Annotated in this window: 56 protein-coding genes (2 of these 56 cut by a window edge); 35 read left to right on the forward strand and 21 right to left on the reverse strand. The window is 71.4% G+C overall.

What is annotated here, in order from left to right; genetic code table 11:
• Both FHR82_RS22230 and cofC read right to left on the reverse strand, forming a co-directional pair.
• Positions 1-684, reverse strand: the 5' end (the start) of a protein-coding gene (locus tag FHR82_RS22230; protein WP_184812368.1) for an RNA degradosome polyphosphate kinase. 1,506 nt of this gene lie to the left of the window's left edge; 684 of the gene's 2,190 nt are visible here — the first part of the coding sequence; it begins with the start codon at positions 682-684; its stop codon lies beyond the left edge, outside the window.
• Entirely contained in the window at positions 685-1,326 is a 642-nt protein-coding gene (gene cofC, locus FHR82_RS22235) for a 2-phospho-L-lactate guanylyltransferase (protein WP_311771211.1), read from the reverse strand.
• A gap of 140 nt (positions 1,327-1,466) precedes the next feature.
• Between cofC and FHR82_RS22240 the strand changes: the two genes are divergently transcribed.
• Positions 1,467-2,210: a lysophospholipid acyltransferase family protein gene (locus tag FHR82_RS22240; protein WP_184812370.1), complete on the forward strand. Its 744-nt coding sequence runs from the start codon at positions 1,467-1,469 to the stop codon at positions 2,208-2,210.
• A complete protein-coding gene (locus FHR82_RS22245; RefSeq protein ID WP_184812371.1) occupies positions 2,203-3,210 on the forward strand; it encodes an NAD(P)H-dependent glycerol-3-phosphate dehydrogenase in 1,008 nt (335 codons plus the stop codon). The genes FHR82_RS22240 and FHR82_RS22245 overlap by 8 nt, the downstream gene beginning before the upstream one ends.
• Positions 3,211-3,250: 40 nt before the next feature.
• On the opposite strand, the gene FHR82_RS22250 is transcribed toward FHR82_RS22245, so the two are convergent.
• Both FHR82_RS22250 and sigK read right to left on the reverse strand, forming a co-directional pair.
• Positions 3,251-3,982 carry an anti-sigma factor gene (locus FHR82_RS22250; RefSeq protein WP_184812372.1) on the reverse strand — a complete coding sequence of 244 codons (732 nt, stop codon included), beginning with the start codon at positions 3,980-3,982 and terminating at the stop codon, positions 3,251-3,253.
• Positions 3,982-4,572, reverse strand: coding sequence for an ECF RNA polymerase sigma factor SigK (sigK, locus tag FHR82_RS22255; RefSeq protein WP_184812373.1), 591 nt, complete (start codon positions 4,570-4,572; stop codon positions 3,982-3,984). Before sigK ends, FHR82_RS22250 begins: the two co-directional genes overlap by 1 nt.
• 242 nt (positions 4,573-4,814) lie before the next feature.
• Here sigK and FHR82_RS22260 point away from each other — a divergent pair, with 242 nt between their 5' ends.
• Complete coding sequence (locus FHR82_RS22260; protein WP_184812374.1) at positions 4,815-5,273, forward strand: cysteine dioxygenase; 459 nt, start codon at positions 4,815-4,817, stop codon at positions 5,271-5,273.
• An 85-nt stretch (positions 5,274-5,358) separates the two neighbouring features.
• Here the strand turns inward: FHR82_RS22260 and FHR82_RS22265 are convergent, their stop codons facing one another.
• Positions 5,359-6,033 carry a pyridoxamine 5'-phosphate oxidase family protein gene (locus FHR82_RS22265; protein ID WP_184812375.1) on the reverse strand — a complete coding sequence of 225 codons (675 nt, stop codon included), beginning with the start codon at positions 6,031-6,033 and terminating at the stop codon, positions 5,359-5,361.
• A gap of 71 nt (positions 6,034-6,104) precedes the next feature.
• Here FHR82_RS22265 and pdxR point away from each other — a divergent pair, with 71 nt between their 5' ends.
• Both pdxR and FHR82_RS22275 read left to right on the forward strand, forming a co-directional pair.
• A complete protein-coding gene (pdxR, locus tag FHR82_RS22270; RefSeq protein WP_184812376.1) occupies positions 6,105-7,487 on the forward strand; it encodes a MocR-like pyridoxine biosynthesis transcription factor PdxR in 1,383 nt (460 codons plus the stop codon).
• Positions 7,488-7,498: 11 nt separating this feature from the next.
• Entirely contained in the window at positions 7,499-8,596 is a 1,098-nt protein-coding gene (locus tag FHR82_RS22275) for a D-alanine--D-alanine ligase family protein (protein WP_184812377.1), read from the forward strand.
• Here the strand turns inward: FHR82_RS22275 and FHR82_RS22280 are convergent.
• Both FHR82_RS22280 and FHR82_RS22285 read right to left on the reverse strand, forming a co-directional pair.
• A complete protein-coding gene (locus FHR82_RS22280) occupies positions 8,589-9,155 on the reverse strand; it encodes a DUF3515 domain-containing protein (protein ID WP_184812378.1) in 567 nt (188 codons plus the stop codon). The two genes, FHR82_RS22275 and FHR82_RS22280, sit on opposite strands and share 8 nt — an antisense overlap.
• 19 nt (positions 9,156-9,174) lie before the next feature.
• Positions 9,175-9,408: an Lrp/AsnC ligand binding domain-containing protein gene (locus FHR82_RS22285; protein WP_184812379.1), complete on the reverse strand. Its 234-nt coding sequence runs from the start codon at positions 9,406-9,408 to the stop codon at positions 9,175-9,177.
• A gap of 102 nt (positions 9,409-9,510) precedes the next feature.
• Between FHR82_RS22285 and FHR82_RS22290 the strand changes: the two genes are divergently transcribed.
• From FHR82_RS22290 to FHR82_RS22305, 4 genes are read left to right on the forward strand one after another with little or no spacing between them, the layout of a single operon-like run.
• A complete protein-coding gene (locus FHR82_RS22290; RefSeq protein ID WP_184812380.1) occupies positions 9,511-10,488 on the forward strand; it encodes a thiamine-phosphate kinase in 978 nt (325 codons plus the stop codon).
• 34 nt (positions 10,489-10,522) lie between these two features.
• Positions 10,523-10,996 (forward strand): GNAT family N-acetyltransferase, encoded by a 474-nt coding sequence (locus FHR82_RS22295; protein ID WP_184812513.1) that lies wholly within the window; start codon positions 10,523-10,525, stop codon positions 10,994-10,996.
• Complete coding sequence (locus tag FHR82_RS22300) at positions 10,978-11,499, forward strand: gamma carbonic anhydrase family protein (protein WP_184812381.1); 522 nt, start codon at positions 10,978-10,980, stop codon at positions 11,497-11,499. The genes FHR82_RS22295 and FHR82_RS22300 overlap by 19 nt, the downstream gene beginning before the upstream one ends.
• Positions 11,500-11,521: 22 nt before the next feature.
• Positions 11,522-12,199, forward strand: coding sequence for a uracil-DNA glycosylase (locus FHR82_RS22305; protein ID WP_184812382.1), 678 nt, complete (start codon positions 11,522-11,524; stop codon positions 12,197-12,199).
• Between the two features lie 157 nt (positions 12,200-12,356).
• Here FHR82_RS22305 and FHR82_RS22310 read toward each other — a convergent pair whose 3' ends face one another.
• On the reverse strand, positions 12,357-12,725 hold the full coding sequence (locus FHR82_RS22310; protein ID WP_184812383.1) for a YybH family protein: 369 nt from the start codon (positions 12,723-12,725) through the stop codon (positions 12,357-12,359).
• 118 nt (positions 12,726-12,843) lie between these two features.
• Between FHR82_RS22310 and FHR82_RS22315 the strand changes: the two genes are divergently transcribed.
• Positions 12,844-13,863 carry a helix-turn-helix transcriptional regulator gene (locus tag FHR82_RS22315; protein WP_184812384.1) on the forward strand — a complete coding sequence of 340 codons (1,020 nt, stop codon included), beginning with the start codon at positions 12,844-12,846 and terminating at the stop codon, positions 13,861-13,863.
• Between the two features lie 69 nt (positions 13,864-13,932).
• Here FHR82_RS22315 and rpmB read toward each other — a convergent pair whose 3' ends face one another.
• Complete coding sequence (rpmB, locus tag FHR82_RS22320) at positions 13,933-14,124, reverse strand: 50S ribosomal protein L28 (protein ID WP_075124203.1); 192 nt, start codon at positions 14,122-14,124, stop codon at positions 13,933-13,935.
• A gap of 164 nt (positions 14,125-14,288) precedes the next feature.
• Here rpmB and FHR82_RS22325 point away from each other — a divergent pair, with 164 nt between their 5' ends.
• The 4 genes from FHR82_RS22325 to recG all read left to right on the forward strand — a co-directional run bounded on the left by FHR82_RS22325 (position 14,289) and on the right by recG (position 19,031).
• Positions 14,289-15,959 carry a fatty acid kinase ATP-binding subunit FakA gene (locus FHR82_RS22325; RefSeq protein WP_225944102.1) on the forward strand — a complete coding sequence of 557 codons (1,671 nt, stop codon included), beginning with the start codon at positions 14,289-14,291 and terminating at the stop codon, positions 15,957-15,959.
• A gap of 139 nt (positions 15,960-16,098) precedes the next feature.
• Positions 16,099-16,467 carry a MerR family transcriptional regulator gene (locus FHR82_RS22330; RefSeq protein WP_184812385.1) on the forward strand — a complete coding sequence of 123 codons (369 nt, stop codon included), beginning with the start codon at positions 16,099-16,101 and terminating at the stop codon, positions 16,465-16,467.
• 1 nt (position 16,468) lies between these two features.
• Positions 16,469-16,789 (forward strand): thioredoxin, encoded by a 321-nt coding sequence (trxA, locus tag FHR82_RS22335; RefSeq protein ID WP_184812386.1) that lies wholly within the window; start codon positions 16,469-16,471, stop codon positions 16,787-16,789.
• Between the two features lie 49 nt (positions 16,790-16,838).
• Positions 16,839-19,031: an ATP-dependent DNA helicase RecG gene (recG, locus tag FHR82_RS22340; protein WP_184812387.1), complete on the forward strand. Its 2,193-nt coding sequence runs from the start codon at positions 16,839-16,841 to the stop codon at positions 19,029-19,031.
• 90 nt (positions 19,032-19,121) lie between these two features.
• On the opposite strand, the gene FHR82_RS22345 is transcribed toward recG, so the two are convergent.
• Both FHR82_RS22345 and FHR82_RS22350 read right to left on the reverse strand, forming a co-directional pair.
• On the reverse strand, positions 19,122-20,804 hold the full coding sequence (locus FHR82_RS22345) for a coiled-coil domain-containing protein (protein ID WP_184812388.1): 1,683 nt from the start codon (positions 20,802-20,804) through the stop codon (positions 19,122-19,124).
• Between the two features lie 112 nt (positions 20,805-20,916).
• Positions 20,917-23,121, reverse strand: coding sequence for an MMPL family transporter (locus FHR82_RS22350; protein WP_184812389.1), 2,205 nt, complete (start codon positions 23,119-23,121; stop codon positions 20,917-20,919).
• 169 nt (positions 23,122-23,290) lie between these two features.
• Between FHR82_RS22350 and FHR82_RS22355 the strand changes: the two genes are divergently transcribed.
• A complete protein-coding gene (locus FHR82_RS22355; RefSeq protein WP_184812390.1) occupies positions 23,291-24,403 on the forward strand; it encodes a S8 family peptidase in 1,113 nt (370 codons plus the stop codon).
• A 56-nt stretch (positions 24,404-24,459) separates the two neighbouring features.
• Positions 24,460-25,107: a maleylpyruvate isomerase N-terminal domain-containing protein gene (locus FHR82_RS22360; RefSeq protein WP_184812391.1), complete on the forward strand. Its 648-nt coding sequence runs from the start codon at positions 24,460-24,462 to the stop codon at positions 25,105-25,107.
• On the opposite strand, the gene FHR82_RS22365 is transcribed toward FHR82_RS22360, so the two are convergent.
• Positions 25,104-26,639, reverse strand: coding sequence for a serine/threonine-protein kinase (locus FHR82_RS22365; protein WP_184812392.1), 1,536 nt, complete (start codon positions 26,637-26,639; stop codon positions 25,104-25,106). The two genes, FHR82_RS22360 and FHR82_RS22365, sit on opposite strands and share 4 nt — an antisense overlap.
• 122 nt (positions 26,640-26,761) lie before the next feature.
• Here FHR82_RS22365 and FHR82_RS22370 point away from each other — a divergent pair, with 122 nt between their 5' ends.
• From FHR82_RS22370 to FHR82_RS22380, 3 genes are all read left to right on the forward strand, one after another.
• Entirely contained in the window at positions 26,762-27,826 is a 1,065-nt protein-coding gene (locus FHR82_RS22370) for a hypothetical protein (protein WP_184812393.1), read from the forward strand.
• Positions 27,827-27,928: 102 nt separating this feature from the next.
• Positions 27,929-31,306 (forward strand): pyruvate carboxylase, encoded by a 3,378-nt coding sequence (locus FHR82_RS22375; protein WP_184812394.1) that lies wholly within the window; start codon positions 27,929-27,931, stop codon positions 31,304-31,306.
• A 27-nt stretch (positions 31,307-31,333) separates the two neighbouring features.
• A complete protein-coding gene (locus FHR82_RS22380) occupies positions 31,334-31,900 on the forward strand; it encodes a CGNR zinc finger domain-containing protein (protein WP_311771212.1) in 567 nt (188 codons plus the stop codon).
• Here the strand turns inward: FHR82_RS22380 and FHR82_RS22385 are convergent.
• From FHR82_RS22385 to FHR82_RS22400, 4 genes are all read right to left on the reverse strand, one after another.
• Entirely contained in the window at positions 31,897-32,508 is a 612-nt protein-coding gene (locus FHR82_RS22385) for a TetR/AcrR family transcriptional regulator (RefSeq protein WP_184812395.1), read from the reverse strand. The genes FHR82_RS22380 and FHR82_RS22385 overlap by 4 nt on opposite strands.
• 178 nt (positions 32,509-32,686) lie before the next feature.
• A complete protein-coding gene (locus tag FHR82_RS22390) occupies positions 32,687-33,157 on the reverse strand; it encodes a nuclear transport factor 2 family protein (RefSeq protein WP_184812396.1) in 471 nt (156 codons plus the stop codon).
• A gap of 89 nt (positions 33,158-33,246) precedes the next feature.
• The gene (locus tag FHR82_RS22395; protein ID WP_184812397.1) at positions 33,247-33,867 is read right to left on the reverse strand and encodes a DsbA family oxidoreductase; all 621 of its coding nucleotides are present in this window, start codon (positions 33,865-33,867) and stop codon (positions 33,247-33,249) included.
• 153 nt (positions 33,868-34,020) lie between these two features.
• Positions 34,021-36,111, reverse strand: a complete 2,091-nt coding sequence (locus FHR82_RS22400; RefSeq protein WP_184812398.1) for a HelD family protein — start codon at positions 36,109-36,111, stop codon at positions 34,021-34,023.
• 109 nt (positions 36,112-36,220) lie between these two features.
• On the opposite strand from FHR82_RS22400, the gene rsmD reads away from it, so the two are divergent.
• Genes rsmD through FHR82_RS45255 form a run of 3 tightly spaced genes read left to right on the forward strand, consistent with a single transcriptional unit; the run spans position 36,221 to position 39,153 of the window.
• Entirely contained in the window at positions 36,221-36,775 is a 555-nt protein-coding gene (gene rsmD, locus FHR82_RS22405; RefSeq protein ID WP_184812399.1) for a 16S rRNA (guanine(966)-N(2))-methyltransferase RsmD, read from the forward strand.
• 52 nt (positions 36,776-36,827) lie between these two features.
• Positions 36,828-37,316 (forward strand): pantetheine-phosphate adenylyltransferase, encoded by a 489-nt coding sequence (gene coaD / locus FHR82_RS22410; RefSeq protein WP_184812400.1) that lies wholly within the window; start codon positions 36,828-36,830, stop codon positions 37,314-37,316.
• 13 nt (positions 37,317-37,329) lie between these two features.
• Positions 37,330-39,153, forward strand: a complete 1,824-nt coding sequence (locus FHR82_RS45255; RefSeq protein ID WP_311771213.1) for a serine/threonine-protein kinase — start codon at positions 37,330-37,332, stop codon at positions 39,151-39,153.
• Positions 39,154-39,172: 19 nt separating this feature from the next.
• On the opposite strand, the gene FHR82_RS22420 is transcribed toward FHR82_RS45255, so the two are convergent.
• Positions 39,173-39,574 (reverse strand): GNAT family N-acetyltransferase, encoded by a 402-nt coding sequence (locus FHR82_RS22420; protein WP_221464181.1) that lies wholly within the window; start codon positions 39,572-39,574, stop codon positions 39,173-39,175.
• 122 nt (positions 39,575-39,696) lie between these two features.
• Between FHR82_RS22420 and FHR82_RS22425 the strand changes: the two genes are divergently transcribed.
• The 6 genes from FHR82_RS22425 (at position 39,697) to mutM (ending at position 43,858) form a co-directional block, all read left to right on the forward strand.
• Positions 39,697-40,419 (forward strand): guanyl-specific ribonuclease, encoded by a 723-nt coding sequence (locus tag FHR82_RS22425; RefSeq protein WP_184812401.1) that lies wholly within the window; start codon positions 39,697-39,699, stop codon positions 40,417-40,419.
• Positions 40,420-40,527: 108 nt separating this feature from the next.
• Complete coding sequence (locus FHR82_RS22430) at positions 40,528-41,277, forward strand: DivIVA domain-containing protein (RefSeq protein ID WP_311771214.1); 750 nt, start codon at positions 40,528-40,530, stop codon at positions 41,275-41,277.
• Between the two features lie 119 nt (positions 41,278-41,396).
• Complete coding sequence (locus tag FHR82_RS22435) at positions 41,397-41,960, forward strand: YceD family protein (RefSeq protein ID WP_184812402.1); 564 nt, start codon at positions 41,397-41,399, stop codon at positions 41,958-41,960.
• Positions 41,961-42,014: 54 nt separating this feature from the next.
• Positions 42,015-42,197: a 50S ribosomal protein L32 gene (gene rpmF / locus FHR82_RS22440; protein WP_184812403.1), complete on the forward strand. Its 183-nt coding sequence runs from the start codon at positions 42,015-42,017 to the stop codon at positions 42,195-42,197.
• Between the two features lie 28 nt (positions 42,198-42,225).
• The gene (gene rnc, locus FHR82_RS22445) at positions 42,226-42,996 is read left to right on the forward strand and encodes a ribonuclease III (RefSeq protein ID WP_184812404.1); all 771 of its coding nucleotides are present in this window, start codon (positions 42,226-42,228) and stop codon (positions 42,994-42,996) included.
• Positions 42,989-43,858, forward strand: coding sequence for a bifunctional DNA-formamidopyrimidine glycosylase/DNA-(apurinic or apyrimidinic site) lyase (mutM, locus tag FHR82_RS22450; protein WP_184812405.1), 870 nt, complete (start codon positions 42,989-42,991; stop codon positions 43,856-43,858). Before rnc ends, mutM begins: the two co-directional genes overlap by 8 nt.
• Here the strand turns inward: mutM and FHR82_RS22455 are convergent.
• Entirely contained in the window at positions 43,803-44,825 is a 1,023-nt protein-coding gene (locus FHR82_RS22455; protein WP_311771215.1) for a TetR/AcrR family transcriptional regulator, read from the reverse strand. The genes mutM and FHR82_RS22455 overlap by 56 nt on opposite strands.
• On the opposite strand from FHR82_RS22455, the gene FHR82_RS22460 reads away from it, so the two are divergent.
• Genes FHR82_RS22460 through FHR82_RS22470 form a run of 3 tightly spaced genes read left to right on the forward strand, consistent with a single transcriptional unit; the run spans position 44,791 to position 48,400 of the window.
• Positions 44,791-47,346: a DUF4118 domain-containing protein gene (locus FHR82_RS22460; protein WP_376706429.1), complete on the forward strand. Its 2,556-nt coding sequence runs from the start codon at positions 44,791-44,793 to the stop codon at positions 47,344-47,346. The genes FHR82_RS22455 and FHR82_RS22460 overlap by 35 nt on opposite strands.
• Positions 47,343-48,023, forward strand: coding sequence for a response regulator (locus FHR82_RS22465; protein ID WP_184812408.1), 681 nt, complete (start codon positions 47,343-47,345; stop codon positions 48,021-48,023). The genes FHR82_RS22460 and FHR82_RS22465 overlap by 4 nt, the downstream gene beginning before the upstream one ends.
• Entirely contained in the window at positions 48,020-48,400 is a 381-nt protein-coding gene (locus FHR82_RS22470; RefSeq protein ID WP_184812409.1) for a VOC family protein, read from the forward strand. The genes FHR82_RS22465 and FHR82_RS22470 overlap by 4 nt, the downstream gene beginning before the upstream one ends.
• A 4-nt stretch (positions 48,401-48,404) precedes the next feature.
• On the opposite strand, the gene FHR82_RS22475 is transcribed toward FHR82_RS22470, so the two are convergent.
• Together FHR82_RS22475 and FHR82_RS22480 are read right to left on the reverse strand one after the other, a co-directional pair.
• Positions 48,405-49,097 carry a CAP domain-containing protein gene (locus FHR82_RS22475; protein WP_311771216.1) on the reverse strand — a complete coding sequence of 231 codons (693 nt, stop codon included), beginning with the start codon at positions 49,095-49,097 and terminating at the stop codon, positions 48,405-48,407.
• 330 nt (positions 49,098-49,427) lie between these two features.
• The gene (locus tag FHR82_RS22480) at positions 49,428-49,934 is read right to left on the reverse strand and encodes a hypothetical protein (protein WP_184812411.1); all 507 of its coding nucleotides are present in this window, start codon (positions 49,932-49,934) and stop codon (positions 49,428-49,430) included.
• Positions 49,935-50,054: 120 nt separating this feature from the next.
• On the opposite strand from FHR82_RS22480, the gene FHR82_RS22485 reads away from it, so the two are divergent.
• From FHR82_RS22485 to smc, 4 genes are all read left to right on the forward strand, one after another.
• Positions 50,055-50,336: an acylphosphatase gene (locus FHR82_RS22485; protein ID WP_184812412.1), complete on the forward strand. Its 282-nt coding sequence runs from the start codon at positions 50,055-50,057 to the stop codon at positions 50,334-50,336.
• 181 nt (positions 50,337-50,517) lie between these two features.
• Complete coding sequence (locus FHR82_RS22490; RefSeq protein ID WP_184812413.1) at positions 50,518-51,036, forward strand: sigma-70 family RNA polymerase sigma factor; 519 nt, start codon at positions 50,518-50,520, stop codon at positions 51,034-51,036.
• Positions 51,037-51,050: 14 nt separating this feature from the next.
• On the forward strand, positions 51,051-51,755 hold the full coding sequence (locus FHR82_RS22495) for an anti-sigma factor (RefSeq protein WP_221464035.1): 705 nt from the start codon (positions 51,051-51,053) through the stop codon (positions 51,753-51,755).
• A gap of 97 nt (positions 51,756-51,852) precedes the next feature.
• Entirely contained in the window at positions 51,853-55,524 is a 3,672-nt protein-coding gene (smc, locus tag FHR82_RS22500) for a chromosome segregation protein SMC (RefSeq protein ID WP_184812415.1), read from the forward strand.
• 53 nt (positions 55,525-55,577) lie between these two features.
• Here smc and FHR82_RS22505 read toward each other — a convergent pair whose 3' ends face one another.
• On the reverse strand, positions 55,578-55,795 hold the end of the coding sequence (locus FHR82_RS22505) for a hypothetical protein (RefSeq protein WP_184812416.1). It continues 262 nt past the right edge of the window; only the last 218 of its 480 coding nucleotides appear in the window; its start codon lies off the right edge, out of view; its stop codon occupies positions 55,578-55,580.

The raw sequence follows: 55,795 nt of genomic DNA on the forward strand, positions 1-55,795 counted from the left end.
GGACACGTTGTCCGGCACCTTGACGCGCGCGAACCGCTCGCCGCCGCCGCTCGGGTCCCGCACGGTCACCGCGAGGTTCAGCGACAGCCCGGAGATGTAGGGGAAGGGGTGCGACGGGTCGACCGCGAGCGGGGTGAGGACCGGGAAGATCTGGTCGTAGAAGTACTTGGCGAGCCGTTCGCGCTGCTCGTCGGTCAGGTCGGCCCACCGCGCGATCCGGATCTCCTGCTCGGACAGCGCGGGCCGCAGCCGCTTCTCCCACGCGGCGGCGTGCTGCCCGACGAGCTCCTGGTTGCGCTTGGAGATGTACGCGAGCTGTTCCCTCGGCGTCAGCCCGTCCGCGCTGCGCACCGAAAGGCCGGTCTCGTCGCGGCGTTTCAGGCCGGCGACCCGCACCATGTAGAACTCGTCGAGGTTCGACGAGAAGATCGCGAGGAACTTCGCGCGCTCCAGCAGCGGCTGCGACTCGTCCTCGGCGAGCGCGAGCACCCGCGCGTTGAAGTCCAGCCACGACAGTTCGCGGTTGAGATACCGGTCGTCCGGCAGGTCGGTGACCGCCGCGGCCGGGGTGACTGCGGGCGGCGAGGACGGCACCGGGCGGGGTTCTGGCACGTGCTCTTCGTGCTCGGCGTCGGTGGACTGCTCAGGGCTCGTCTCGGTGCTCACAACCTCATTGTCCAGCATTTATGGCGTGATGGTGCAGCCCAGTCCGAACGAGCGGGTGAACTTTCCCGTGGCCACGCCGAGACCCAGTTCGGCGGCCACGCCGAGATCGTCCTCGGTGTCCACGTCGCAGCGCAGCGACGGGCGGGCGGCCCCGACCAGGACCGCGCCGGTGGCCGCGTGCGCGGCGGCGGAACCCGGGCCGAACCGCGGGTTCAGCGGTGCGCCGGGTGCGGCGAGCAGGAGGGTCGTCCCGGTGCCCTGCCGGTCCGCGCAGTAGGCCCGCCTGCCCGCGGCCTCCGCGATGGCGGCGGTCAGGTCGGCAGGGCGCAGCGCGGGCAGATCGGCCTGCAGCGCACCGACGGTGCCCGCCGGGGTGCGGAGCGACTCCGCGCCGAAGGCCAGCGCCGCGTTCAGCCCTGGCAGGCCGCGCTCGTCGACGCAGTCGACACCGGTGCCGAGCAGTGCGGCGGGTACCCGTTCGTCCTCGCACACCACCAGCACCCGGCGCACACCCTCGGCCGAGATCGCCGCCGTCACCGTGTCCAGCAGCAGCGCGAGCACCAGCTCGGCGTGCTCGTCCACCGGCACGGCGCCCCGCAGCCGGGACTTCGCGCGGTCGAGCCGCTTGATCGGCACGACCAGGTCTGCTCCACGATCCACACACCCATCGTGCAGGACCCGGCGGCCACGCGTCGCCGCCGGGGCATACTCACTCATCGGAATCGAGCGGAGCTCGCGGAGCGAGCATCTGCCCGGAGTGGAGCTTGCGGAGCGGTCATCGCTGCGTACGAGGAGGACAGGTGCCGAGGCGACTGGAGAAGAGCGGCTTCTGGGTGTGGGTGACGGCGGTGGTCTTCTACCCGATCGCCTGGCTCGGCAAGACCACCGTGCACGGTGCGGAGAACGTCCGGCGCGAGGGTGGCGTCCTGCTGGTCATGAACCACATCTCCCACCTCGACCCGCCGGTGGACGCGGTGTTCGTGCACCGCAACGGCCGGGTGCCGAGGTTCCTCGCCAAGGACAGCCTGTTCCGGACGCCCGTGTTCAAGCGCATGATCTCCGGCGCGGGCAGTATCCCGGTGTACCGGGCGAGCGCGGCGGCGGGCGACAGCCTCGTGGCGGCGAGGGAAGCGCTGCGGGACGGCAAGCTGATCGTGATCTACCCGGAGGGGACGATCACCAGGGACCCCGATGGCTGGCCGATGCGGTCCCGCACCGGCGTCGCGCGCCTGGCGATGGAATGCCTCGAGCACGACATCCCGGTGCTCACCGTCGCGCGCTGGGGCACGCGCGACATCTTCAACGCCTACACGAAGAAGTTCCGGCCCTTCCCCCGCAAGAAGATCACCATCGACGTGTCCGCGCCGGTCGACCTGTCCGAGTTCAAGGGCCGTGACCTGGACAACGACCTCCTGCGCGAGGTGACCGTGTTCCTCATGACCCGGGTCCGCGAGCAGCTCACGGGCCTGCGGGACGAGCAGGCGCCCGAGGAGTTCTACAACCCGGCCAGGGCGAAGAAGAAGAGCACCGGCACCGATGGGTGACATGCGGGTCGCGGTGTTCGGTGCCGGTTCGTGGGGCACGACGTTCGCGAAGGTGCTGGCCGACGCCGGCACGAGCGTGGTCCTGTGGGCACGTCGGCGCGAGGTCGCCGAGGCGATCGGGGAGCGCCGCGAGAACCCGGACTATCTGCCGGGCGTGACGCTGCCGGAGAGCCTGGAGTCCACATCGGACCCGAGGGTGGCGCTGGCCGGGGCGACCGACGTCGTGCTGGCCGTGCCGAGCCAGAGCCTGCGGCACAACCTCACCGCGTGGCGGGGCCTGATCGACCCGTCCGCGACGCTGATCAGCCTCGCCAAGGGCGTGGAGCTGGGTTCGCTGAAGCGGATGAGCGAGGTCGTCACCGAGGTGATGGGCGTGCCCGAGAGCCAGGTCGCGGTGGTGTCGGGCCCCAACCTCGCCAAGGAGATCGCGGCCGGGCAGCCGACCGCGTCGGTGATCGCGTGCACCGACCACGACCGGGCCGTCGCCGTGCAGAAGGCGTGCACCACGGGCTACTTCCGCCCGTACACCAACACGGACGTGGTCGGCTGCGAGCTGGGTGGCGCGTGCAAGAACGTGATCGCGCTGTCCTGCGGCATGGCCGGTGGGCTGGGGTTCGGCGACAACACGCTCGCCACGCTCATCACGCGCGGGCTCGCGGAGACGGCACGGCTGGGTGAGGTGTTCGGTGCGGACCCGATGACGTTCGCGGGCCTCGCCGGGCTCGGTGACCTGGTGGCGACGTGCTCGTCCCCGTTGTCCCGCAACCGGTCCTTCGGGGAGCGGCTCGGCCGCGGCGAGACCGTCGCGCAGGCGCAGGCCGCGGCGCACGGCCAGGTCGCGGAGGGCGTGAAGTCGTGCTCGTCGATCCGCGAGCTGGCGTTGCGCCACGGCGTCGAGATGCCCATCACCGAGGTGGTGCACCGGGTGTGCCACGACGGTTTCGACCCGCGCGAGATGGCGGGCGAGCTGATCGGCCGCAAGACCAAACCGGAACGCTGACCGGCGGCGGCCCCCGTGGGGCAGGGGCCGCCGCACCGGGTCACGCTGGCAGCGGGACCTCCATTACTGCCGGCAGGGTCGGGGAGTCCGAGCCGCCATCCGGTTCGAGGGTCACGCCGATCGCGTCGGCGTCGCCGAAGCCGGAGATCTCCAGCACTGCGTCGCCGTTGTCCGGGGTCAGGAAACCGGCCGAGACCATCGTGCCGCCGTGGCCGGTCCACACCTGGAGGTCCTTGCCCTCAGGCGGGTTCGGCAGGTCATCGGTCAGCAGCAGCATCCGGTTCTCGGAACGGGACATGGCCACGGTCATCCGGCCGTCCTTGCCCTTGTCCACCGTCAGGACCTGGGCGTCGCCCGCGCGCAGGATCTCCGACATCTCCGCCGCCCGCGCCCGCGTCTGGTCCAGCTCGTCGTTCTGCCGCACCACCAGCACGCCCAGCGCGACCGCCGCCGCGAGCAGGACCGCCGCCGCCACGCTCGTCAACCGCAGCGCGATGGCGCGCCGGTCCCGGTGGCGCAGCGGGGTCACGGTGGCGCTGGGCGACTCCTGCCGCACCGTCTTGATCTGGTCGAGCACCCTGGCCTTCAGCGCGGGCGGCGGGTCCTCCGCCGCGGCGAGCGCCAGCCGGGTCGCGGTCTCCCGCAGCTCCCGCACCTCCTGCGCGCACGACTCGCACTCGGACAGGTGCCGCTCGAACGCGGCACGTTCCGCACCGGGCACCGCGTCCACGGCGTACGCACCGGTCAGTGCGTGGATGTCCGCTGTCGTCATCACGCCACCCCCAGGCAGTCGCGCAGCCGGATGAGGCCGTCCCGCAGTCGTGTCTTGATCGTCCCCAGTGGTGTGCCCAGCAGCTCGCCGACCTCGCGGTACGTGCGGCCGCCGTAGTAGGCGAGGAGCACCGACTCGCGCTGCAGGTCGGTCAGCGTGCGCAGGCACCGGCGCACCTGCTCCTGTTCGAGCCTGGTGGTCACCTGCTCGGCCACCTCGTCGAACGGTCTGCCGATGTCGCGTCTGCCGACGGTCTCGTCCCGGTCGGTGGCGGCCTGGGCGGAGCGCACCCGGTCCACGGCGCGGCGGTGCGCCAGGGTCATGGCCCACGTGGTCGCGCTGCCGCGTTCCGGGGAGTACCGGGCGGCGCTGCGCCACAGCTCGACCATGACCTCCTGCACGACCTCCTCCGACTGCGCCGGATCGCGCACGATCCGCCGCACGAGCCCGAAGACCGGCCCGACCAGCAGGTCGTACAACTTCTCGAAGGCCGGCTCGTCGCCGCGCGCGACGCGCTGCATCAGCTCGGCGCCGACGTCGTTCGCCGGTTCGGTGCGTGCTTCCCGCACTCTGCGCACCCGTTCGCCCATGACCACCTGCTCTCGTCTCCTGAGAATGTTCGGAGCCGGTGCGAGGCCGGATTGCCCACCACGATCCCACGGAGTGGACGGGATTGCCGCCTCTGTACGGCGGATGGCACGCTGTTCGCGTGCTGACGAGTGTGCTGAACCGCAGGCGGGGCTATGTCGCGCTCCGTCGTGCCGCCAGCGCGCTGTGTCAGTCTCGGTGAGTCGCCTGCGTCCTTTCCGCACTCCCGAGAAGGTTCTTCCTCATGTTCGCCGTTCCGGCCAACACCATCGCGTCTTCTTCTGTCGCCCCGACGGTCCACCCCGCGCTGGTCGCCCGCGCCTACGCCGCCGACCGCGCCAGGTGGGCCCACCTGCTCCGCTACGACCCCGACGAGCGGTTCGCCGTGCTCGTCGAGGCGACCGATGAGCAGGAGATCTGGCTCATGAGCTGGCTGCCCGGCCAGGAGACCGACCACCACGACCACGGCAACGCCACCGGTGCGTTCACGGTCGTGTCGGGCTCGCTGACCGAGCACGTGCTGCACCGGGGCGTCGCGCTGTCGTTGTCAGCGGGTCAGTCCCGGGTGTTCGGGCCGGGCTACGCACACCACGTGCGCAACGAGGGCCCGGACCCGGCGGTGACCCTGCACGTCTACCGCGGGACCCGCACCAACCGCGCTGTGTTCGGTGGGCTCGCTCCGCTCGGCGCTTCGCGAACCTGATTCCGGCGTCTTCCTTCCTGCGCTGCGCAGTCGCTCGTGGCCGAGCTCCCTGCGCTGCTCGTCAGTCCAGACGCCGGCGGTCCGCTCATTGCGGACCGTCCTGCCTCGTTCGCGAGCTGACGTAGTCCGGCACGCCGACCTCCGGCGGGAGGTGCTCGCACGGTTCCGGCGTGCCCCAGGTCCGCACGAGCGGCAGCACCCCCGCCCAGCTCGCGCCGATCCGGTCCGGGGTCAGGTCCTCCGGTTCCTCACCGGGGCCGCCGGAGCGGATCTTGACCGCCGCCTCGTGCAGGTCCAGCGCCAGCACGGCTGTCTTCGCGAACTCCTGCGGGCTCGGGCCACGCGCCTGGTCCCACGAGCCGGGCGCGATGTGCTCGGTGATCACGCGCAGCGCGTTGAGCTTCGCGTCCGGGTCGGTGACCGGCCGGGCCGCGCCGTGGATGGTGGCGGAGCGGTAGTTGACGGAGTGGTGGAACACCGCGCGGCTGTAGATGACGCCGTCGAGCAGCGTCACGTTCACGCACACCTCCGCGCCGGCACCCGCGCGCAGGCTCGCCGCGCCGGTCGACCCGTGCACGTACAGCGTGCCGTCCTCGTGGCCGTACCCGGTCGGCACGACCACCGGGTGCCCGTCGGGAGTCACGAACGCGAGGTGGCAGATCAGTCCGGCGTCGAGCACCCGCTCCAGCGCGGCGCGGTCGGTCACGCCCCGCTTCTTGCCGCGTTGGATGGTGCTGCGTGGAGTCGGTGAGAGCGTCACGCCTCCTACTGTGACGAGTAGAGTGGCATCATTGAAGGGCCACGACCCATCGATTCTGGAAGGCCACTTTCATGGCCGAGACCCCCGTTCTGCCGGTCACGCTGGACCGCGAGTCGCCGGAGCCGCTGGCCGTGCAGCTGGCAGAACAGCTCCGCGCCGCCGCGGGCGACGGCAGGCTTCGCAGCGGTGACCGGCTCCCGTCGACCCGCGCGCTCGCCGGTGAGCTGGGGGTCAGCCGGACCGTCACGGCCGCGGCCTACGAGCAGCTGCACGCGGAGGGCTGGATCGCGGGCAGGCACGGATCGGGCACCTACGTCACCACCTCGCCACCCGGCATGCTGCGCGCCGACCGGAAACCGGCGCGCCGCGACACCGGGCGGGACGACGTCGTCGACCTCACGCCGGGTTCGCCGTGGGCGGAGGGCATCGAGCAGGCGGCGTGGCGGCGGGCGTGGCGCGCGGCCTCGCACGTGACGCCGATGGTGCGGCCGCAGCGGGCCGGGCTGCCGGAGTACCGGGCGGCGGTCGCCGAACACCTGCTGCGCCACCGCGGTCTGCGCATCGGCGACAGCGAGGTGCTGCTGGCGACCTCGGGCACCAGCTCGGCCGTCGCGGAGCTGGGCCGTGCCGTGCTGCGGCCCGGTGACATGGTGGCCGTCGAGGAACCCGGCTATCAGCGGGCGGTCGGTGCGCTGCGCACCGCGGGCCTGCGGGTCGTGCCCGCGACCGTCGACGCCGACGGGCTGCTCGTCGAGGCGATCCCGGCGAACGTGCGGGCTGTGTACTGCTCGCCCGCACACCAGTACCCGCTCGGCGGCCGCATGTCCGCCGCCCGCCGGGTCGCGCTGGTGGAACGGGCGCGGGAACAGGGCTGGCTCGTGGTGGAGGACGACTACGACGGCGAGCTGCGCTACGACGTGGCCCCGCTGCCGCTGCTGGCCGGGCTGGCCCCGGACGTGGTCGTGCACCTCGGTACCACGAGCAAGATCCTCACGCCGACGCTCGGCATCGGCTGGCTGGTGGCGCCGCCGTCCGTGGTCGCGGCCGTGCTCGCGCACCGCGACGCGACCGGCATCGGGCCCGCGCCGGCCGGTCAGCTGGTGGTCGTGGAACTGGCGCGCGGCGGCGACCTCGGCAGGCACCTGCGCCGGTTGCGGCGCGAGCTGTCGGAACGGCGGACGCTGGTCGTGGAAACGCTGGTGCGCGGCGGGGTCCGGGTGCTCGGCGACGACGCGGGCGCGCACGTCGTGGTGCCGGTGGCCTCTGCCGAGGACGAACGCGAGCTGGTGCGGTCCGGCCTGGAGCGCGGTCTGCTGCTCGACGGGCTCGCGCGCCACCACGTGGGCAGGGCCCGCTGGTTCGGCGTCGCGCTCGGCTACGCGGCCTGCTCCCGTGACCAGCTCAAACGGTCCCTGCCGGTGCTCGTCGAGCTGGCGGGACCCGGCGCCGGGTAGGGTCGCGAGCCATGGCCAGCCAAGAACGCGTCCGCGTCGCAGTGGTGTTCGGTGGGCAGAGCACGGAACACACGGTGTCCTGTGTGTCCGCGGCGAGTGTGCTCGCGAACCTGGACCCGGAGCGGTTCGAGGTCCTGCCGGTCGGCATCACGCCCGACGGCTCGTGGGTGCTCGGCCCGGCCGACCCCGCGACGCTCGCGATCGACGGCCGCACGCTGCCGACCATCACCTCCGGCACCGCGCTGACCCTGCCTGCCGACCCGACGTCCGCGAGCCTCGTGGTGCTCGAACGCGGTCGCGAGGGCGAGATCCTGTCCGCTGTGGACGTGGTGTTCCCCGTGCTGCACGGTGCCTACGGCGAGGACGGCACGATCCAGGGGCTGCTCGAGATGGCCGGCCTGCCGTACGTGGGTGCCGGGGTGCTGGCGAGCGCGGTGGCCATGGACAAGGAGTTCACGAAGAAGGTCCTCAAGGCCGAAGGCCTGCCGGTCGGCCCGTACGAGGTGCTGCACCGCGGCGACGCTTCCCTGACCGGCGAGCAGAAGGACCGCCTCGGGCTGCCGGTGTTCGTGAAGCCCGCGCGGGCCGGTTCGTCGACGGGCATCACGAAGGTGTCGGACTGGGCCGAACTCGACGAGGCCATCGCCACCGCACGCGCGATCGACCCGAAGGTGCTCGTCGAGTCGATGATCGTCGGCCGCGAGGTCGAGTGCGGCGTGCTGGAGTTCCCCGACGGCCGCGTCGAGGCGTCCCTGCCCGCGGAGATCCGCATCCTCGACGACGCGCTCGAGTTCTACGACTTCGAGACCAAGTACCTCGATGACACGGCCGAGCTGGACATCCCGGCGAAGCTCGACGACGCGATCACCGACAAGCTGCGCACCATGGCGGTGAAGGCCTTCCACGCACTCGACTGCCAGGGCCTGGCCCGCGTGGACTTCTTCGTCGGCCCGGACGGCACCCCGATCATCAACGAGCTGAACACCATGCCGGGCTTCACCCCGACGTCGGCCTACCCGAAGATGTGGGCCGTCACGGGCGTCGACTACCGCACACTCCTGTCGACCCTGATCGACACGGCCGTCGCCCGCGGCACGGGACTCAGGTAACCGGCAGGACCTTCGCGATCGTCTCCGACATCTCCTGTACCACGCCTGTGCCGGCGTCATCGGGGATCGTCAGCGCGACGTACACCGGGCGGTCGACCGTGTACCAGGTGCTGGCGCCCTCACCCTCGACCAGCAGCCACTTCACCTTCGAGATCGCGCTCGAGATCTCGCGCAGGCTCTCGGTCGGCGCGTGCTCGGGCTTGGGCAGCCCGCAACGCAGCACGACCGGCTCGCCCCGGTCGCCGGCCCACGCGGCAGCGGCCGGGGGAGCGGGGTCGGCGAGCGGGAGCCGTGCCAGCTCGTCGCCCTTGCTCGGGAGTTTCGCGGGCAGCGCGCCGACGAGCTTCGCGCACTCGGGTGCGTTCGCGTCCGGTGCGTCGACACCGGCCAGTGCGAGCGGACCGGTGCGGGGCGCCTGCGACGTGGTGGTGGTCGGGGCGGCCTCGTCGGACTCGCTGCCGCCGAGGACCTGGCTCGCGATGATCACACCCGCGACGAGCACCGCGGCCAGCCCGGCCGCGACGAACAGGGTCACACGGGACAGAGGTTGCTCGGACACGCCCCAACTACAGCACGTCTCAGAGATGGACCACCGGGCAGGTGAGGGTCCGCGTGATGCCGTCCACGTTCTGGATGCGCGCCACGACCAGCTGACCCAGCAGGTCGACGTTGTCGGCTTCCGCCCGCACGATCACGTCATAGGGTCCGGTGACATCCTCCGCGGTCGTCACACCCTGGATCTGTGCGATCTTGGCCGCGACCGCGGCGGCTTGGCCGACCTCGGTCTGAATGAGGATGTATGCGTGGACCACGGCGCGCCCCTTCGTGTCTAGCCGGACTCAAGAGGTAGGAACGTGAGCAGCAAAAGGTACCGCAGTTCCGGATCGTTTGGGGATCCGACTATCGGAGGTGTCGTGGCCGACAATAGAGGAGGCCCAGCTCATGATCCACCCGAGACCGTCGCGGACGTGGGTGAGTTCGGGCTGATCGGGCGGGTCACGGCGGGGCGCAAGCAACCGCCGACGACGCTGATCGGGCCGGGTGACGACGCCGCGCTCGTCGCCGCGGCCGATGCCAGGGTGGTCGCGAGCACCGACGTGCTCGTCGAGGGCGTCCACTTCAGACTCGACTGGTCGACGCCGGAACACGTTGGGCGCAAAGCGATCGCGGTCAACATGGCCGACATCGCCGCCATGGGTGCGGTGCCCACCGCACTGCTCGTCGGCCTCGCCTGCCCGAAGACCACACGGGCCGAGGTGGCGGAGGCGCTCGCCGCCGGCATGTGGGAGGAAGCGACCCGTGCCGGTGCCGGTCTCGTGGGCGGCGATGTGGTCACCGCGAGCGAGATCGTGATCTCTGTCACCGCATTGGGCGATCTACAGGGACGCGAGCCGGTCACCAGGGGTGGCGCCATGCCCGGTGACGTGGTCGCGGTGGCGGGCCGCCTCGGCTGGTCGGCGGCCGGGCTCGCCGTCCTGGGGCGCGGGTTCCGCTCGCCGGTGCAGGTGGTCGGCGCCTACCGGGTGCCGGAACCGCCGTACGAGGCCGGTCCGCAGGCCGCGTTGGCCGGCGCGACCGCGATGATCGACATCTCCGACGGGCTGCTCGCCGACCTCGGCCACATCTGCGAGGAGTCCACAGTGGCCATCGACGTGCGGACCGACCTGCTCGAGGTGCCGCAGCGGCTGGTGGACGTGTCGACCGCCCTGGGCGCCGACCCCGTGCACTGGGTGCTGACCGGTGGCGAGGATCACGCACTGGCCGCGACCTTCCCCGACGCGGCCGCCATACCGGCCGGCTGGCGTGCGATCGGCAGCGTGACCAGGGGAACCCTGGTCACCGTCGACGGCGGGAAGTACGAAGGCGGGGCCGGTTGGCAGCATTTCCGGTGAGGGCGGTGCGTGCGTCAGAATCCCGGGCGTGCGGATCGAAGTGCGGACCTACGACCACCCCGACGCGGTGGCCCTGATCGCGGACGTGCAGCAGGAGTACGTCGTGCGCTACGGCGACGTGGACCTGACGCCCGTCGACCCGGCGGAGTTCTCACCGCCGCTGGGGTTGTTCCTCGTCGCGTACATGGACGACGAGCCCGCCGCGTGCGGTGGCTGGCGGGCGCACGACGACAGCGACAACGACGTCGAGTTGAAACGGATGTACGTGCGGCCCGCGTTCCGCGGTCTCGGTCTCGCGCGGGCCGTCCTCGCCGAACTGGAGCGGACGGCGGCCGCGGCGGGGTACGCCCGGCTGATCCTGGAAACCGGCAGCAAGCAGCCGGAGGCGATCGCGTTGTACACGTCGGCGGGGTACACGCCGGTGGCACGGTTCGGGTACTACGCCGAGGCGCCGGAAGCGGTGCACCTCGGGAAGTCGTTGGAGGTCGCGTGCCCGTCTACGCCCTAGGTGACAAGGAACCCACGATCCACCCCGACGCGTACGTGCACCCGGACGCGACGGTGATCGGCGACGTCACCATCGGCGCGTTCGCGTCGGTGTGGCCGCGGGCGGTGCTGCGCGGCGACGCCGGTTCGATCACGGTCGGCGCGCGCACTTCCGTGCAGGACGGCACGGTCGTGCACTGCACCCAGTGGCACCCGGCGGTCATCGGCGCGGACTCGGTGGTCGGCCACAACGCCCACATCGAGGGCGCGACGGTCGGCGAGGGGTGCATGATCGCGTCGGGTTCGGTGCTGCTCAACGGATCCGTGGTCGAGGACGGCGCCGTGCTCGGCGCGGGCGCGGTGATGTCGTTCAACGGTCATCTGCCCGCGCGCCGCATGGCGCTGGGGGTACCCGCCAAGGTCCGCGAGGGCTACGAGGTCCCGGCGGACATGGTGTCGGGCATCGTGGAGAACTACGTCCAGCGGGTTTCCGAGTACAAGGCGGGGCTCCGCGAGCTGTCGTAGGCGAAGGGATAAAGTCGCGCGGGTGACCGCACGACCACTGCACGAGATCGTCGAATCCGGGTGGGCGGAAGCGCTCGCGCCCGCCGCCGGCCGCATCGCCGCCATGGGGGAGTTCCTGCGCGCGGAGATCGCCGCGGGCCGCGAGTACCTGCCGTCCGGGGAGAACGTGCTGCGGGCTTTCCAGCAGCCGTTCGCGGACGTGCGCGTGCTCATCGTCGGCCAGGATCCGTACCCCACGCCGGGGCACCCCATCGGCCTGTGCTTCTCGGTGGCGCCGGACGTCCGGCCCCTGCCGAAGAGCCTGGTGAACATCTACAAGGAGTACAGCGAGGACCTGGGCCACCCGTTGCCGTCCAACGGCGACCTCGGCCCGTGGACCGAGCGCGGTGTGCTCCTGCTGAACAGGGCGCTGACCGTGCAGCCCGGCAGGCCGAACTCCCACCAGGGCAAGGGGTGGGAGGAGGTCACCGAGCAGGCGATCCGTGCGCTGGCCGCACGTGGTGGTCCGCTGGTGGCGATCCTGTGGGGCCGCAACGCGCGCAACCTGAAGCCGCTGCTGGACCCGGTGCCGTGCATCGAGTCGGCGCACCCGAGCCCGCTCTCCGCGCACAACGGCTTCTTCGGCTCGCGCCCGTTCAGCCGCGCGAACGAGCTGCTGGAGAAGCAGGGCGCGACGGCGATCGACTGGAAGCTCCCGTAGGCCTACCGCACTGGTGCGTGTCCTGTGATCCTTGTGCGAAGTCCCGGCCTGATCAGCAGTTACCTCAGGGGAACGTGACGGTACTCAGCCACCAACCGCCTGCGGTCTTCGGGTGTCGCTGGGTCGGGACCAACACTTTTGAATCCGGGGAGGCGGACTAGAAGGCCGGGGCGTCGATGGTCCAGCGCCACGTGCCGTCCGGTTGGCGCCGCGCGACCTCGGCCGTCGTGCCGCCCGCTTCCTCGGTGCCACCGTCGGGGGTCGCCACCCGGGCGTGCCAAATGGCGGACGTCAGGGCGATGTCGCCGGAGACGATCACCTTGCGGGTCTCGCCCTCGATGTGCTCGATGGTCGACAGCAGCTCGTCGACCATCGCACGCAGCGCGGTCTCGCCGGTGCGGGTCGAGCCGTCGAGGTGCACCGCCGTGCCGGCAGGCTCGTAGAGCGCGAGCAGCGTGTCGGCATCCTTGTCGTTGATGGCCGCGGCGAACAGCTTGTGCAGCTCCGCGGGTTCGGTGGCGGTCATGGGCCCTCCTCGGGTCGTCGGTGTGCTGACGAACAGCCGACCACGCGTGCCCCGGACGCCACCATCCCGTGTTCACGGGGGTTCTCCGGCCGGGCACGGTCGGCGATACTGGCGTTCGATGAACCCGCGTGACGAGGCAAGAGCGATCGAGAACGCGTGCGCCACGGCCAGGTCCTTGCCGGACATGTTCGCCGAGGTGGCGGACGGTCTGACGCGTGTCGTGCCCACCGACGCGTTCTGCCTGAACGGCCTGGACCCCGTCACCCTGGGGGAGACGTTCGCCCACCACAACCTCCGGCCAACGCCCGACCTCATCGCGCGGTTCTTCGAGATCGAGACCGGGGGACAGGACGTCAACGCGGTGCCGGTGCTCGCCCGCGACCCGGTCGGTGCCGCGACGCTGCACCAGACCACCGGCGGAGATCCGGCGCGCAGCGCCCGGTACCGGGACGTGCTGCGCCCCCTCGGTCTGGCCAGGGAACTGCGTGTCGTGCTCCGGGACCGGCGGGTCCCGTGGGGGATGGTGAACCTCTTCCGCGGCGGCGGCTCACCCGACTTCTCCGCCGAGGAGGTGCGGTTCGTCGCGTCACTGGGCCGGACGATCGCCGACGGCGTCCGCCGCACCCTGGTGCTCGGCGCGGTCGACGCCGGGCAGGACGAGCCCGGTCCCGGCGTGCTGATCGTCGACCTGGCACGCCCGGAGCGGGTGCACCACAGGTCGGCGACGGCCGAACGCCTGCTGAGCGGGCTTGGCGACGCCGACTGGCACCTGGCCAAGGTCGCGCGGCAGGCGTACGCGACGGGGAGGTCCGCGCAGAGCCAGGTGTGTTCCGGTAGCGGGCGCTGGCTGACGCTGCACGCCGAGCCGTACGACGGCGCCCTGGTCTCTGTCGTCGTCGAGCCGACCCGTCCGGCCGACATCGCCCGCCTCGTCGTCGAGGCCTACGGCCTGTCCGCCCGGGAGCAGGAGATCGTCCGGCTGCTCGCCCACGGCCACACCAACGCCGAGATCTCCCGGCTGCTGGGGCTCTCCCCGCACACTGTCGGCGACCACGTCAAGAGCGTCTTCGGCAAGCTGGCCGTGCGCAGCAGGACCGAACTGGTCGCGCGCCTGTTCGTGGCACCGGCCACCGGGTGAACGGGGAGACAGCAAACCGGGCCGCTGGCGATGCCAGGGCCCGGTTCTGTGATCTTGTGGCGCTCGGTATTACCCGCGCGTGACCTTGCCTGCCTTCAGGCAGGAGGTGCACACGTTCAGACGCTTGCGCTGCGAAACACCGATCTTCGCGTGCACGGTCTGAATGTTCGGGTTCCACCGGCGGCTCGTACGCCGGTGCGAGTGCGAGACCGACTTGCCGAAGCCTGGCCCCTTGCCACAGACGTCGCAGACGGCAGCCACGTCAGGCACTCCTTTCAACAGTGGAAACTGGCCGACCGGCCAGCAAGCTCGCGGCCCGGCTCGCGCCGGGCAGGCATGACCAGGGTAACGGCTCGCGATCGGGCCTTCCAAACCGGCCCACTAGTCTGCCGCAAGACCCACCCGTACGGCATGTGGAGGCCGCGATGCTGCAGGCGCTCGACGCCGCCCAGGTCCGGCGCTGGGCCGTGGCCTGCGTGCAGGCCCTCGACGCGCACCGCGAGGCCATCGACAGCATCAACGTCTTCCCCGTCGCGGACGGTGACACCGGGTCCAACCTGCTGCACACCATGCGCGCGGCGCTCGACGCGCTGCTGCGGGCCCCCGCGAAGGCGCGCGCCGACGCCGGGGCCGCCGTGGCGGTGCTCGCCCGCGGTGCCCTGACCGGGGCGCGCGGCAACTCCGGGGTGATCGTCTCCCAGTTCCTGCGTGGTGCCGCCGACGCGCTCGCCGACTCCGGCGCGGTGCTCGGGCCCGGCCTGCGGGCCGCGCTGACCTCGGGTGCGGGACGGGCCAGGGCCGCGATGGCCGAGCCCGTCGGCGGCACGATGATCACCGTTTTCGAGGCGGCCGCCGACGCCGCGCGGGACGAGTCGTCCGACGCGTTGCAGGACGTCGCCACCGCGGCCGCCGTGGCCGCCGCGGCCGCGCTCGACGACACGCCCCGCCAGCTCGCCGTCCTGGCCGACGCCGGGGTGGTCGACGCGGGTGGGCGCGGGGTGGTCGTGCTGTTCGACGCGCTGGTCGCGGTGCTGACCGGGCGGCCTGCCGCGCTCGCCGCCGCGCAGCGCGCGACCGCGGAGCGGGCGGCGCGGGCGGGTACGGCGACGCGGGAGGAGAGCTCGCTCTACACCTCCCGTGAGTCCGGCTCGGACGCGTTCGCGTACGAGGTCATGTACCTGCTCGAACAGGTCGCCGACGACCACACAGCAGAGGGGCTGCGCGACACGCTCGTCGGGCTCGGCGACTCCGTCTCCGTCGTCGGGGACGGCGCCGGGCTGTGGACCGTGCACGTCCACTGCAACGACATCGGCGCGGCCATCGAGGCGGGTGTCGAGACCGGGCGCCCGAGGCAGATCCGGGTCGCGCGGTTCGCCGACGCGGCCTCGCCGGAGGCCAGCCGGTTCACCAAGGACCGTGCCGTGGTCGTGCCGTCACGCAGCACCGAGTTCGCCGACCTGCTGATCAGCGAGGGCGTCACCGTGTGCCCGGTGGACGGTGACGGTGACGGTGACGAGGTGGCCCAGCGCCTGCTCGAGGCCATCACCGGTTCCGCCGCCGCGCACGTGACGGTGCTGCCCGCCGACCCCGCGCTGGTGGAGGCCGCTGACGAGGCCTCGATCCGTGCGGTCGCCGCTGGTCAGGACGTGGTCGTCGTGCCGTGCGCGTCGCCGGTCCAGGTGCTGGCCGCCGTCGCCGTGCACGACCCGCGCCGCCGGGCCGGTGACGACGTCGTGGCCATGGCCGAGTCGGCCGCGGCCACCAGGCGCGGCGAGGTCGTGGTGGCCGCCGAGGCGGCGATCACCTGGATCGGGGCGTGCGAGGCCGGTGACGTGCTCGGGCTGGCCGACGGGGAGGTCGTGCTGATCGAGCCGGGCCCGCCCGACGTCGCGGCCCTGGACCGCGCCGCGACCGGTGTGGTGTCGCGCATGCTGACCGTGGGCGGCGAGCTGGTCACCGCCCTGCTCGGCGCGGACGCGCCGGACGAGCTGGCCACGGAGCTCGAGGACTACCTCCGGCGGGTTCACCCGGAGACCGAACTGGTGGTCTACCAGGGTGGACAGCGCAACGCGGTACTGGTACTCGGCGTCGAGTGAGCATGCCACCGACCACCGGCGGTTCCTGGCCGCTCGGGGGCCGCGTTCGCCAGGAGCGCATGGCAGGCCGGGGCTGGGGTCCCTCCCCGGCAGTCTTCGGCTGGCGTTCCCGTCGGGGGCAATGTTTACAGTCGGTCCCATGCGGATAGGCGAGCTCGCCAGCACGGCGGGCACCACCACGAAGGCGCTGCGCTACTACGAGGAGCGCGGGCTGCTCGACGCCCCGCGCCGTACCAACGGCTACCGGGACTACGACGAGTCGCACCTGCGGGTCGTGCGGGAGATCCAGACGTTGCGCGAGATCGGGTTCGCGCTCGAGGACACCCGCCCGTTCGTGGACTGCCTGCGTGCCGGCTACGAGGAGGGTGACTCCTGCCCGGACGCGATCGCCGTCTACCGCCGCAAGATCGCCGAGGTCGAGGCGTACCTGGCACAACTGAACGTGGTGCGCGACGAGCTGCGGGCCAAGCTCGCGGACGCGCGCATGCGCAGGGGAGAGGGGAACTGACATGGACGCGGTGACGGAGTCGACGTTCGACAGCCGGGTGCTCGGGCACGACAAGCCGGTGCTGGTCGAGTTCTGGGCGACGTGGTGCGGTCCGTGCCGCATGGTCGCGCCCGTACTGGAGCAGATCGCGGCGGAACGGCCCGACCTGGACGTCGTGAAGGTCAACTACGACGAGGAACCGGCCATCGGGCAGCGCTACGGCGTGATGGGCCTGCCGACGATGCTGCTGTTCTCTGGCGGTGAGCCGGTGCGGTCGATCGTCGGTGCGAAGCCCAAGGCGAAGCTGCTCAGCGAGCTGGACGAGGCGTTGTCGGTGCGGTGACGGCCAGGGCTGCCCACGATTGTCGGTGCGGCGCGACATAATCGCCTCGATGCTCTCCATGGACAGCAAACTCGAGGCGGCGGTGGGCGCCAAGTCGGCCAAGGCGCTGGCCGGCGCGTTCGACCTGCACACCGTCGGTGACCTGGTCCGCTACTTCCCGCGGCGGTACGCCGAACGCGGGGAGCTCACCGACATCGCCGGGTTGGAGATCGGCGAGCACGCGACCGTGATGGCGCGTGTGCAGTCGTTCAACGAGCGGCGGATGCGGCAGCGGTCCGGCTGGATCAGCGAGGTCGTGATCACCGACGGCAGTCGCACGCTGGAGTGCACGTTCTTCAACCAACGGCACCACAAGCGGGCGCTGACGCCGGGCACGAACGCGTTGTTCGCAGGCAAGGTGTCGCGGTACCGGAACAAGCTGCAGCTCACCAACCCCGACTACCAGCTGCTCTCCGAGGAGACCGAGGGCGACGCGGCAGGCACGGCCGACACGGCGGACGTGGTCGAGAAGTTCACCGGCCTCATCCCGGTGTACCCGGCCGCGGCGTCGATCCAGTCGTGGCAGATCGCGAAGTGCGTGCGGCAGGCGCTGTCGATGCTCGACGAGATCGAGGACCCGATGCCCGCGGACCTCCGCCATCGCCGGGGCTTCGACAACTACGACGAGGCCATCCGCAAGATCCACACGGCCTCCGACTGGGCGGGTGTGCAGGTCGCCCGCGAGCGCCTGAAGTGGGACGAGGCGATGGCGGTCCAGCTCGCCCTGGCGCAGCGGCGGCACGGCGCGATCTCCCGGCCCGCGCCGGAGTGCAAGCGCCGTGACGACGGGCTCCGGGCGGCGTTCGACAAGCGGCTGCCGTTCACGCTCACGGCCGGTCAGCAGGAGGTCGGCGAGATGATCGCGGCCGACCTGGAAGTGGCGCACCCGATGAACCGGCTGCTGCAGGGCGAGGTCGGTTCCGGCAAGACGATCGTGGCGCTGCGGGCGATGCTGCAGGTCGTGGACGCGGGCAGGCAGGCGGCCCTGCTCGCGCCGACGGAGGTGCTGGCCGCACAGCACGCCCGGTCGCTCGCGAACATGCTCGGTGACCTGGCGATGGCCGGTGAGCTGGGCGCGGCAGACGAGGCGACGCGGCTCACGCTGCTGACCGGGTCGCTGCCCGCGGCACAGCGCAAGCAGGCGCTGCTGGACGCCGCGAGCGGGGCGGCGGGCATCGTCGTCGGCACGCACGCGCTGATCCAGGACACCGTGCAGTTCGCGGACCTGGGCTTTGTGGTGGTCGACGAGCAGCACCGGTTCGGCGTGGAGCAGCGGGACGCGCTGCGGACCAGGGCGGGGGAGAACACCAGCCCGCACGTACTGGTGATGACGGCGACGCCCATCCCGAGGACGGTCGCCATGACCGTGTACGGCGACCTGGAGACGTCGTCGCTGCGTGAGCTGCCGGCCGGTCGCTCGCCGATCAGCACGGCGGTGGTGCCCGCGGCGGAGAAGCCGACGTGGCTGGACCGGGCGTGGCAGCGCATCCGCGAGGAGGTCGCGGCCGGGCACCAGGCGTACGTGGTGTGCCCGAGGATCGGCGACCAGGAGTCCGCGGAGGACGTGACCACCGACGACGACGGCCGCCGTCCGCCGCTGTCGGTGGTCGAGGTCGCGGAGATGCTGGCGGAAGGGCCGCTGAAAGGGCTGCGGCTGGCACTGCTGCACGGCAGGCTGCCCGCCGACGACAAGGACGCGGTGATGCGTGCTTTCGCGGCAGGCGAGATCGACGTGCTCGTGGCGACGACGGTGGTCGAGGTGGGCGTGGACGTCCCGAACTCGACGGCCATGGTGATCATGGACGCCGACCGGTTCGGGGTGTCGCAGCTGCACCAGTTGCGTGGCCGGGTCGGCCGGGGCAAGGCACCCGGCGTCTGCCTGCTGGTGACGGAAACCCTTGGGGGCACGGCAACCCGAGAGCGACTGGACGCGGTGGCGTCCACTTTGGACGGATTCGAGCTGGCCCGCGTGGACCTGGAGATGCGCCGCGAAGGCGACATCCTCGGGGCGACTCAGTCGGGGACGCGGTCGGCCTTGAAGTTGCTGTCCCTGCTGCGGGATGAGGAGTTGATCGCGGAGGCTCGGGTGGAGGCACAGGAGCTGGTGTCGCGTTCTCCGGATCTGGCCGAGTTCCCCGGCTTGGCGGCGATGGTCGCTTCGCTGGTTTCCGGGACCAAGGCCGAGTATCTCGAGAAGGCGTAAAGCGTCTTTCAGGACATGGATTTCCCGCACCCGGACCCGGAATGCGGAAAGCCCCCGCCAGGCTGTGCCTGACGGGGGCTTTCTCCTGAACTACTTGCCGTTCACATGGCCGGCCTTCTGCGGCTGCTGCTGGGCGGGCGCCGGTGTGGGCGCCGGTCGCTGGGTGGCCTTCTGGGCGGCCGCGAAGTGGCGTTTCGCGTCCTCCAGGATCGAGAACGTCGAGTTGACGTGCTCGGACACCCGGCGTTCGAACTCGTCGGCCTGGCGGATCCTGTCCGCTGCCTCGGCGAGGCGCTGTTCCGCGTCCTCGACGATCTTCGCGGCGCGGATCTTGGCGTTGGCCTGCTGCTCGTTGAGGTCCTTCTCGACCTCGGAGCGCTTCGCGGTCAGGGCCTTGTCGGACGCCTGGGCGCGGGCCTCCGCGTCGGCGACGGTCTTGTCCGCCTGCTGCTGCGCCATCAGCTCGAGCTCGGCCAGGTTCTTCTCCACCGAGGCCTTCTTCTCGGCCAGTGCCCGCTCCTGCTCGTCGGTGCGGCGCTTGGCCTCCTCGATGATCTTGGCGGCCTGCTGCTGGGCGGCCTGCTGACGTGCGGCGATCTGCTTCTCCGCCTCCGCCTGCTCGTTCGCGACCGTCTCGCGGATCTTGCCCGCCTCGACCTCCGCGTCGCCGACGATCTTGGTGGCCCTGGTCTTCGCGGCGGACTCGCGCTGGGCGATCAGCTGGTCGGCCTCCGCGCGCTCGGCGGTGATCGTTTCGCGGATCTTCGTGGCTTCGCGTTCCGCGTCGCCGACGATCTTCGCCGTTCGGTCCTTCGCCACCGCAGCGCGCTCGGTCAGCTCGCGCTCCAGCTCGGCGCGGCGCTGGTTGAGGGCGGCCTCGGTCTCCTGCTCCATCGAGGCGCGCTTCTCCGCAGCCTTCTGGTCAAGGAGCTCACGCTGCTTGAGGGCCTCGGCGTCGCGCTGCTCGCGGCGCTGCTTCGCCTCCGCGTCCAGCTGCGCGATGCGGGTCTCGTTGGCCTTCGTCGCGCGTTCGATCTCGCCGCGCGCCTCGGCCATCAGCTGCTCGTGCTCGGTCGCGTTGCGGGCCCTGAGCTGCTCGTACTCGTTCTCGAGCGTCGCGTGGTTCTTCGCGTACTCGGCCTCGAGCGTCTTGCGCCGCTCCGCCAGCTCCGCGGTGATGCCGTCCTGCTTGGCCTTCTGCTCCTTGGCGTACTTGGCCACGTCCGCCTTGACGCTCGCCGCGTACTCGTCCGCCGCCGCCTTCGTCTGCGCGACGTACTGGTCGGCGTTGCCGCGCGTGCCCGCCGCGTGCTCGTCGGCGTCGTTCCTGGTCTTCGCCGCGTAGGCGTCCGCCTCCTCTCTCGTCGCGGAGGCGTGCGAGTCGGCCTTCGCGCGAGTGGAGTGGGAGTACTCGTCCGCGTCGGCTCTCGTCGACCGGTCGTAGTTGTCGGCGTCGCGCTTGAACTCGGCGATCTCCTCTTCGGCGAGCTGCCACATCAACCGCTGCCGCTCCGACATCGCCTCAGTGGACGTCGGGTTCACGGTGATGCGGTGGAGCTGCTCCTTCGCGTCCAGCAACTGCTGCTGGGCGCTGCCGAGAGCCTTGGTCAGCTCGGCGACCTTGGCGACCGCTTCATCACGGCTCTTCGTCACGTGGCTCAGGTCGAACGAGAGGCGCGTGACCCGCTCGTTGACCTGGCGCGGGTTGTAGCCGCGGAGGACAGTGTCAAAACGTGGAACGCGGAGATTCGCGTCGGACTCGCCATCGGGCATGTTGCCACACTTTAGATGGTCCCCCTCCCGGGTCACTCCGGCAGGCGGGTGATAAGCCGCCGAAGACCACCCCGGCGTCGTTGAGCGGCGGGATGGTCTTCGGCGCGACTAATCAGCTACGCGGCATTACCACGGTGGGCAGTTGCTCGGTCGAGTGATCATCAATTGGGGATATCGGTGACCCCGTGTCACGTCCGATTCGGCCCGGCCACCAGTTCGCCCTGCCCAGCAGAGTCATCAGCGACGGCAGCACCAGCACCCGGATGATCATGGCGTCGATGAACACCGCGACCGCGAGCCCGACCCCCATCTGTTTCATCTCGTTCAACGACAGCGTCGCGAAGATCGCGAACACCGACACCATCAGCACCGCCGCGGACGTGACCACACCGGCCGACCGGCTGATGCCGTGCGCCACCGCGTCCCTGGTGGACAGCCCGCGCCGCGCCGCCTCGCGGATCCGGCTCACCACGAACACGTGGTAGTCCATGGACAGTCCGAAGAGGACCGCGAAGAGGAAGAGCGGGATCCACGCGACGAGTGCGCCGTTGGAACGGAAGTCCAGGACGCCCTCCGCCCAGCTGTGCTGGAACACGAGCGCGAGCGTGCCGAACGCGGCCGCCGCCGACAGCGAGTTCAGCAGCAGCGCGGTGAGCGCCACGACCAGCGACCGGAACGTGATCGCCATGATCAGGAACGTCAGCAGGAGCACGAAACCGATGACGATGGGCATCCGGTCGGCGAGGTTGTCGGTGTAGTCCACGTTGTCCGCGATCTCCCCGCCGACCGCGTACTCGGCGCCGCTCACCGCACCGACCGTCGCCGGGACCAGGACCGCGCGCAGCGCGTCGAGTGACCGCGCCCCTTCGTCGGTGCCCGCTTTCGTCGTGGTCGGGACGTCTAGCGTGGTGACCCGCTCGTCAGCCGACACCTCGATCACCGGCGCGTCGACGTTCGCGAACCGCGGGTCGTCCTGGGTGCGGGCGGACAGGTCGGTCAGGGCCGCGCGCACCTCGTCCGCCTGCGCGGGCCCCGCCTTCACCGCGATCACGTGGTTCGTGCCTTCGGACGGGAACGCCGAGGTCAGACGGTCGTAGGACTGCATGACCGGGATGCTGCGCGGCAGGTCGGAATCGCTGGAGGTCTTCAGCTTCATGTCCAGAGCGGGCAGTGCGAGCGCACCCAGTGCGGCGACCGACAACAGCAGTGTGACCAACGGGTACCGCAGCGCGGGCCGCAGCAGGCGCGGCCACACCCTCGGTGGGCCGGTCCGGTTGGTGAGCCGCCACAGCAGCGGGACGCGCGGCCGGTCGACCCGCCTGCCGAGCTTCGCGAGCAGGGCGGGCAGCACGGTCAGCGACCCGAGCACCGCCACCGCGACCACGATCACCGAACCGGTCGCGAGTGAGGCGAACACGGCGTCGTCGGTCAGGTACAGGCCCGCCATCGAGACGATCACCGCGACGCCGGAGACGACGACCGAATGGCCGGACGTGGCCGCCGCGATCTCGACGGCACGCGTGTGCGACGCGCCGTTCTGCCGCTCCTCCCGCTCCCGCTTGAGGTAGAAGAGCGAATAGTCGACACCGACCGCCATGCCCATCAGGACGATCATGCTGCTCATCGAGTCGACGGCGGGCACGAAGTGCGACACCAGTGCGGAGAGCCCGAACGCGGCGCCCACCGCGGACATCGCGAGCAGCACCGGCACGCCCGCGGCGATGATCGCGCCAAAGGCGATCAGCATGATCACGAGCGTGACCGGCACGCTGATCAGCTCCGCCTTCAACAGGTCGTCGGCGATCTGGTCGTTGATGCCCTTGCCGATCGACGGACCGCCGACCTGTTCCACCCGGACGTCCGGGTGGTCCCGCTGCACGGCCGCGGTCGCGTCCTGGAGGGCGCCGACGCGGTCGCTCGCCCCGTCCGGCTCACCGGTCATGGTGACCGGCACGAGCAGTGCGGTCCCGTCCCGCGACGGCACCGGATCGCCGACCTCGGCCACCTCGGCGAGCGCCGCCAGCCGTCGTGCGGCGTCGGTCGCGGCCGCCTGCCCCTCGGCCGGATCGAGCCGCCCGGAACGGGCGGTGACGAGCACGTTCTCCTCGGGGTGCTCGGCGAAGTTCCCCTCGTCGACGATCGTGGTGGCGCGACCGGACTCCCCGATGGCCATGTCCGTGCCGGTCGCCTCGTTCGTGCCCGCCCACCCGCCCGCCGCGAAGCACACGGCCACGAACACGACCCACATCCCGATCGCGCGCCACGGGTGCGTCGCACTCCACCTGGCCACCCGAACGGTGGCCGGCTGCCTGTGCATGTGATGTCCTCTCACATTTTCGTTGTGTAGCAACAGGTGCGATGGTTTCGGACACGGTGGTCGCGCACACGGGTGCGCGCCCCCGAACCACGGGTGGGGTCAGCCCTACCGCCGCATGGCAACTGGTGAAGCTTGCTCACGTATGCCTGGTCGCGTAACGACAGTGGGTATGAACCTGCGCAAGCTGATGGCGGAGATCGGGGTCGCGTGCCTGCTCGGCACGTTGTGGGCGGCACCCGCGGCAGCGGAGCCAGAACGGTATGGCGACTACATCGTCGTGCTGGACCGGGATGCTGGTGCCTTCACGCACCGGTTCGCGTCGGTCGAGCACGTCTTCTCGTCCGCGCTGAACGGATTCTCGGCGCGGTTGAGCGATAAACAGGCGGCGGCGCTCGCCCGTGAGTCCGGTGTGGACGCGGTCGTGCCGGACACGCCCGTGCACGCCATGGGCGAGCAGCTCAACCCGCCGTGGGGACTGGACCGGATAGACCAGCGCGACCTGCCACTCGACGGCAAGTACCGCTACCCCAACAAGGCGCCGGGCGTGCACGCGTACGTCCTCGACACCGGGGTGCGGGCGACGCACACGGACTTCGGCGGCCGGGTGCTGCCGGGCTACGACTTCATCGACGACGACACCGACGCGAGCGACGGCAACGGGCACGGGACGTTCGTGGCCGGCATCATCGGCGGCGCGCGGTACGGCGTGGCGAAGAGGATCAAGATCGTGCCGGTGAAGGTGCTCGACGACAACGGTTCCGGTTCGATGGCCGATGTGATCGCCGGCATCGACTGGGTGACCGCCAACGCCGTGAAGCCCGCCGTGGCGAACATGAGCATCGGCGGGTCGGCGAACACGGCGCTGGACACCGCGGTGCGCAACTCGATCGCGTCCGGCGTCAGCTACACGGTCGCGGCAGGCGGGTCGGCGACCGACGCGGGGAACTTCTCGCCCGCGCGGGTGACCGAGGCGCTGACGATCGGGGCGAGCGGACCGGACGACTGCCTCTCGTCGAGCACCAACCACGGGTCGGTCGTGGACATGTTCGCGCCCGGCGTGAACATCGCGGGCCCGTGGTCGACCGGCGACACGGCCACCGCGACGCTGTCCGGCACGTCGCTGTCGGCGCCGCACGTGGCGGGCGCGGCGGGGATCTACCTCGAGACGCACCCGGCCGCCTCGGCGGCGGCGGTCCAGGCGGCGCTGGTCGCGGCGTCCACAAAGGACCGGTTGTGCGACGTGCCGCCGGGGACACCGAACCGGCTGCTGTACGTCGGCTGAGTTTCGCGCCCGCCCGCCGGTCGTCCCGGCGGGCGGGGCGCTGTTAGCGTGCGGCGGTGGATCTCTTCTCACGTTCGTGGGCGGCGTTGCGCACGGCCGTCGCCGAGCTCTCCGACGAGGACTTCACGCGGCCGTCGGGCTGTGCGGGCTGGCTGGTCCGGGACCTGGTGTGCCACCTGGTCATCGACGCCCAGGACGTCCTGATCACCCTCGTGACCCCCGCCGACGCGGCACCGACCCACGACGCGGTGACCTACTGGGCGGTGTCGGACACACCCCCGGCCGGCGACGACCCGTTGGACGCGCTGATCGTCCGGCTCGCCGCCGCGTACGAGGAGCCGGCTCTGCTCACGTTCCACCTGGACGACGTGGGCTCCGCCGCGGGCCGCGCCGCTGAGCTCGCCGACCCGTCGATGCGCGTCAGCACGCAGGACATGGTCCTCACCGCGGGCGACTACCTCTCCGCGTACGTCCTGGAGTGGACGCTGCACCACCTCGACCGGGTCGCCAACCTGCCATCGGTGCCGGGGCCGCCCGCGGCGGGCCTGGCCCGTACCCGCGAACTGCTGGAGCGGATCGCCGGGGTGCCGTTCCCGGCGTCGTTCTCCGACACCGACGCGCTGCTCGTCGGCACCGGCCGGCGCGCCCCGACCGGCGCGGAGCAGGCCGCGCTGGGGGACAGGTCGCCGTTGTACCTGGGTTAGTGGACGAGCGTCCAGGCCGTTCCGCTGCAGTACAGGTGGTCGCCGGTGGGGGAGTAGGCGAAGTCGCCCTCGGTGCCGCACGGCTCGAAGGTGAACGGGCCGCCGGGGTCGGACTTGGCCGGGAAACCACCGGGTGGTGCCGCCACCCAGTTCTGCTCGGTGTCGGTGTCGCGGGTGCGCTGGCAGCGTTCGGTGCCGTCCGCGCGTTCCCGGGAGATGTCGACGGCACTGCACGGCTCGAGGACCTGCGGGTCCCATTCGCTCGCGGTGGGCATGCCGCGCGGGACCTCGGTGCCGGTGGGGGAGCCGGTGACCGCGCGGTTCGCGGTCACCCACCACAGCGCGCCCGCCGTGCCCGCCAGGACGATGGCGGTGAGGAGGAGGGCCGCTCGGCGCGGCGCGCGGGCGGGCTTCTTCGCAGGCGGGTGTGCGGCCGGCGCCATGATGAAGAGCGGTGGCTGAGTGGCTGAGCCACTTGGCGGGGTGACTGGCTGAGTGGCTGACCCAGTGGGTGGCTGAGTGGCTGATCCACTCGCGGCCGTTGCCGGTGGCGCGTCCACGACCAGTGCGGTCGGGCCGCCGTCGATGGGTGGCGGGGCGAAGGTGGGGGCGGCGGCCGAGGACGCGGTCGCCTCGGCGGGCAGGTGGGTGGTCGCGGCCTCGGGGCCCTCGGCCGTCCACCCCGGCGGCACCGACGCCAGCAGGTCCGGCGCCCGCACCACCGTCAGGTCACCCCGCGACGAAGGCGGCGCGGCCCGCAGCAACGCCTCCCGTGCCTGCGTGCAGTCCGTGAACCGGCGCGCGGGGTCCGGGTCCGCCATCCGCACCAGCACCGCCGCGAGCGGGGCGGGCACGGATTCCGGCAGCGGCACCGTGTGCGTCCACGACGACGGCATGTCCGGTGACGCGTTGCTGTAGTGCACCAGCCGCCGCCCGGCCAGCAGTTCCGCCGCCAGCACACCGACGGCGAACAGGTCCGTCGCGGGGGAGGGCTGGTGGCCGTCGAGGTACTCCGGCGCGAGGTAGCCGGGGGTGCCGATCGCGGCGCCGATGCCCGTCATGGACACGGTCCGCCACGTCGCGATGCCGAAGTCACCCACCAGCAGGTGCGGCGGCCCGGCCCCGTGCGAGCGGAGCAGCAGGTTCGCCGGTTTCAGGTCCCGGTGCACCACACCCGTCGCGTGCAGGGCTGCCAGGGCCTGCAGCACCTGGTCGACCGCTTCGGCCACCCAGCCGGCGGGCAGCGCGCCGTGCGACGCCATCAGCGAACGCAGCGAGCCGCCGCGGGCCAGCTCCGTCACCAGCCACGCGCGGTCGTCGACCAGCCGGAACGCCAGGGTGCGCACCAGGTGCGGGTGCGAGACGCGGATGCGCGACTCGATCACGAAGCGCAGCAAGCCCAGCTCGTCCTGGCCGGTGAAGCGCTTCAGCGCCACCCAGCGGCGGTCGATGTGATCCCACGCCAGGCGCACCTCGCCGAAGGCGCCCGCACCCAGCGGCAGCACCGGTGTCCACCGCTCCAGATCCTCCACGGCACCAGAGGCTACTGACTGGCAGCATGACGCAACCGGACGATGACCGGATGCGTCGGAAAAGCCACCACGTCCTGACATCCGAGCGGGGCTTGCGGAGCGAGCATTGACATAGGGGGATCATGCGCAGGGCACTTGTACTGCTGGCGGCGGGACTGTTCCTGACGGCCTGCGGCACCGACACGGAGGGCAGGCCCACGGCCGCCGCCGGGCAGAAGACATCGGAGCCGACCACCACCAGCCGCGCTCCCTTCGACGGCGAGGTGCTCGGCACCGGCGAGGTCGTCCGCGCCGACAAGCTCGACGGCATCCGCCTCGAGTCGCCGGAGGACGGGGCGGTGCGCAGCTACGGAGTGGCGGCCGAGGTGCTCGACTTCGGCACCGCCGACGTGGTCGACACGGGCGACGGGGTCCAGTACGGCGCCGCCGACGACGCGACACTGCTGGCCTTCCGGCTCCGGGTGACGCCGTTCGCGGAGGACCTGTCCCAGAAGGTCACCGCGACCGTGTCCGTCGACGGGCGCCAGCGCAGCCTCCCCGACTTCGAGTACGCCGTCGGCACCCCGGGCGAGGACCAGACCGTCCAGTACCTCGTCGGCGTCCCGAACGACCGGCGCGAGGTCGAGCTGGAGCTGAAGTACGCGGGCCTCGCCCAGCAGTTCGACCTCCTGGAGGGCAGGCGCACCGGGGAGCAGCCCGGCATCCTGTACCGCTCCCCGGACGAGCCGTCGGTCTACGTCGAGAACCTGACGCCCGCGAAGCTCCCGGTGGTCGACGAGGACGACGAGCCGGGCAACTACGTCGTCGCCGTCACCCGCGCCGAGCTGACCTACTTCACCACCGAACTGGGTGACGTGCCGGGCGCCGACGACAAGGCGTGGCTCGTGGTCACCTACGAGCCGACCGGCGACGGGTCGATCGACACCAGCTTCCCCACCGGCTGTGTGCTGCCGTTCGCCTCGTTCGCGCTCACCGCGGACGGCGAGACCTACCCGGTGGTCGACAAACACTCCGAGATGGAGGAGTTCGAGCAGGAGAAGGTGCTGGTCTTCGAGGTGCCGTCCGGTCTGACCACGGCCACACTGACCGTGAAAGCGCAACCATTCAGCTGTCTCTACGGCGGTGACGACTACCCGTACCGGCCCACCGGCGAGGCCGCCGTGGAGATCACCCTGCCGGAGGACTGACGGTAAACAGTCAGGTCCGTCACGTGGAACAGTCCTCCCGACAGGCGGGAACCACCAGGTAACGTTTCCGGAAGTTCCCGACCCCCTGGCAGGAGGTACGGCATGTTCCGCAAGGTGCTCGTCGCGAACCGCGGCGAGATCGCCGTCCGGGCATTTCGCGCCGGATATGAGCTGGGAGCCGGCACGGTCGCCGTGTTCCCGCACGAGGACCGCAACTCGGCACACCGCATGAAGGCCGACGAGGCCTACGAGATCGGCGAACCCGGCCATCCGGTCCGCGCCTACCTCTCCGTCGAGGAGATCATCAAGGCGGCGCGCAGGGCCGAGGCCGACGCGGTGTACCCGGGCTACGGCTTCCTGTCGGAGAACCCGGAGCTGGCGCGTGCCTGCGAGGCGGCCGGGATCACGTTCGTCGGCCCGTCCACCGAGATCCTCGAGCTGACCGGCAACAAGGCCCGCGCGGTCGCGGCCGCGCGCGAGGCGGGCATCCCCGTCCTCAAGTCGTCGCCGCCGTCGGCCGACCTGGACGAACTGCTCGCCGCGGGCGAGGAGCTGGGTTACCCGCTGTTCGTCAAGGCCGTCGCCGGTGGTGGCGGGCGCGGCATGCGGCGCGTGCTGGAGGCCAAGGCGCTGCGCGAGTCGCTCGAGGCGGCCATGCGTGAGGCCGAGTCCGCGTTCGGCGACGCGACCGTGTTCCTCGAGCAGGCCGTGATCAACCCGCGCCACATCGAGGTGCAGATCCTCGCCGACGGTGTGGGCAACGTGATGCACCTGTTCGAACGCGACTGCTCGGTGCAGCGCCGCCACCAGAAGGTCATCGAGATCGCGCCGGCGCCGAACCTCGACCCGGACCTGCGGGAGCGGATCTGCGCCGACGCCGTGGCGTTCGCGCGGCACATCGGCTACCGCAACGCGGGCACCGTCGAGTTCCTGCTGTCCCAGGACGGGCAGCACGTGTTCATCGAGATGAACCCGCGCATCCAGGTCGAGCACACCGTGACCGAGGAGGTCACCGACGTCGACCTCGTCCAGTCGCAGCTGCGGATCGCGAGCGGTGAGACGCTCGACGACCTCGGCCTGTCGCAGGACATGGTCCGCCTGCGGGGCGCCGCGCTGCAGTGCCGCATCACCACCGAGGACCCGGCCAACGGGTTCCGGCCGGACACCGGCAAGATCAGCGCCTACCGCTCGCCGGGCGGCGCGGGTGTCCGGCTCGACGGTGGCACGGTGTCGCCGGGCACCGAGATCAGCGCCCACTTCGACTCGATGCTGGTGAAGCTGTCCTGCCGGGGCCGCGACTTCCCGTCGGCTGTGGCCCGCGCCCGCCGCGCGGTCGCCGAGTTCCGCATCCGCGGTGTCTCCACCAACATCCCGTTCCTGCAGGCGGTGCTCGACGACCCGGACTTCATCGCGGGCAACGTCACCACGGCGTTCATCGAGGACCGGCCGCACCTGCTGACCGCGCGCAGCTCCGCCGACCGCGGCACCCGCCTGCTGTCCTACCTCGTGGACATCACGGTCAACAAGCCGCACGGCGAGCGGCCCGACGTCATCGACCCGGTCGAGAAGCTGCCCGCCATGGACACCGCCGGACCGCCCCCCGCCGGGTCGAAGCAGAAGCTCGACGAGCTGGGCCCGGAGGGCTGGGCGCGCTGGCTGCGGGAGTCGAAGGCCGTCGGCGTCACGGACACGACGTTCCGCGACGCGCACCAGTCGCTGCTCGCCACCCGCGTGCGCACCAAGGACCTCGTGACCGTCGCACCCCACGTCGCGCGGATGACCCCGGAGCTGCTGTCGGTCGAGTGCTGGGGCGGCGCGACCTACGACGTGGCGTTGCGGTTCCTCGCGGAGGACCCGTGGGACCGGCTCGCGAAGCTCCGCGAGGCGATGCCGAACCTGTGCCTGCAGATGCTGCTGCGCGGCCGCAACACCGTCGGGTACACGCCGTACCCGACCGAGGTGACGGCCGCGTTCGTCGACGAGGCGGCCGCCACCGGCATCGACATCTTCCGCATCTTCGACGCGCTCAACGACGTCGAGCAGATGCGCCCGGCCATCGAGGCCGTGCTGTCGAACGGGAAGGCGGTCGCCGAGGTCGCGCTGTGCTACACCGCCGACCTGTCCGACCCGAACGAACGTCTGTACACATTGGACTACTACCTGAAGCTCGCCGAGCAGATCGTCGGCGCGGGCGCGCAGGTGCTGTGCGTGAAGGACATGGCGGGCCTGCTGCGCCCGCCCGCGGCGCACCGGCTGGTCACCGCGCTGCGCAAGGAGTTCGACCTGCCGGTCCATCTGCACACGCACGACACCGCGGGCGGTCAGCTGGCGACCTACCTCGCCGCGATCCAGGCCGGGGTGGACGCGGTCGACGGCGCTTCGGCGTCCATGGCGGGCACCACGTCGCAGCCGTCGCTGTCGGCGATCGTCGCCGCCACCGACCACGGTGAGCGGGAGACCGGGCTGGACCTGCGGAAGGTGTGCGACCTCGAGCCGTACTGGGAGATCGTGCGGAAGATCTACGCGCCGTTCGAGGCCGGGCTGCCCGGGCCGAGCGGCCGCGTGTACACGCACGAGATCCCGGGTGGACAGCTGTCCAACCTGCGCACGCAGGCCGCGGCGCTCGGGCTCGCGGACCGGTTCGAGGAGATCGAGTCGACCTACGCCGCCGCGGACCGCATGCTGGGCCACCTGATCAAGGTGACCCCGTCGTCCAAAGTGGTCGGTGACCTGGCGCTGCACCTCGTGGGCGCGGGCGTGGACCCGAAGGAGTTCGAGGCCGACCCCGGCCGCTTCGACGTGCCGGGCTCGGTGATCGGGTTCCTCCGCGGCGAGCTCGGCGACCCGGCGGGCGGGTGGCCGGAACCGTTCCGCACCAAGGCGCTGAAGGGCCGCCCGCCCGCGCCGGAGCCGCCCGGGCTGTCCGATGAGGACAGGTCCGGGCTGGCGCAGGACCGGCGGGCGACACTGAACCGGCTGCTGTTCCCGGGGCCCGCCAAGGAGTTCACGGCGCAACGCGAGCTGTTCAGCGACACGTCCGTGCTGGCGAGCAAGGACTTCTTCTACGGGCTGCGCCCGAGGATCGAGTACCCGGTCGACCTGGAGAAGGGCGTCCGGATGCTGATCGAGCTGGAGGCGATCGGCGAGGCCGACGAGCGCGGCATGCGCACCGTCATGGCGAAGCTCAACGGTCAGCTGCGCGCGACCCAGGTGCGCGACCGGTCGGTGGCGTCGGACGTCCCGGTGGCCGAGCGTGCCGACCGGAACAACCCGGGCCACGTCGGTGCGCCCTTCGCGGGCGTGGTCACGCTGGCGGTCGCCGAGGGCGACACCGTCGAGGCGGGCGACACGGTGGCGACGATCGAGGCCATGAAGATGGAGGCGTCGATCACCGCACCCAAGGCCGGCACGGTGGAACGCGTCGCGATCGGGTCCGTGCAACAGGTGGAAGGCGGCGACCTGCTGGTCGTGCTGAGCTGAGGCACGACACCGGTTATCGTTGTTCGAGTGGTTAGCGACAGGGTGCCGCCGTACGCCGTGCGCGTCGGCGGCACCCTGCTGCCCAAGCCGATCGCCGGTCACCCGGCGCTGGAGCTGTGCAACACCCTCGCGGGGTGGGACGACCCGCAGGAGACCCGGCACGAGTGGCTGACGTCGGCGGCGGACGTGGCGGTGTGGCTGGAGTTCACGGGCCTCGTGGCGGCGCCCCCGCGTGCTGACCTGTTGGCCGGGGTCCGTGAGCTGCGGACGGTGGCGTACCGGTTGTTCCGGCATCGCGACGAGTCGGCGTTCCCCGCACTGGCCCGGCTGGCCGACGAGGCGAACGCGCACCGGCGCCTCACCCCGGAGGGCTTCCGGCTGCCCCCGAGCGACGAGCCGCGGCACCCGCTGTACGCGGTGGCCCTCGCGGTGGCGGACCTCCTGACCAGCCCGGCACGCGACACGGTCCGCGCTTGCCCCGGCGCCGGGTGCGGATGGCTGTTCCTCGACCCGAGGGGCCGTCGGGTGTGGTGCAGCATGGCGGCGTGCGGCAACCGGGCGAAGGTCCGCACCTACGCGGCGCGCAACCGCTAACCCGGGTGGCAGGCCAGCGAGGCGAGAACGAGTTCCCGCGCCGCGTGGACGGTCGCCGCGAAGGAGTCCGGGTCCCTGCCGATGCGTTCGGCGCCCGCGCGCATGACACCGGACAGCAGCTCCACCGCGAGGTGCACGTCACCGACGTCGCGGAACTCGCCGCGCGCGATGCCGTCCCGGACGACGTTCTCCACCTCGACCACGATCGCGTGGAGCGGGCTGCCCGGCCCCTTCGGCACCTCGCCGTCGTGCCGGCTGGTGCCCGGCCGGAACATCAGGTGCAGTGCCGGGTCCGTGAACGCCTCCAGCACCGCCTCGACGATCGCCCGCATCCGCTCCTCGGCCGACTCGGTGGACCGCGCGGCGATCGCCGCCACCCGCTCGACCGCGGGCAGGCCTGCCCGCTCGGTCAGCGCCACGACCAGTGCGCTCTTGTCGCGGGCGTAGTTGTACAGCGTGTTGCGCGCGAGCCCGGCCCTGGCCGCGATGTGCCCCATGTTGATCGAGTCGTAGTCGCGTTCGAGCAGCAGCTGCCGCATCGCCTCGGCGAGGTCGGCCCACACCATCTCGTGGTGTTCCTCGATGCTGGCTCCCCGGATCCGCGGCATGCGGTCATCTTTCCCTAGTGTCCCGCGCCGGAAATGCGGTGATTGAGTCGGTGGATCCAGGTTTCTGCTGGCAAGGCGCCGGTTCGTCCTCGTACTATGTCGTACTTGGGCCGACCGGCAACGCCGCCGGCAGGAAGCTGGGCCGCCGAATCAGTTGCCTGATTTCCGGCGCGGGACACTAGTGCGCCCGCTCGGCCAGGGCAATGCGCGACAGGTGCGGGTTCTCCTGGTGGGTCGAGGTGAGCCGCACGCGGTTGAGGCGCCAGCCGTCCGCCGTGCGGACCGCCTCGTTGTCGTAGAAGCCGACCACCAGCCAGCGGTCGGGGCCACCGTCGGCGAGTTCGGCCGGCACCCAGTGCTCGGCGCGGACGTGTGCGTGGATAGTCGCGTGGTCGCCATCGATGGCGACGACGTGGCCGGTGATGGCGTGGTGGGTCGCCGTGAAGGGCGCGAAGGAGGCGCGGAGGATCTCGACGTAGTCGCGGAGCGACGTGCTCATCGGCGGGATGTCGGCGACCGACGAGAAGTCGAGCGTCAACGGGTCGGTGAAGACCAGGCCGGGCAGCTCGGTGAACTCCTTGAGGTCCGCGATGTCGGCATACCGGCCGAGCAGTTCGATGAGGTCGGCACGGTCAGCGAGCGTGTTCACGGGAAAGCCCCTCTTTTGACGACAACCTGTCGTAAAGATTACGACGGGTTGTCGCCAAAATCAACCGCGTGGCGACGCGGCACGGGTCCCTAGGCCGGACTGGCTTCCAGCGCCTGGCGCAGCGCCGAGGCGAACACCTCCACCGGCTGCGCGCCGGACACCCCGTACTTGCGGTCCAGCACGAAGAACGGGACCCCGGTCGCACCAAGCAACCGCGCCTCGCGGATGTCAGCTTCCACATCGGACGTGTACCGGTCGCCGGTCAGCACGTCCCGCGCCCCCTCGACGCCGATGTCCTCGCTCAACCGCACGAGCGTGTCCACGTCGTTGACCGTCTCGCCCTCGACGAGCTGCGCACGCATCAGCCGCTCGTGCATCTCGCCGCCAAGGCCCTGTGCCTTCGCGTGGTGGGTCAGCCGGTGCGCGTCGAACGTGTTGACCATGACCGCGTGGTCGTAGTCGTAGTGCAGGCCCTCCACCGCGGCCAGCTCCGTCACCCGTTCGGTCATCTCGCGGACGTCGCCGCCGAACTTCTGCGCCAGCCCCTCGTACACGGGGATCGACGTGCCGCGCGGGAACGTCGGGTCGAGCTGGAAACTGCGCCACTCGACGTCGACCGCGTGGTCGAAGTCAGCGAGCGCGGACTCCAGCCGCCGCTTCCCGATGTAGCACCACGGACACACGATGTCGGACCAGACCTCGATCTTCACAGCGCGCAGCTCCCGTCCTCGCACACCGGGACATCGGAGTCCCCGAGCGTCACCAGCGTCACCGGAACGGGCACGTCCTCGACCTCATCCACCTCGTCCATACCACAGACGAACAGCGCCGGACGAGCAGGAATTCCGCCGAGCAGGCCGAAGTCAGGGCCACTCGGGATCGCTGGTCAGCACCGTCAGCCGCTGGGTCGCCCGCGTCAAGGCCACGTACAACGTGCGAGGCCCGGTGGTCGACTCGGTGACCAGCTCCGTCGGCTCGACGAGCACCACCGCGTCGTACTCGAGCCCCTTGGCCTCGATACCGTCCACGACGGAGAGCCGGTCGTCAGCGACCTCGGCCAGCATCGACCGGGCAGAAGCGAGCCGGCCGGCCGACGTGATCACACCGACCGTCCCGTCCATCTCGTCGAGCAGCTGGCGGGACGCGAACCGCAGCGCGTCGGCCAGCTCGGTCGGGTCGATCACCCGCACCGACGGCTTGACCCCCGTACTGCGCACGGCATGCGGCAACTGGTCCGGCGTGGAGACGTCGGTGACCACCTGAGCGGCCAGCTCGAAGATCTCCGCGGAGTTCCGGTAGTTCGTGCGCAGCTGGAAGTGCCGCCGCTGGGCCCGCGGCCCCACCGCCGACACCCGCGCCTGCTCAGCCTCGGCCGGATCCGGCCACGACGACTGCACCGGGTCGCCGACCACCGTCCAGCTCGCGTACTTGCCGCGCCGCCCGATCATCCGCCACTGCATGGGCGACAGGTCCTGCGCCTCGTCGACGACGATGTGCGAGTACTCGTCGTAGTGCTCACCGCGCCGCGGCGCGGTGGACCAGTTCGGGTTCTCGGCGCGGATCCGCCGCCGGTGCCGTTTCGGCGGCGGCCCGAGCAGCACCCGCAGCTCGTCGAGCAGCGCCACGTCCGCGACCGTCGGCCCGGCCGACGGGTCGGCCCACGACGCGACGAGCGCGTCCAGCTCGGCAGGCGAGAGGGAACGGCCCGCGGCCCGCCGCAGCCGGTCCCGGTCGGCGAGCAGCCGCAACGCCTCCTGCTCGGTCAGGATCGGCCACCACACCACCACGAACCGGTGGAAGTCGATGCGCTCACCGAGGTCGGTGATCAGCTCGTGCCGGTCGAAACCCAGCTCGTAGGAGTCCGCCTTGCGCCACAGCGCCTCCAGCAGCGCCTCCGCCGCGTCCACGCGTGACTGGTTCGGCGGCCGGTTGAGGCCCTGCACCGCACGCCGCACCTTCGCGAGGTCCTGCGCGTCCAGCTTCAGCACCTCACCCTTGAAGGTGATGCGCAGCTCGGTCGGCGCGTCGGGCGGTGGTTCCCGCAGCACCCGCTTGAGGATCCTGCGCATCCGCAGCGAGCCCTTGACCCTGGTCACGTCGGCCGAGTCGACGCCTGCCGCCTGGACCCCGTCGAGCACCTCGCCGAGCGACCGCAGCTCGACCGTGTCCTCGCCCATGGACGGCAGGACGCGCGAGATGTAGGAGGTGAACGCGGGCGACGGCCCGATCACCAGCACACCGGCCCCGCCCATGCGGCGCCGGTCGCGGTACAGGAGGTACGCCACCCGGTGCAGCGCCACGGCCGTCTTGCCGGTGCCGGGCCCGCCGGTGATCTCGGTGACGCCCTTCCACGGCGCGCGGATCGCCTCGTCCTGCTCCCGCTGGATCGTGGCGACGATGTCGCGCATCCGGTCGCCGCGGGCCCGCGTCAGCGACGCCATCAGCGCACCCTCGCCGACGACGGCCATGCCGTCCGGCCGCTTCTCCGGTGCCAGCAGGTCGTCGTCGATGTCCACAACGGACTGGCCGGTGGAGCGGATGACCCGGCGGCGCACCACGTTCATGGGCTGCTCGGCGGTCGCCTGGTAGAAGGCGGCCGCGGCGGGCGCGCGCCAGTCGGTGACCAGGTTGTCGAAGTTCACATCCCGGATGCCGAGCCTGCCGACGTACATGGTCTCGCCGTCGGTGTCGTCGAGGCGGCCGAACACCAGACCCTCGTGTTCCGCGTCGAGGGTCCGGAGGATCTGTGTGGCGTGACGCACCATCACGTCGCGCTCGAACAGCATCGCGGCCTGCTCGAAGATGGCCTCGTTGCGGGCCCCGTGCGCGAGCTGGTCGCCGCGTCGGCGCATGGCTTCCGCCTCGACGCGCATCTCGTCGACGCGCGTGTAGACGACGTCGACGTGGGCCTGTTCGACCGCGATCTCGGACTGCCTGTCGGAGGTCTGCGACACGCACCGCTCCTGTGAGTGCCAGCGTGTTGGGTGGGAAGAGCGAGCCTACGCGAATTGCGCGGACAAGGTGGTGACCACCTCGATCAAGACCCCCTGCGACCATGTCCATGTGACGAGGATCGTGGCGGGCCGGGCAGGTGGCAGGCGGCTGGCCGTGCCGCAGAAGGGCACGCGGCCGACCTCCGACCGCGTGCGCGAGGCCCTGTTCAGCGCCGTCGAGTCCGCTGTGGACCTCGACGGCGCGCGGGTGCTCGACCTGTACGCGGGCAGCGGTGCGCTGGGTCTCGAGGCGCTGTCCCGCGGTGCTGGCGAGGCGGTGTTCGTGGAGTCGTCGGCCGGGGCGCTCGCGGTGCTGCGCAAGAACGTCACCGCGGTCGGGCTGCCGGGGGTGGTGCGGGCGGGCAAGGTCGCGGCCGTGCTCGCCTCGGGTGCGGACGCACCGTTCGACCTGGTCCTCGCCGACCCGCCGTACGCGGTCGAGGACCTGAGCGGAGAGCTGGGCCTGCTGGTGTCGGAGGGCTGGGTCGCCGAGGACTCCGTGGTGATCGTCGAGCGGTCGCGCCGGGCACCGGATGTCGAGTGGCCCGCACCCCTGGAAGCCATGCGGGTCAAGCACTACGGGGAGACGTCGCTGCACTGGGCGCGGTGGGCGGCACGGCCGTGACCAAGGCCACCGTCGACAGGTCCGTGCAGGTGAGGGCTGATACCTTCCGCGCATGAGGCGTGCCGTCTGCCCCGGTTCCTACGACCCACCCACCAACGGGCACCTGGACATCCTGGAGAGAGCGGCGGGGCTCTTCGACGAGGTCGTCGTGGCCGTGCTCATCAACAAGAACAAGAGGGGCCTCTTCACGGTCGAGGAGCGGATGGACCTGCTCGCCGAGTCCGTGAGCCACCTCGACAACGTGCGGATCGACTCGTGGCACGGGCTGCTCGTCGACTACTGCCGCCAGCACGACATCCAGGCCATCGTGAAGGGCCTGCGCGCGATCAGCGACTTCGACTACGAGCTGCAGATGGCGCAGATGAACCAGCAGCTGAGTGGCGTGGAAACGCTCTTCATGCCGACGAAGCCGCTGAACAGCTTCCTCTCCAGCTCCCTGGTCAAGGAAGTGGCTACCTACGGTGGGGACGTCGCTCACCTGCTCCCCACGACGGTTCACCGCCGATTGGTGGAACGCCTTACTGACGGCGGCGGTAAGTAACTACGCTGGAGCGGTGCGTAGTGGGGACGTCATCGCTGACCGGTACCGGCTCGAGGACACCGTCGGGGCGGGTGGCATGGGGGTGGTGTGGCGTGCCACCGACCTCGAGCTGCGCAGGGTCGTGGCGGTCAAGCGCACCAGCACCGGCGACGGGGAGCAGCTCCGCAGAGAGGCCAGGATCGGCGCGGGGCTGCAGCACCCCAACGTGATCTCCGTGTTCGACGTCGTGGCCGAGGACGACGAACGCTGGCTCGTCATGGAGTACCTGCCCGCGCGGAGCCTGCGGGACATCCTCCGCGCCGACGGCCCCCTGACGCCCGCCGGCGCGGCGCACGTCGGCGTGCAGGTCGCCACGGCGCTGTCCGCGATGCACGCCAAGGGCATGGTGCACCGGGACATCACCCCGGCCAACATCCTCGTCACCGAGGACGGGACGGCGAAGCTCGCCGACCTCGGCATCGCTATCTGGTCCGAGGTCACCGTGACCGGCTCCGCGCAGAGTCCCGGCACCCCCGGCTACCTCACGCCGGAGGTGACACGCGGGGGCGCCGCCACACCCGCGGCCGACATGTACGCGCTCGGCGTCACGCTGTCGGCGGCCGTCGAAGGCGCGGCCGGCAACGGCGCGCTGACCGGGGTGCTGTCGCAGCTGACCGCCGAGACCCCGTCGCGGCGCCTGTCGGCCGAGGCGGCGGCAGGGCGGCTGCGCAAGGTCGCCCGCGGCACGGCGGTGGCCCGCCGCAAGGCCACCCGCCTGGGACTCCTGGCCGCTGGCGTGGTCGTGGTGCTCGTCGCCGGGCTGGTCTTCGTGCCCCGGCTCCTGCCCGGCTCGGAAGGGAGCCAGGGCGACAACGCCGGTGACGGCACGGGCGGCACCGTCGCGGCGGAGCCACCCGGCACCCCGGCACCCCGGCGCGAGGTGCCAGGAGCCGGGAACGCGAAGCTGCTGTACGGCCTGAGCGGCGGGGCCAACCTGGCGCAGGCGAGCGAGCTGGTGGCGGAGACCCCGGTCGGGATGCTCACCACCACGTTCCACCAGACCAGCGACCTGAAGACGCTGAACACCTGGCGGGAGACCGTGGTGCCGGACGCGTACCGGAAGGGATACGCCCTCCACCTGATCGTCCCGAGCTGGCTCGACGACGACAACCCGGAGATCCCGCTCGACACCCCGTACGGCAGGGCCTGCGGCCGGGGCGAGCCGTTCACCGACCAGTTCCTCGACGACATGCGCTCGCTCGCGCGGATCTTCGCGGGCCGGCCCGACGGCCCACCGCTGTACGTCACCGTGTTCCACGAGGTCAACGCGTTCGCGTGCGGCGACGACGGGTACTACGAGAACTCGATCGCGACGCGGGCGTACTACCGCGCGCTCAAGGACCGGTACCTGGAGATCAGGGAGGTCTTCCACGCCGGGGCGCCGAACGGGCGGGTCGGCATGGGCTGGCAGGGATGGCAGTCCGACCTCGACGACAACCCCGAACTGGGCGGCGGCCCGTCGATGTTCGACCACTTCGCCGACGTGCTGGCCGTGTCGGACTTCAACTCGGTCCTGTGCAAGGAGCCGGAGGGCAACGTCGAGGACGTGCGGCTGACCGTCGCCGCGCTCGGCGAGTACGCCCCGGTCATGGTCGGCGCGTACGCCAACAAGGACGTCCCGCCCGACGTCGTCGACAAGGACGTGCGTGCCCTGCTCACCGACTCCTCGATCGCCGCGCTCGTCGCGGACGGCCTGTTCGCCTGGAACTTCAACCGGGAGAGCGTGATCATCGAGGCGGGCAGGCCGACCTACGAGTTCGTGATGGACGTCGTGCGCCGGACCGGCAGGGAGCCCTAGGTTGGCGTCCTGACTCGACTCAGGGCTGGCGCAGCGGCAGTTTCATGCCGACGTGCGATGCGACGAAGCCCAGGCGTTCGTAGAAGCGGTGGGCGTCCTTCCGGCTCGCGTCCGTGGTCAGCTGGACCATGGCGGCACCGCGTTCGCGGGCCGTGTCGATCGCCCACTGGACCAGCCTGCCGCCCAGTCCGCCGCCGCGCTGGTCCGGCCGCACCCGCACCGCTTCGATCAGCGCCCGTGTCGCGCCGAGCCGGGACAGGCCCGGGATGAACGTGAGCTGCAGGGTGCCCACGACCTCGTCGTCCGCCACGGCGACGGCCAGGTACTGCCGGGGGTCCGCGTCGATCTCCTTGAACGCCTCGGCGTAGGCCGGGTCGCCGGGCCGCTCCCGCTTGGCGCCGAGCGGGTCGTCGGCCAGCATCGCCACGATCGCGGGCACGTCCTCCGCGACGGCCCGTCTTATCTGCTCGTTCGTCACGAGTTCATTCAAACAGCCGACGATCGGCGCTAATCGAGATCACCTGTCGGAGTTACGGTCGGAAAATGAGCAACGTCACAACCAGATCTGTGAAAACGCTGCTTCCCCTGCTGATCGCCTTCTTCGCCGTCCTCGGCCTGACCACGCCGGGCCTCGCCGAGGAGAGAGCCGCGGCGCCGTGTGGTGACACGTCGGGGTTCGACGTGGTGCCGCTGTCGAGCCTGCCGCCGGAGGCCACCGACACCGCCGAGCTGATCGAACAAGGCGGCCCGTTCCCGTACCCGGAGGACGGCACCGTCTTCCAGAACCGCGAAGGCCTCCTGCCCGACTGCGACACCGGCTACTACCACGAGTACACCGTGGAAACCCCGGGCAGCCCGGACCGCGGCGCGCGCCGCATCGTCACCGGTCACGCTGGCGAGCACTTCTACACCGACGACCACTACGCGAGCTTCGACCTGATCGACATGGACGGCACCACGCCGCCCCCGGCGTGCGGCGACGCGAACCTCGACGAGGTGGCCGTCGGCAGCCTGCCCGCCGAGGTCGCGGACACGATCGCGCTGGTGGCGCGGGGCGGCCCGTACCCGTACGCCGAGGACGGCACGGTCTACCAGAACCGGGAAGGCGTCCTCCCGGCCTGCGCGTCCGGCTACTACCACCTGTACACCGTGCCCACCCCGGGCACGACCGACCGCGGCGACCGGCGGCTGATCACCGGACAGGGCGGCGAGCACTACTACACGCCCGACAGGTACGCGTCCTTCGTGGAAGTGATCACGGACTGACGCACCGGCTGACACACCCATCTCAGCCGACCTCCACACATCACCCCGGTGCACGCGGCAGACTAGAAGACCGCAGGGCGTGTGCCGGGGTGCTGGAGGGAGCAAGGCGTGTACAAGGTGTTCGAGGCCCTCGACGAGCTCGTCACGATCCTCGAGGAGGCCCGCGGCGTGCCGATGACCTCGAGTTGTGTCGTGCCGCGCGGTGACATCCTCGAGCTGCTCGACGAGGTCCGCGACGCGCTGCCCGGTGAGGTCGACGACGCCCAGGACGTCCTCGACCGCAAGGACGAGATCGTCGGCCAGGCCGAGCACGAGGCGGAACAGACCGTCAGCAAGGCGAACCTCGAGGCAGAGCAGACCGTCGCCGAGGCGAACGCGGAGGCCGAGCGGCTCGTCGCGGAGGCACAGGCGCACGCGGACCGGCTCGTCACCGACGCCAGGAACGAGGCCGACCGCACGATCGCCGCGGGGCAGGCCAAGTACGACGACCTGGTCGGCCGCTCGCAGGTCGAGGCCGACCGGATGATCCAGGCCGGTCGCGAGTCCTACGAGCGCTCGGTCGAGGACGGCCGCATCGAGCAGGCCCGCCTCGTGTCCGAGACCGAGGTCGTGCAGGCCGCGCACCTCGAGTCCGCCAGGGTCCTGGACGCGACCGCCGACGAGGTGACCCGCCAGCGCGGCGAGTGCGACGAGTACGTGGACGGCAAGCTCGCCGAGTTCGCCGACCTCCTGTCCCACACGCTGCGCACGGTCAGCAAGGGCCGCGCGCACCTGCGGGGTGGTGGCGTTGGCATGCCGCCCGCCGCGCCGCCCGTCGCGCAGCCGGAACCGGCCGTCCCGTTCGATTACTCCGCCTGACCCGCGTACGCTGGTCAGGCACCCCCCGCGGTCGCGGAAAATCTTGTCGCGGGAAATCTTCCGAGCGGAGCTTGCGGAGCGAGCATCCGACACCGAACACAGGGACGTTGAAGTTCGTCATGCCCGAACAGCGCAACAGCCCATGGACCCTGGACACCCGGGAGCTGGGCCGCAGGCCCGGTCTCTCCCGCAAGTTCGAGCGGGTCGTGGAGGCTCAGCACGCCCTCGGCGTCGAGGGCGTCATCGCCGTGCCCAAGGGCGCGCGGGTCGAGCTTGACGTGCTCCTCGAGTCCGTCGTGGAGGGCGTGCTGGTCTCCGGCACGGCCGTCGCGCCGATCGAGGGGGAGTGCGCGCGCTGCCTCGACCCGATCACGGCTGCCGACCACGACGTCGAGGTCGAGTTCACCGAGTTGTTCGCCTACCCGGCCAGCATCACCGAGGAGACGACCGACGAGGACGAGGTCCATCGCCTGGTCGACGACAAGGTTGATCTTGAACCGGTGGTGCGGGACGCGGTCGTGCTGGCGCTGCCCGCCGCGCCGCTGTGCCAGGAGGACTGCGCGGGACTGTGCCCGGACTGCGGTGGCAGGTGGGCCGATCTCGGTCCCGATCACCGGCATGAGACGATTGACCCTCGGTGGGCCGCGCTCACGGAGCGGTTCCGCACGGATCGTGACGCCTGAGCTCGTGTAGTCAGGTCCGATCCCACCACCAGCAGCATTGAAGGAGAACTAGTCGTGGCCGTCCCCAAGCGGAAGATGTCGCGTTCCAACACGCGCGCGCGTAGGTCGCAGTGGAAGACCAGCGCTGTCCACCTGGTGGAGTGCTCGAACCGCGCCTGCCGCAAGCCCAAGCCCCAGCACGTCGTCTGCCCGAGTTGCGGCCAGTACGGCGGCCGTCAGGTCACCGAGCCTGCCTGATCCGCATCGGTGAAGGTGGTGGGCCACGGTGGGGGGTAGGGCGGCCAGGGGGCCTACGGCCGACCCGCGCAAGCTGCTTGAAGCGCTCGACGTCCAACTGGACGACGAGCTGCTGAAGCTCGCCATGACGCATCGTTCGTACGCGTACGAGAACGGTGGTCTGCCGCCGAACGAACGGCTGGAGTTCCTCGGCGACGCGGTGCTGGGCCTGGTGGTGACCGACCACCTGTACCGGACGCACCCGGACCTGCCGGAGGGGCACCTCGCGAAGCTGCGGGCGAGCGTCGTGAACATGCACGCGCTCGCCGGCGTCGCACGCGGGCTCGGCGACGAGGGCCTCGGTGCCCACATGCTGCTGGGCAAGGGCGAGGAGCTGACCGGCGGCCGGGACAAGGCGAGCATCCTCGCCGACGGCATGGAGGCCGTGATCGGCGCGGTGTACCTCGCGCACGGCATCGAAGTCGCGCGGACGCTCGTGCACCGGCTGTTCGACCCGCTGCTCGCGGAGGCGCCGCTGCTCGGCGCCGGGCTGGACTGGAAGACGTCGCTGCAGGAGCTGACGGCGTCGGCGAGCCTCGGCGTGCCCGAGTACCGCGTCCAGGAGGAAGGTCCGGACCACCGCAAGGAGTTCACCGCCACGGTGATCGTCGCGGGCCAGGACCGGGGCAGCGGGGACGGCACGACCAAGAAGGAAGCCGAGCAGAAGGCCGCCGAGGCGGCCTGGCGCACGCTGTCGGAGATCATCAAGGCCGCCGCCGAGAAGGCGGGCGATCAGCAACAGCGCGGCAAGGGTGCCTGAGCTACCCGAGGTCGAGGTGGTGCGGGCAGGCCTCGACGGGCACGTCACCGGCCGCACGATCGCGGCTGTCGCGGTTCTCCACCCCAGGGCGATCCGGCGGCACCTGCTGGGCCCGGCCGACTTCACCGGCAGGCTCGCGGGCCGCACGATCGCCGCGGCCCAGCGGCGCGGCAAGTACCTGTGGCTCGAGCTGTCGGACGAGACGAACCCGGACATCGCGCTGCTCGCCCACCTCGGCATGAGCGGCCAGCTGCTGGTCCAGCCCGTCGGCGCACCCGACGAGAAGCACCTGCGCGTCCGGTTCGACTTCACCGACGGCGGCCCGGAGCTGCGGTTCGTCGACCAGCGCACGTTCGGCGGTTTCCTCGTCGACGACCTCGTGACCGTCGACGGCGCCCGGCTGCCGTCCGCGATCGCGCACATCGGCCGCGACCCGATGGACCCGGACTTCTCGGTGCGGGCCGCGGTCGCCGCGCTGCGGAGGAAGAAGACCGAGCTGAAGCGGGCGCTGCTCGACCAGACACTGGTGTCGGGCATCGGCAACATCTACGCCGACGAGGCGCTGTGGCGGTCGAAACTGCACTGGACCCGCCCGACCGAGGGGATCTCCCTGGCCAAGGCGACCGAGGTGCTCGCGGCGGCCACCGACGTCATGCGGGAGGCGCTCGGCCAGGGCGGCACGTCGTTCGACGCGTTGTACGTCAACGTGAACGGCCAGTCCGGCTACTTCGACCGGTCGCTCGCCGTCTACGGCCAGGAAGGCCTGCCCTGCGGGCGGTGCGGGACGGCGATCCGGCGCGAGCCGTTCATGAACCGTTCGTCGTACTTCTGCCCGAGGTGCCAGCGCCGGTCCCGTTCCTGACGTCGTCGGGTCCGTGCACGGTCTGCCGGCAGCGACTGTTCCCGTCCTCCATCACCGACAGGTAGTCGCCGTTCTCGTCGCGCGGGATGTCGCCCAGCTCCTGCAGGTCCAGTGGTCTGCCCGGCAGGGAGTCGACGGCGAGGAACCGCAGCAGCCCGTCGAGCACCAGCTCCAGGTGGCGGTGACTGAGCCGGTGGTTGTCCGCCGGGGAGAGGGGGACCGGCAGCGGCGGGGTCATCCTGATCATGAGCAGGCCGATGTCGCCGGACCCGACGTCCGCCCGCAGCGAGCCCTCGTCGTGCGCGGCCCGCACGACCGCGGCGAGCGCGGCCTGTGACGCGTCGCGGGCGGCCATCAGCTCGTCGTCCATCAGCACGCGCTCGGCGAGCATCGGCATGACGACCCCGATGCGGAGGTCGATCGCGTCGTGCAGGTACCGGGCGAGCGCCGTGAACGCGTCCGGTTCCTCCTGCAACGCCGCCTTCGCCGCTATCGCGGACTGTGTCAGCACGTCCAGCGCGACCTGACGAAGCAATACCATCCGGTCCGGAAAATGGCGGTACAGCGTCGCGATGCCGACGCTCGCCCGGCGCGCGATCATCTCCAGCGGCACGGCCGGACCTTGCTCAAGCATGAGGTCAACGGTGGCACGAAGGATCTGTTCGCGGTTGCGGACGGCGTCGGCGCGAGTTCGGCGGGGTTTCGGAAGGTCGTTCATGGATGCCTTATCCGGAGGCGAGTCCTTCGGTTTACAAACGCTAACTTTTGCCCGTCCCCCTGGCACTAGTTGCCCAAGCAATGGAATCCCCGACAGAAGTCCCATAGTCGACAGGTTGTCTGCTTGTTGTCCAGATGTCGGCCGCATCACCGCACGTGTGAAGAAGTCGTCAACGCGCCACCATCCCGGCGGCACCCGGAGGAGGCTGGTGCACGTGAGTGAGGAGTTCCGCCGGGGCGAGCTGCGCATCTACTTCGGCGCGGCGCCCGGGGTCGGCAAGACCTACGCGATGCTCGGCGAGGCGCACCGGCGGCTCGAGCGCGGCACCGACGTGGTCGTCGGCTTCGTCGAGTCCCACGAACGCGCCAGGACCGACCAGCTGCTCGAGGGCCTGGAGGTCGTCCCCCGGCGGCGGCTGACCCACCGGGGGCGCGACTTCGAGGAGATGGACCTCGGCGCCGTGCTCGCCCGCGCGCCCGAGGTCGTGCTGGTCGACGAGCTCGCGCACACCAACGTCCCCGGCGCGGGCAACCCCAAGCGCTGGCAGGACATCCAGGTCCTGCTCGACGCGGGTATCGACGTGCTGTCCACGCTCAACGTCCAGCACCTGGAGAGCGTCAACGACGTCGTCGAGCGGATCACCGGTGTGCGGCAGCAGGAGACCGTGCCCGACGAGGTGGTGCGCGGCGCGCAGCAGCTGGAGCTGATCGACATCACGCCGGAGGCGCTGCGCCGCCGCCTCGCGCACGGCAACGTCTACCCGGCCCGCCGCATCGACGCCGCGCTCGGCAACTACTTCCGGCCCGGCAACCTCACCGCGCTGCGGGAGCTGGCGCTGCTGTGGGTCGCCGACCAGGTCGACGTGGCCCTGCAGCGGTACCGGGCCGAGCAGCAGATCACCGACACGTGGGAGGCGCGCGAGCGGGTGGTCGTCGCGGTCACCGGCGGGCCGGAGAGCGAGACGCTGATCCGCCGCGCCAGCCGCGTCGCCGTGCGCGCGGGCGCCGAGCTGCTCGTGCTGCACATCCTGCGTGGTGACGGGCTGGCCGGCGTGTCACCGCGTGCGGTGGCCGAGATCCGCAGGCTCGCCAAGAACCTCGGCGCGACCTCCCACACGGTGGTCGGCGACGACGTGCCGGACGCGATGCTGGACTTCGCGCGCGGGGTGAACGCGACGCAGCTCGTCGTCGGCACCTCGCGGCGGTCGCGGCTCGCGCGGCTGTTCAACGAGGGCATCGGCGCGACCGTGGTGCAGCGGTCCGGGCCGATCGACGTGCACATGGTCACCCACGCGCAGGCGCGCCGGGCCTCGCGGCCGAGGTCGGAACGCAGCCCGCTGGCGCTGCCGAGACGGGTCACCGGGTGGGTCGCGGCCGCGGTGCTGCCGCTGCTCGCGACCGTCATCGGGCTGCTGCTCAAGGCGCACGTGTCGCTGTCGACGGAGGCGGTCGGCTACTTCCTCGTGATCGTGACCGTGACGCTCATCGGCGGCCTCGGGCCCGCGTTGTTCGCCGCGGTGTTCTGCGGGTTCCTGCTGAACTTCTTCTTCACCCCGCCGCTGCACACGCTGACGATCGCCCAGTCGGAGAACCTGGTCACGCTGGTCGTGATGGTGATCGTCGCCGTGCTGGTCGCGCTGGTGGTCGACCGGGCGGCGCGGCGCACCGTGCAGGCGGCGGAGGCGCGCACCGAGGCGTCGCTGCTCACCTCGTACGCCCGCACGGTGCTGACGTCGCCGCGGCCGGTGGACCGGCTGCTGGAGAAGGTGCGGGAGAACTTCGGGTTGTCGTCGGTCGCGCTGCTGGAGCGCCGCGACGGGGAGTGGCACCAGGTCGCGTGCGTCGGGCCGTCCCCGTGCACCGGGCCGGACGACGCCGACACCGACGTGGCGGTGACCCCGGACGTGCACCTCGCGCTGCGGGGCCGCGTGCTGCCCGCCGAGACCCGGGGTGTGCTGGAAACCGTTGCGGGACAGGCACTCCTCGCGTTGCGGCAGCAGCGGATGACCGCCGAGTCCGCGGAGGCGAAACGGGCCGCCGCCACGAACGAGCTGCGGACCGCGCTGCTGTCCGCGGTGGGGCACGACCTGCGCACGCCGCTGACGTCGATCAAGGCCGCGGTCGGCAGCCTGCGCGCCCCCGACCTGACGCTGTCGGCGCAGGACAGCGCCGAGCTGCTGGCCGACATCGAGGAGTCGGCCGACCGGCTGTCCGCGATCATCGACAACCTGCTCGACTCGTCCCGGCTCGCGACCGGCGCGGTGCGGCCGCGGTTGCGTGCCGTCACCTACGACGAGGTCGTGGCGCGTGCGCTCGCCGCGCTCGACGGCCGGTCCTCGGTGGCGGTGGACGTGGCGATGGAGGTCGACGAGCGCCTGCCCGCGGTGTTCGCCGACGGCGGGCTGCTCGAACGGGTCGTCGCGAACGTCGTGGACAACGCGCTGCGGCACGGGTGGCCCGACCGGACCGGCGTCGCGTCCGCCACCGCACCGCCCGCCGAGCCGCCGATCGCGATCCGGGCCAGCGCACACGACGACCGGGTGGAGCTGCGGGTGGTCGACCACGGCCGCGGCCTGCCGAAGGGCACGGCGGAGAAGCTGTTCGCGCCGTTCCAGCGGCTCGGGGACAGCACGAGCGGGATCGGGCTCGGCATGTCCGTGGCGAAGGGTTTCATGGACGCCATGGGCGGGACGATCGGTACGGAGGACACGCCGGGCGGTGGGCTCACCGTCGTGCTCTCACTGCCGGTGGACAGGAGTGTGCAGGCGTGACGAAAGTGCTTGTCGTCGATGACGAGCCGCAGATCGTGCGGGCGTTGCGGATCAACCTCGCGGCACGGGGCTACGACGTGTCGACGGCCGCGAGCGGGCAGGAGGCGCTGCGCGTCGCCGCCACCGAGCACCCGGACGTCGTGGTGCTGGACCTCGGCTTGCCGGACATCGACGGCGCGAAGGTCATCGAGGGGCTGCGCGGGTGGACGAGCGTGCCGATCATCGTGCTCTCGGCCCGCACCGACTCCGGCGACAAGGTGTCCGCGCTGGACGCCGGTGCCGACGACTACGTGACGAAACCGTTCGGTATGGACGAGCTGCTCGCGCGCCTGCGAGCCGCGGTCCGGCGTGCGTCGACCGTGCCCGCCGGTGAGGAGGCGGTGGTCGAGACGCAGGCGTTCACCGTGGACCTGGCGGCGAAGAAGGTGATCCGCGACGGCGCCGAGGTGCACCTGACGCCCACCGAGTGGGGTGTGCTGGAGCTGCTGGTGCGCAACCGGGGCAAGCTCGTGGCGCAGAAGCAGCTGCTGCAGGAGGTGTGGGGGCCGTCGTACGCGTCGGAGACGCACTACCTGCGGGTGTACCTGGCGCAGCTGCGCCGCAAGCTGGAGCCGCGGCCGTCGCGGCCTCGGCATTTGCTCACCGAGGCCGGGATGGGATATCGGTTCGAGCCGTGAAAGCGATCTTGCAGTGCGTCGTGCTCGACTGTCCCGACGACGATGAGCTGGCGCGGTTCTACCACGCGCTGCTCGGCGGGGAGGTCAACCGGCCGGACCGGCGGTGGTCACTGGGCGGCGGGTGGTCCACGCTGCACCTGCCGACCGGGCTGGTGCTGTGCTTCCAGCGGGTCGCCGACTTCCAGCCGCCGCGCTGGCCGGACTCCCGGTACCCGCAGCAGTCGCACCTGGACCTCGGGGTGGCGGATCTCGACGCCGCGCACGAGGAGGCGCTGGCGGCGGGGGCTGAGCTGCTCGACGACTCGGCGCGTGGGTGGCGGGTGTACGCGGACCCTGGTGGGCACCCGTTCTGCCTGGTGCGCGAGTCCGCTCGGTAGACCGTCAGAACCCGAAGTTCTGCACCCAGTAGAAGCCGTCGCGGTCGAGGCCGACACCGATGGCCGAGAGGTCACAGTTGAGGATGTTGCGGCGGTGACCGTCGGAGTCCATCCACATCTGCATGACCTGTTCCGCGGTCGTCGCGCCGCGGGCGATGTTCTCCGCACCCGGGCTCGGATAGCCGGCGTTGCGGATCCGCTCGTCGAAGGTCCGCCCGTCGAGTGACGTGTGGGAGAAGTAGTCACGCTCCGACATGTCCTCGGCGTGTCCCTGCGCGGCGGCGGCGAGCCGGTCGTCGGCGGTGACGGGTCCGCAGCCGGCGTCGGCGCGGAAGGAGTTCACGAGGCTGACGACCTGGTCCTGGGCGCTGCCACCGGTCGCGGTCGGCGGCGGCGGGGGTGGCGCCTCGGTCGTCTCGGGCGGCGGCGGGGGAGCGGGCGCCTCGGTGGTGGTCGACGTCGTTGGCGGGGCGGACGACGTGGTCGGCGTGTCGGGCGGGGCGGGGGTGGCGGAGGAGTTGGTGCCGGGCGCGGGCCGGACCAGGTCACCTGGCGAGTCGACGACGACGTGGTCGTCACTGAGCCCGATGCGTAATCCGTCCTCGTCGCCCGCCGGCTGCCCGGCCGGCTGCACGAGCAACGTGGCGGTGCCTGCGACAAGCGCACCGGCGAGCACCGCCGTCAGGGTCGGCAGCACTGGTCTCCGTCTACGGGGCAAGGCCACGGCGCGGAAAGTTACCACGATCGGGTGAACTTGATAACAGAAGGATGACAATTGACCTACGAAAACAACCATCCCCGCAGGTCGCCACCGGCGAACTGACTTTGCGGCTCGGGGGAGGTAGTCGCGGCGGCCGCCGCGGTGGACCTCGGGATGGGCGCCTGGCCGTCGCCGGGAAGGACTGCCGCCGGGAATCGCGTGCGGTGCGCCGAGGCCCGCCGCGTTCTCCCGGCGGCCACCGCCGCATGCGAACGGCCCGCCGGGAAGCCGGCGGGCCGTTTCGTCTTCACGTCGTCCGGACGGGGATCAATCCGTCGTCGAGCCACCAGAGCTGCTGCCACCGGGCGGCGGGTCCGTGGGCGGCGGGTCCGTCGTCGGGGGTGGGGTCGTGGTCGTCGTGGTGGTGGTCGTGGTCGTGCGGGGCGGCGTGGTCGTCGACTTCGTCGTGGTGGACTTCGTCGGCGGGGCCGGCGGCTGCGGCTCGTCGGTGGTGTCGTCGTTCGTGGTGGTGCGCTTCTTCGTGGTGGTGGTCGTGGTGGTCGACGTCGTGGTGGACGTGGTCGTCGACGTGGTGGTGGCGGACGTCGTCGTGGTCGACGTGTTGTCCGTCGTCGTGTCGCGCACCTCGATGGAGTCGCTCGTGCGCTCCGGCTGCGCTTCCCCGGTCTGGCCGCCCGCGAGCATGGCCACGGTCGCGAAGGCGGTCGACACGACCACTCCGGCGACACCGAGCGCGAGATACGGTGTGCGGCGCAGGGCGCCTCCCTGGTCGGTGGGCGGTGCCTCGTCCATCCGGTCCTCTGGTCCGAGCATCCCCGAAGCCCTCCTAGAATCGCTGCACGACCGATCGGTCACTGCAGGCAGCGCATCACAGCGCGGTAACTTAGCAGCTTTACCGAACGCAACATCGAACGAGCAGGAATCTCACGTTCCGTGGTTGACGCACACGTCCGGCTGACGGCCTGGGTACACGGCCGAGTTCAAGGGGTCGGGTTCCGCTGGTGGACCCGCAGCCGCGCCTCCGAGCTGGGACTGCGCGGGTACGCGAGCAACCTCGCCGACGGCAGGGTCGAGGTCGTCGCGGAAGGCCCCAGGCAGGACTGCGACGCCTTGCTCGGACTGCTGCGCGGCGGCACCACCCCCGGTCACGTCGATCTGGTCGTCGAGCGGTGGTCGGACGCCAAAGGAAACGTGACGGGGTTCGTGGAGCGCTAGCGCCGCGTCCACCAACGTGCGCCAACCTCAGCTGGGCCGACGGCAGTGGTGCGTGGCTCCGGGGCCCGGATCGCCGTGAAAGCGCCCTTCACAGCCCGTGCGGAACACCACCCAACGCCTGCGAACCCCAGCACCCAGCCCCGTCTGAACCTTTCCGACGACCTTCGCGTATGACTGGTGCGTGGGGAACACCCCGGACCAGGAAGACGAGCTCATCCGCGAGCTCTACAGCCGGTACCGCCGACCGCTCTACGGCTATGTGCTGCGTGCGGTCGGTGGTGACCACCAGTACGCCGAGGACGTCGTGCAGGAGACGCTGCTCCGCGCGTGGCGCAACAGCGACACGCTCAACCCCGAGCACGCGGGGCCGTGGCTCTACACGGTCGCCCGCAACCTCGTGGTCTCCGGCTACCGGAAGCAGAGCGCGCGGGTCGACGAGGTGCCGATCCTGGAACGGGACTGGCCGCGCCCCACCGACGAATTCGACCGCGTGCTGCAGGGCTGGCAGGTGGCCGAGGCCATGCGGGCGCTGTCCGCCGACCACCGCGCGGTGATCGGTGAGCTGTTCTTCACCAGACGGACCATCGCCGAGACCGCGAAGGTCCTCGGCGTGCCGCCGGGCACCGTCAAGTCGAGATCGTTCTACGCGCTTCGTGCGCTGCGCGACGCACTGGAGGAGAGAGGGGTGACCGAGCCGTGACCTGCCCCCACACGATGACCTTGGGTGTCTACCTGCTCGGCGCCCTGGAGCCGGCCGAGCGCTCCGCGTTCGAGGCGCACCTCTCCTACTGCGACATCTGCCGGGGCGAGCTGGTCCGCCTCTCGCCGCTGCCCGGCCTGCTGAACCAGATCAGCCCGGAGGACTTCGCCGACGACCTGCCACCGACCGGAGCGGAGGGCACGGCGGGGTCGCCGGTCGGCACGCAGGTCCAGCCGGTCACCGAACCGGTGCCGCTGCTCCCGATCCCCGAGCCGCGCGACACGCCCGTGCACCCGCTGCCGGAACTGCCGAGCCGGCGCCGGCACTGGCGGGTCGCCACGGCGGCCGCCGCGGTGATCGTGCTGACGGTCGCGGGTGTCTTCGGCTGGCGTGCGCTGCGGGAGCCGCCGCCCGTCGAAGGCATCACGTGGAGTACCGAGGTGGGTGCGACGAGTGTCCAGGCGCGGCTGATCGACCGGAAGTGGGGCACCGAGATCCTGTCCGAGATCCACGGTGCTCCCCCAGGTCGCCTGTGTTATCTGAAGGTGTACGACCACTACGGCAAGTACGAGGTCGCGGGGTGGTGGGGCACCGACCACGACCCGGACGCGGAGATCCCGGGGAGCACGTCCATGCCGCTCGGCAAGATCTGGAAGCTCGAGTACCTGCTGGACGACCGGGAGACGGTCGTGGCGACCATCCAGGCACCCGGCAGGTGACGTGACTCGGGTGGCACCTCCCACGTACTCGATCGACCCACGGGTACCCTCGGACGGATAGAACGGCCAATCCGCGGGCTGAGAGGGCCGGAGTCTCGTGCATTTGAAGAGCCTCACGCTCAAGGGCTTCAAGTCGTTCGCCTCGGCGACCACGCTGCGTTTCGAACCCGGGATCACGTGTGTCGTCGGCCCGAACGGGTCCGGCAAGTCGAACGTGCTGGACGCCCTGCGCTGGGTGATGGGGACCCAGGGCGCGAAGGACCTGCGCGGCGGCAAGATGGAGGACGTCATCTTCGCGGGCACCTCCGGCCGCGCCCCGCTTGGCCGTGCCGAGGTCAGCCTCACCATCGACAACTCCGACGGCGCGCTGCCGATCGAGTACACCGAGGTGTCGATCACCCGCCGCATGTTCCGCGACGGCGCGAGCGAGTACGAGATCAACGGCAACTCCTGCCGCCTGATGGACATCCAGGAGCTGCTCTCCGACTCCGGCATCGGCCGGGAGATGCACGTCATCGTCGGTCAGGGCCAGCTCGCGCAGATCCTCGAGTCGAAGCCGGAGGAGCGCCGCGCGTTCATCGAGGAGGCCGCGGGTGTCCTCAAGCATCGCAAGCGCAAGGAGAAGGCGCTGCGGAAGCTCGACGCGATGCAGGCCAACCTCACCCGGCTCACCGACCTGACCGCCGAGCTGCGCCGCCAGCTCAAGCCGCTCGGCAAGCAGGCCGAGATCGCCCGCAAGGCCCAGGCCGTGCAGGCCGACCTGCGGGACGCGCGGCTGCGCCTGCACGCCGACGACCTGGTCACGCAGCGCGGGGAGATCGCGAAGGAGCAGGCCGACGAGGCCGCCGCCCGCGCCCGCCGCCACGATGTCGAGCAGCTGCTCGAGGTCGCCGACGCGAAGCAGACCTCGCTGGAGGACCAGCTCGCGGTCGACGCGCCACGCCTCGCCGCCGCACAGGACACCTGGTACCGGCTCTCCGCGCTGGAGGAGCGGCTGCGCGGCACCGTGCGGCTCGCCGTCGAGCGCGAGCGGCACATGTCGGCGGCCGTCGACCTGTCCTCGAGCGGGCCGGACCCCGAGGAGCTGGAGCTGGAGGCCGAGGAGACGGCCATCCGCGAGGCCGAGCTGGGCGAGCACGTCGAGGTCGCCAGGGGCCTGCTCGGCGACACCGCCGAGCGGCGCGCCGAGCTGGAAGAGCAGGTGCGGGCCGCGGAGAAGGCGCACATGGCCGCCGTCCGCGCGGTCGCCGACCGGCGGGAGGGCCTCGCGCGCCTCGCCGGCCAGGTCGAGGCGCTGCGCAGCAAGACCGGCGCCACCGCCGAGGAGATCGACCGGCTCTCGGTCAACCTGGCCGAGGCCACCGAGCGGGCCGAGCTGGCCGCGGTCGAGCTGGCCGAGGCCCAGGAGGAGACCGGCATCGAGGACTCCGACGACGCCGGGCTGGCCGATCGCCACCTGCGTGCCGTCGAGGCGCAGAAGGCCGCGCAGGCCCGCGTCGAGGAGCTGGTGCGGGCCGAGCGGACCGCGGAGAAGGACATCGCGTCGTGGAAGGCCAGGGTCGACGCGCTGTCGATGGGCCTGAACCGCAAGGACGGCGCGGGTGTGCTGCTCGCCGCCGGCGACCGGCTGCCGGGCCTGCTCGGGTCGGTCGCGGCCCTGCTGACCGTCGAGCCCGGTGCCGAGGCCGCGCTGGCCGCCGCGCTGGGACCGGTCGCGGACGCGGTGGCGGTGGCCACGGGCGATGACGCCGTGGCCGCGCTCGAACTGCTGCGTGGCTCCGACGCGGGCCGCGCGGGGATCGTCGTGGGCGGCTGGTCCGACGGCACTGGCCACCATGACCGGACGAATTGGCCGGTGCTGCCGCAGGGCGCGCGCTGGGCCGTGGACCTCGTGCGGGCGCCCGAGGCGCTGCGGCCCGCGGTCGCGAAGGCACTCGACAAGGTCGCGGTCGTGGAGTCGCTGCCGATCGCGCGGCTGATCGTGGACGCCCACCCGTCGGTCCGGGCCGTCACGCCCGACGGTGACGTGCTGGGCGCGCACTGGGCGGTCGGCGGCACCTCGCGCGCGCAGAGCGTGATCGAGGTGCAGGCCGCGGTCGACGAGGCCAACGAGAAGCTCGCCGCCGCGGAGAGCGCCGCCGAGCGGGCCTCCGCCGCGCTGGCCGGTGCCCGTGCCGAGTCGACGGCCAGGCTCCAGGAGGCGCAGGCCACCGCGGAGGCCAAGAACGAGGCGAAGGTCCGTGCCGCCCGGTCCGCGGAGCGGCTGTCGCGGATGCAGACCGCGGTCCGGTCCGCGCAGGCCGAGGCCGAGCGCGTGCAGAACCAGCGGACCCAGGTCGAGGAAGCCAGGGAGCAGGCGCTGATCAAGCTCGCCGAGCTGGAGGAGCGCCTGACCGTCGCCGAGGACGAGACCGTGCTCGAGGACGAGCCGGACACCGTCGAACGCGACGAGGCGACGGCCGCGCTGGCCACCGCCCGCCAGCAGGAGATGGACGCCCGGCTTTCCCTGCGCACCGCCGAGGAGCGGCACCGCGCGCTGTACGGCAAGGCCGAGGAGCTGCGCCGCGCCGCACGTGCCGAGCGGGAGGCGCGGGAGCGGGCACAGCGGGCCATGGCCCAGCGGGCGCACGGCGCCGCGGTGGCGCGTGCGGTGGTCGGGAACGGTGAGCTGGCCCTGGAGCGGATCGCGCAGTCGCTGGCCGCGGCCGCCCGCGAGCGCGACACGGTGCAGTCCGAGCGGTACGACCGCGAGCGGGTGCTGCAGGAGGTCCGCAACCGGGTCCGTGAGCTGTCGACCGAGCTGGAGAAGCTGACCGACGCCGTGCACCGCGACGAGGTGCTGCGGGCCGAGCAGCGGCTGCGCCTCGAACAGCTCGAGACCAAGATCGCGGAGGCGTTCGGCATCGGCCTGGACGACCTGGTCGCCGAGTACGGCCCGGACGTGCCGGTGCCGCCGTCACCTGCCGAGCTCGCCGAGTACGAGGCGGCCAAGGAGGCGGGCGACCCGGTCAGCGAGCCGCAGCCGATCCCGTACCAGCGGTCCGCGCAGGAGCGCCGCGCCAAGCGCGCGGAGCGGGACCTCACGCTGCTGGGCAAGGTCAACCCGCTGGCGCTGGAGGAGTTCGCGGCCCTCGAGGAGCGCTACAAGTTCCTGTCCACGCAGCTGGAGGACCTGAAGGCGACGCGGCGCGACCTGCTGACCGTCGTCAAGGAGGTGGACGACAAGATCCTCGAGGTCTTCGCGTCCGCCTACCACGACGTGGCCCGCGAGTTCGAGACCGTGTTCTCGACCCTGTTCCCCGGCGGCGAGGGCCGCATGATCCTCACCGAGCCGGAGGACATGCTGACCACCGGCGTCGACGTCGAGGCCCGGCCGCCCGGCAAGAAGATCAAGCGGCTGTCGCTGCTGTCCGGTGGCGAGAAGTCGCTCGTGGCCGTCGGCATGCTGGTGGCGATCTTCCGCGCCCGCCCCTCGCCCTTCTACGTCATGGACGAGGTGGAGGCCGCGCTGGACGACGTGAACATGCGCCGCCTGATCGGTCTGCTGCAGGAGCTCCGGCACAACTCGCAGCTGATCATCATCACCCACCAGAAGCCGACCATGGACATCGCCGACGCGCTCTACGGCGTCAGCATGCGCGGCGACGGCATCACACAGGTGATCTCGCAACGCATGCACGGCGAGGACAACCCGAAGCCCAAGCCCCTGGCGGCGGCGGAACCGCAGGCAGAACCGGCGGCGGAACCGGAGCCCCAGCCCCAGAGCTGACAGCGAAACGCCCCCTTCCCGGCTCGGAAAGGGGGCGTTTCGGGGCTGGTGGGTCAGGCCGCGGCGGGGTTCGCGCCGGGCGCGGGCTTCGGCGCCCCGCGGAAGGCCATGAGGGCACCCCCGGCCGACGTGAGCGCGGCGATCAGGCCCAGGATCAGGCCGAACCCGGCACCGGACTCGATGCCGGAGCCACCGAGCAGGCTGAAGTCACCGATGCCGCCGTCGTCGGGCAGGATCAGCCACTGGAGCAGGATGAACAGGATGGCCACGC

The sequence above is a fragment of the Actinophytocola algeriensis genome (genome assembly GCF_014203735.1).
GTDB classification, from domain to species: domain Bacteria; phylum Actinomycetota; class Actinomycetes; order Mycobacteriales; family Pseudonocardiaceae; genus Actinophytocola; species Actinophytocola algeriensis.

What these genes read in the sequence shown, in the direction of transcription:
- FHR82_RS22245 (WP_184812371.1), top strand. Translation starts at nt 2,203, where the DNA reads ATGGGTGACATGCGGGTCGCGGTGTTCGGTGCCGGTTCGTGGGGCACG.
- FHR82_RS22250 (WP_184812372.1), bottom strand. Translation starts at nt 3,982, where the DNA reads ATGACGACAGCGGACATCCACGCACTGACCGGTGCGTACGCCGTGGAC.
- sigK (WP_184812373.1), bottom strand. Translation starts at nt 4,572, where the DNA reads ATGGGCGAACGGGTGCGCAGAGTGCGGGAAGCACGCACCGAACCGGCG.
- FHR82_RS22260 (WP_184812374.1), top strand. Translation starts at nt 4,815, where the DNA reads ATGTTCGCCGTTCCGGCCAACACCATCGCGTCTTCTTCTGTCGCCCCG.
- pdxR (WP_184812376.1), top strand. Translation starts at nt 6,105, where the DNA reads ATGGCCGAGACCCCCGTTCTGCCGGTCACGCTGGACCGCGAGTCGCCG.
- FHR82_RS22275 (WP_184812377.1), top strand. Translation starts at nt 7,499, where the DNA reads ATGGCCAGCCAAGAACGCGTCCGCGTCGCAGTGGTGTTCGGTGGGCAG.
- FHR82_RS22310 (WP_184812383.1), bottom strand. Translation starts at nt 12,725, where the DNA reads ATGACCGCCACCGAACCCGCGGAGCTGCACAAGCTGTTCGCCGCGGCC.
- FHR82_RS22315 (WP_184812384.1), top strand. Translation starts at nt 12,844, where the DNA reads ATGAACCCGCGTGACGAGGCAAGAGCGATCGAGAACGCGTGCGCCACG.
- FHR82_RS22325 (WP_225944102.1), top strand. Translation starts at nt 14,289, where the DNA reads ATGCTGCAGGCGCTCGACGCCGCCCAGGTCCGGCGCTGGGCCGTGGCC.
- FHR82_RS22330 (WP_184812385.1), top strand. Translation starts at nt 16,099, where the DNA reads ATGCGGATAGGCGAGCTCGCCAGCACGGCGGGCACCACCACGAAGGCG.
- trxA (WP_184812386.1), top strand. Translation starts at nt 16,469, where the DNA reads ATGGACGCGGTGACGGAGTCGACGTTCGACAGCCGGGTGCTCGGGCAC.
- recG (WP_184812387.1), top strand. Translation starts at nt 16,839, where the DNA reads ATGCTCTCCATGGACAGCAAACTCGAGGCGGCGGTGGGCGCCAAGTCG.
- FHR82_RS22345 (WP_184812388.1), bottom strand. Translation starts at nt 20,804, where the DNA reads ATGCCCGATGGCGAGTCCGACGCGAATCTCCGCGTTCCACGTTTTGAC.
- FHR82_RS22350 (WP_184812389.1), bottom strand. Translation starts at nt 23,121, where the DNA reads ATGCACAGGCAGCCGGCCACCGTTCGGGTGGCCAGGTGGAGTGCGACG.
- FHR82_RS22355 (WP_184812390.1), top strand. Translation starts at nt 23,291, where the DNA reads ATGAACCTGCGCAAGCTGATGGCGGAGATCGGGGTCGCGTGCCTGCTC.
- FHR82_RS22370 (WP_184812393.1), top strand. Translation starts at nt 26,762, where the DNA reads ATGCGCAGGGCACTTGTACTGCTGGCGGCGGGACTGTTCCTGACGGCC.
- FHR82_RS22375 (WP_184812394.1), top strand. Translation starts at nt 27,929, where the DNA reads ATGTTCCGCAAGGTGCTCGTCGCGAACCGCGGCGAGATCGCCGTCCGG.
- FHR82_RS22385 (WP_184812395.1), bottom strand. Translation starts at nt 32,508, where the DNA reads ATGCCGCGGATCCGGGGAGCCAGCATCGAGGAACACCACGAGATGGTG.
- coaD (WP_184812400.1), top strand. Translation starts at nt 36,828, where the DNA reads ATGAGGCGTGCCGTCTGCCCCGGTTCCTACGACCCACCCACCAACGGG.
- FHR82_RS22420 (WP_221464181.1), bottom strand. Translation starts at nt 39,574, where the DNA reads ATGCTGGCCGACGACCCGCTCGGCGCCAAGCGGGAGCGGCCCGGCGAC.
- FHR82_RS22425 (WP_184812401.1), top strand. Translation starts at nt 39,697, where the DNA reads ATGAGCAACGTCACAACCAGATCTGTGAAAACGCTGCTTCCCCTGCTG.
- FHR82_RS22435 (WP_184812402.1), top strand. Translation starts at nt 41,397, where the DNA reads ATGCCCGAACAGCGCAACAGCCCATGGACCCTGGACACCCGGGAGCTG.
- FHR82_RS22455 (WP_311771215.1), bottom strand. Translation starts at nt 44,825, where the DNA reads ATGCGCAGCTCGCCCCGGCGGAACTCCTCACTCACGTGCACCAGCCTC.
- FHR82_RS22480 (WP_184812411.1), bottom strand. Translation starts at nt 49,934, where the DNA reads ATGCTCGGACCAGAGGACCGGATGGACGAGGCACCGCCCACCGACCAG.
- FHR82_RS22495 (WP_221464035.1), top strand. Translation starts at nt 51,051, where the DNA reads ATGACCTTGGGTGTCTACCTGCTCGGCGCCCTGGAGCCGGCCGAGCGC.